Source organism: Achromobacter sp. AONIH1, assembly GCF_002902905.1.
In the GTDB taxonomy this organism is placed as follows: Bacteria; Pseudomonadota; Gammaproteobacteria; order Burkholderiales; family Burkholderiaceae_B; genus Achromobacter.
This window is the reverse complement of record NZ_CP026124.1, coordinates 5017021-5074691: the sequence shown is the minus strand read 5'-3', so window position 1 is coordinate 5074691 and position 57671 is coordinate 5017021. Positions and strand designations below refer to the sequence as shown.

38 protein-coding genes (2 of these 38 only partly in view) are annotated in these 57671 nt (G+C 68.1%); 20 read left to right on the top strand and 18 right to left on the bottom strand.

The genetic code is table 11. The features are described from left to right. Both C2U31_RS23230 and C2U31_RS23225 read right to left on the bottom strand, forming a co-directional pair. Nucleotides 1-673, bottom strand: partial view of an AMP-binding protein gene (locus C2U31_RS23230; protein WP_103274952.1) — the start only. The gene continues 980 nt to the left of window position 1, outside the view; the window shows 673 of its 1653 coding nt (coding positions 1-673); the start codon lies at nt 671-673; the stop codon falls past the left edge of the window. 77 nt (nt 674-750) lie between these two features. Then, nucleotides 751-1785, bottom strand: coding sequence for a cyclase family protein (locus C2U31_RS23225; RefSeq protein ID WP_103274951.1), 1035 nt, complete (start codon nt 1783-1785; stop codon nt 751-753). A 284-nt stretch (nt 1786-2069) separates the two neighbouring features. Here C2U31_RS23225 and C2U31_RS23220 point away from each other — a divergent pair, with 284 nt between their 5' ends. Then, the gene (locus C2U31_RS23220) at nt 2070-3068 is read left to right on the top strand and encodes a tripartite tricarboxylate transporter substrate binding protein (protein ID WP_103274949.1); all 999 of its coding nucleotides are present in this window, start codon (nt 2070-2072) and stop codon (nt 3066-3068) included. Next, nucleotides 3065-3787: an SDR family oxidoreductase gene (locus C2U31_RS23215; protein ID WP_103274947.1), complete on the top strand. Its 723-nt coding sequence runs from the start codon at nt 3065-3067 to the stop codon at nt 3785-3787. Before C2U31_RS23220 ends, C2U31_RS23215 begins: the two co-directional genes overlap by 4 nt. A gap of 38 nt (nt 3788-3825) precedes the next feature. Here C2U31_RS23215 and C2U31_RS23210 read toward each other — a convergent pair whose 3' ends face one another. Continuing rightward, a complete protein-coding gene (locus C2U31_RS23210) occupies nt 3826-4722 on the bottom strand; it encodes a GlxA family transcriptional regulator (protein WP_233772908.1) in 897 nt (298 codons plus the stop codon). A gap of 66 nt (nt 4723-4788) precedes the next feature. Between C2U31_RS23210 and C2U31_RS23205 the strand changes: the two genes are divergently transcribed. Further along, nucleotides 4789-5466, top strand: coding sequence for a DJ-1/PfpI family protein (locus C2U31_RS23205; RefSeq protein ID WP_103274945.1), 678 nt, complete (start codon nt 4789-4791; stop codon nt 5464-5466). A gap of 60 nt (nt 5467-5526) precedes the next feature. Here C2U31_RS23205 and C2U31_RS23200 read toward each other — a convergent pair whose 3' ends face one another. After that, on the bottom strand, nt 5527-6021 hold the full coding sequence (locus C2U31_RS23200; protein WP_103274944.1) for an Lrp/AsnC family transcriptional regulator: 495 nt from the start codon (nt 6019-6021) through the stop codon (nt 5527-5529). A gap of 134 nt (nt 6022-6155) precedes the next feature. Between C2U31_RS23200 and C2U31_RS23195 the strand changes: the two genes are divergently transcribed. Next, nucleotides 6156-6791 carry a LysE family translocator gene (locus tag C2U31_RS23195; protein WP_103274943.1) on the top strand — a complete coding sequence of 212 codons (636 nt, stop codon included), beginning with the start codon at nt 6156-6158 and terminating at the stop codon, nt 6789-6791. 76 nt (nt 6792-6867) lie between these two features. Here C2U31_RS23195 and C2U31_RS23190 read toward each other — a convergent pair whose 3' ends face one another. Both C2U31_RS23190 and C2U31_RS23185 read right to left on the bottom strand, forming a co-directional pair. Then, nucleotides 6868-8745, bottom strand: a complete 1878-nt coding sequence (locus tag C2U31_RS23190; protein ID WP_103274941.1) for an ABC transporter ATP-binding protein — start codon at nt 8743-8745, stop codon at nt 6868-6870. Between the two features lie 334 nt (nt 8746-9079). Continuing rightward, nucleotides 9080-10006, bottom strand: coding sequence for a LysR family transcriptional regulator (locus C2U31_RS23185; RefSeq protein ID WP_103274940.1), 927 nt, complete (start codon nt 10004-10006; stop codon nt 9080-9082). 150 nt (nt 10007-10156) lie between these two features. Here C2U31_RS23185 and C2U31_RS23180 point away from each other — a divergent pair, with 150 nt between their 5' ends. Continuing rightward, nucleotides 10157-12754, top strand: a complete 2598-nt coding sequence (locus C2U31_RS23180; RefSeq protein ID WP_103274939.1) for a penicillin G acylase — start codon at nt 10157-10159, stop codon at nt 12752-12754. On the opposite strand, the gene cydC is transcribed toward C2U31_RS23180, so the two are convergent. After that, complete coding sequence (cydC, locus tag C2U31_RS23175) at nt 12726-16451, bottom strand: thiol reductant ABC exporter subunit CydC (RefSeq protein ID WP_103274938.1); 3726 nt, start codon at nt 16449-16451, stop codon at nt 12726-12728. The two genes, C2U31_RS23180 and cydC, sit on opposite strands and share 29 nt — an antisense overlap. Nucleotides 16452-16600: 149 nt before the next feature. Here cydC and C2U31_RS23170 point away from each other — a divergent pair, with 149 nt between their 5' ends. The 3 genes from C2U31_RS23170 (at nt 16601) to C2U31_RS23160 (ending at nt 18599) form a co-directional block, all read left to right on the top strand. Then, a complete protein-coding gene (locus tag C2U31_RS23170; RefSeq protein WP_103274937.1) occupies nt 16601-17569 on the top strand; it encodes a LysR substrate-binding domain-containing protein in 969 nt (322 codons plus the stop codon). A gap of 48 nt (nt 17570-17617) precedes the next feature. After that, nucleotides 17618-18094: a hypothetical protein gene (locus tag C2U31_RS23165; protein WP_103274936.1), complete on the top strand. Its 477-nt coding sequence runs from the start codon at nt 17618-17620 to the stop codon at nt 18092-18094. A 61-nt stretch (nt 18095-18155) separates the two neighbouring features. Further along, nucleotides 18156-18599 (top strand): DUF4952 domain-containing protein, encoded by a 444-nt coding sequence (locus C2U31_RS23160; protein ID WP_103274935.1) that lies wholly within the window; start codon nt 18156-18158, stop codon nt 18597-18599. A 7-nt stretch (nt 18600-18606) separates the two neighbouring features. Here the strand turns inward: C2U31_RS23160 and C2U31_RS23155 are convergent, their stop codons facing one another. The 4 genes from C2U31_RS23155 to C2U31_RS23140 all read right to left on the bottom strand — a co-directional run bounded on the left by C2U31_RS23155 (nt 18607) and on the right by C2U31_RS23140 (nt 22645). Further along, nucleotides 18607-19374: a hypothetical protein gene (locus tag C2U31_RS23155; protein WP_103274934.1), complete on the bottom strand. Its 768-nt coding sequence runs from the start codon at nt 19372-19374 to the stop codon at nt 18607-18609. A 349-nt stretch (nt 19375-19723) separates the two neighbouring features. Next, complete coding sequence (locus C2U31_RS23150) at nt 19724-20752, bottom strand: DctP family TRAP transporter solute-binding subunit (protein ID WP_103274933.1); 1029 nt, start codon at nt 20750-20752, stop codon at nt 19724-19726. A gap of 70 nt (nt 20753-20822) precedes the next feature. Further along, nucleotides 20823-22121: a TRAP transporter large permease gene (locus C2U31_RS23145; RefSeq protein ID WP_103274932.1), complete on the bottom strand. Its 1299-nt coding sequence runs from the start codon at nt 22119-22121 to the stop codon at nt 20823-20825. After that, entirely contained in the window at nt 22118-22645 is a 528-nt protein-coding gene (locus C2U31_RS23140) for a TRAP transporter small permease (protein ID WP_103274930.1), read from the bottom strand. Before C2U31_RS23140 ends, C2U31_RS23145 begins: the two co-directional genes overlap by 4 nt. A 359-nt stretch (nt 22646-23004) precedes the next feature. Here C2U31_RS23140 and purL point away from each other — a divergent pair, with 359 nt between their 5' ends. After that, entirely contained in the window at nt 23005-27063 is a 4059-nt protein-coding gene (gene purL, locus C2U31_RS23135; protein WP_103274929.1) for a phosphoribosylformylglycinamidine synthase, read from the top strand. Nucleotides 27064-27249: 186 nt separating this feature from the next. On the opposite strand, the gene C2U31_RS23130 is transcribed toward purL, so the two are convergent. Both C2U31_RS23130 and C2U31_RS23125 read right to left on the bottom strand, forming a co-directional pair. Further along, the gene (locus C2U31_RS23130; RefSeq protein WP_103274928.1) at nt 27250-27936 is read right to left on the bottom strand and encodes a DAPG hydrolase family protein; all 687 of its coding nucleotides are present in this window, start codon (nt 27934-27936) and stop codon (nt 27250-27252) included. Nucleotides 27937-27949: 13 nt separating this feature from the next. Continuing rightward, nucleotides 27950-29188: an MFS transporter gene (locus C2U31_RS23125; RefSeq protein WP_199770876.1), complete on the bottom strand. Its 1239-nt coding sequence runs from the start codon at nt 29186-29188 to the stop codon at nt 27950-27952. A gap of 103 nt (nt 29189-29291) precedes the next feature. Between C2U31_RS23125 and C2U31_RS23120 the strand changes: the two genes are divergently transcribed. The 5 genes from C2U31_RS23120 (at nt 29292) to C2U31_RS23100 (ending at nt 35111) form a co-directional block, all read left to right on the top strand. Beyond that, nucleotides 29292-30044 carry an IclR family transcriptional regulator gene (locus tag C2U31_RS23120; protein WP_103274927.1) on the top strand — a complete coding sequence of 251 codons (753 nt, stop codon included), beginning with the start codon at nt 29292-29294 and terminating at the stop codon, nt 30042-30044. A gap of 226 nt (nt 30045-30270) precedes the next feature. Next, nucleotides 30271-31896: a methyl-accepting chemotaxis protein gene (locus C2U31_RS23115; protein ID WP_103274926.1), complete on the top strand. Its 1626-nt coding sequence runs from the start codon at nt 30271-30273 to the stop codon at nt 31894-31896. A gap of 87 nt (nt 31897-31983) precedes the next feature. Next, nucleotides 31984-33456, top strand: a complete 1473-nt coding sequence (locus C2U31_RS23110) for a M20 family metallopeptidase (protein WP_103274925.1) — start codon at nt 31984-31986, stop codon at nt 33454-33456. Between the two features lie 96 nt (nt 33457-33552). Then, nucleotides 33553-34110 carry a DUF1415 domain-containing protein gene (locus C2U31_RS23105; RefSeq protein WP_103274924.1) on the top strand — a complete coding sequence of 186 codons (558 nt, stop codon included), beginning with the start codon at nt 33553-33555 and terminating at the stop codon, nt 34108-34110. 191 nt (nt 34111-34301) lie between these two features. Next, nucleotides 34302-35111: a glycoside hydrolase family 75 protein gene (locus tag C2U31_RS23100; RefSeq protein ID WP_103274923.1), complete on the top strand. Its 810-nt coding sequence runs from the start codon at nt 34302-34304 to the stop codon at nt 35109-35111. Nucleotides 35112-35132: 21 nt separating this feature from the next. Here C2U31_RS23100 and C2U31_RS23095 read toward each other — a convergent pair whose 3' ends face one another. The 4 genes from C2U31_RS23095 to C2U31_RS23080 form a co-directional block, all read right to left on the bottom strand. Then, nucleotides 35133-36434 (bottom strand): UDP-N-acetylglucosamine 1-carboxyvinyltransferase, encoded by a 1302-nt coding sequence (locus C2U31_RS23095; protein ID WP_103274922.1) that lies wholly within the window; start codon nt 36432-36434, stop codon nt 35133-35135. 198 nt (nt 36435-36632) lie between these two features. Next, the gene (locus C2U31_RS23090; RefSeq protein WP_103274921.1) at nt 36633-37955 is read right to left on the bottom strand and encodes a PD-(D/E)XK nuclease family protein; all 1323 of its coding nucleotides are present in this window, start codon (nt 37953-37955) and stop codon (nt 36633-36635) included. A 76-nt stretch (nt 37956-38031) separates the two neighbouring features. Beyond that, the gene (locus C2U31_RS23085; RefSeq protein ID WP_103274920.1) at nt 38032-38550 is read right to left on the bottom strand and encodes a hypothetical protein; all 519 of its coding nucleotides are present in this window, start codon (nt 38548-38550) and stop codon (nt 38032-38034) included. Between the two features lie 73 nt (nt 38551-38623). Then, nucleotides 38624-38824, bottom strand: coding sequence for a hypothetical protein (locus C2U31_RS23080; RefSeq protein ID WP_158658446.1), 201 nt, complete (start codon nt 38822-38824; stop codon nt 38624-38626). A gap of 676 nt (nt 38825-39500) precedes the next feature. On the opposite strand from C2U31_RS23080, the gene C2U31_RS23075 reads away from it, so the two are divergent. The 5 genes from C2U31_RS23075 to C2U31_RS23055 all read left to right on the top strand — a co-directional run bounded on the left by C2U31_RS23075 (nt 39501) and on the right by C2U31_RS23055 (nt 54432). Continuing rightward, nucleotides 39501-50747: an autotransporter-associated beta strand repeat-containing protein gene (locus C2U31_RS23075; protein ID WP_103274918.1), complete on the top strand. Its 11247-nt coding sequence runs from the start codon at nt 39501-39503 to the stop codon at nt 50745-50747. Nucleotides 50748-51025: 278 nt separating this feature from the next. Next, a complete protein-coding gene (locus tag C2U31_RS23070; RefSeq protein WP_103274917.1) occupies nt 51026-52243 on the top strand; it encodes a serine hydrolase in 1218 nt (405 codons plus the stop codon). Between the two features lie 62 nt (nt 52244-52305). Continuing rightward, on the top strand, nt 52306-52710 hold the full coding sequence (locus C2U31_RS23065) for an SgcJ/EcaC family oxidoreductase (RefSeq protein ID WP_103274916.1): 405 nt from the start codon (nt 52306-52308) through the stop codon (nt 52708-52710). Nucleotides 52711-52812: 102 nt separating this feature from the next. Further along, complete coding sequence (locus C2U31_RS23060; protein WP_199770875.1) at nt 52813-53745, top strand: HNH endonuclease signature motif containing protein; 933 nt, start codon at nt 52813-52815, stop codon at nt 53743-53745. 240 nt (nt 53746-53985) lie between these two features. Beyond that, entirely contained in the window at nt 53986-54432 is a 447-nt protein-coding gene (locus C2U31_RS23055) for an SRPBCC family protein (protein ID WP_103274915.1), read from the top strand. Nucleotides 54433-54518: 86 nt separating this feature from the next. On the opposite strand, the gene C2U31_RS23050 is transcribed toward C2U31_RS23055, so the two are convergent. Beyond that, nucleotides 54519-56453, bottom strand: a complete 1935-nt coding sequence (locus C2U31_RS23050; protein WP_233772475.1) for an NAD(P)H dependent flavin oxidoreductase family protein — start codon at nt 56451-56453, stop codon at nt 54519-54521. A gap of 205 nt (nt 56454-56658) precedes the next feature. On the opposite strand from C2U31_RS23050, the gene C2U31_RS23045 reads away from it, so the two are divergent. Further along, nucleotides 56659-57671: the 5' portion of a PLP-dependent aminotransferase family protein gene (locus tag C2U31_RS23045; RefSeq protein ID WP_233772474.1), read on the top strand. Its footprint extends 559 nt past the window's final position; only the first 1013 of its 1572 coding nucleotides appear in the window; it begins with the start codon at nt 56659-56661; its stop codon lies beyond the right edge, outside the window.

Here is a 57671-nt window from a genome sequence, read left to right as displayed (position 1 = left end):
GCGCCACCGCCGCGCCGTGCGCCAGCAGGGTGCGCTGGTCGTGCAGCACGAACTTGGGCCGGGAAGTGGTGCCGGACGTGGTGAAGCACAGCACGCCGGTGTTGGCCTGGGCGGGCGGCGGCGCGTCGGCGCAGGCGCGCAGGTCGGCGTAGCGGTGTCGGGGCAGGGCATGTCGGTCGCCGGTGGCGGCGGACGCCTCTGGCGCCGTCAACCCGGCCGCCGCAGCGTCAGGCGCGTCGATGGCGATCACGCCGCGCAGCCGCGCCAGGGCCTCGGCCGGCACGTCGTCCAGGACGCCCTGGAAGTCGATGCCCTTGAAGCCCGGCCAGAAGATCAGCCAGTCGGCCTTGCCGCGCCCCAGGATGTCGGCCACTTCCAGCGCGCGGAAACGAGTGTTGACCGCCAGCGCCAGCGCGCCCAGCCGCGCGCAGGCCAGGAAGGATTCGACCCAGGCGGCGCAGTTGGGCAGCCAGATGGCCACGCGCTGGCCGGGCTGCAATCCCAGGCGGCTCAGGCCGGCGGCCAGCGCGACGGCGCGCGCGCGCAGCTCGGCGGCGCTGACGGCGCCGTCCGGGTCGATCAGCAGGGCGCGCGCGGGATCGGCGGCGGCCAGCGCATCCAGGTGAGCGGCGAAGGTGTCGGCAATAGCGTTGGAGACGGGCACGGTGTTCATTGAAATGATTCGATGGGCGCTGGCGCGGTGGCGGATGGGGCGAAAGTCCGCCGGCGATGGTTCGAAGGATGGTGGTATCAGACTGTGGCGATCGGCGTCACCGGCGAGCCGACCGCGCCCGGCAGCCGCAGCGGCGGCGCGGTGAGCAGGAAGCGGTTGCGGCCCTGCGCGTGCAGCCAGTCGGCCAGATCCTTCAGGTACCAGAGTTCGGCCAGCGGCACGCCCAGCTTGAACAGGCAGTGATGATGCAGTGGCAGGATCGAATGGCCGGGGCCGGACGTGCGCGCGGGGTAGGCCTCGACCGCGTAGTTGTCGGCGCAGATCGCGGCCACGCCGCTGTCGGTGATCCAGTCCAGCAATGCGGCGTCGGCGCCGTCCAGCACCGCGCCCGTCTGTTCCAGGCGATGCGCGTCGGGCTTGCCGTCCATCTGCACCAGCGCCTCGGCGAAGCCGGTGCGCAGCACCAGCATGTCGCCGGGTTCCACCGCGACCCGCTGTTCGTGCATCGCGGCCTGCAACTGCGCCAGGCCGACCGGCGTGCGGCCGGTGCCGAAGGCGCGCGCCAGGTCCAGCAGCACACCACGGCCCTGCATGCCTTTTTCCGCGTAGCGGCTGACGCTGAGCCGGCGCGCATACGAGGCGCCGGGCGGGCAGCAGGCATCGGCGCCAGGATCGCCGCCGCCCAGCACGTCCACGCCGGCGGCATAGCCGTTGTAGTACACGCGCCGGGCCTGGCCGTCGCCCAGCACGTCGAACAGCGCGCCGACATGGCTCAGGCCGTCCCATTGCGTGGAGTATTGCAGCGACAGCGTGGCCTGGTCGTCCGACAGCACGTCGACCGCGCCTTCCTGCAGGCGCGACATCTGGAAGTTCAGGTAAGGCTGGCCGTCGCGGCGCGTGGGCGCCAGCGCCGGCGGATGGCGGCGCGGATTGAGCACGTTGCCGCCCGGCAGGTCCAGCGGCAGCGACAGGCAGAAGACCTTGCCGGCGCGCACTTCGCGCACGGCCTGCAGCACTTTTTCTTCGGTCAGCAGGTTCAGGCGGCCGATCTCGTCGTCCGGTCCGAAATCGCCCCAGGTCGATCCCTCGGGCCGGCGGGTCCAGCGTTTCATGGGCTTGTCTCCGGTCGGTTTTTCGTGTTTATATGAATATAGTACGTATTTATGTACTTTTGATCCATCGGCATTCTTCCGATTGCCGTCATCTGACGCCGGGCCGCCCCGGCGCGCGACGGCATGCGGCTGGCGGCGGGCGCGTCACGCGGCATGGCCGGCCTGGTTCAAAGTGGGTTCGCAGTGGTTTTGTATGTGCGTATCGGGCGCGCAGGCAGGCTGCGCGCATGAGACACCCGCGGCAAAGCGGGGGCAGGGCCACTGGCCCTCAAGGAGACAGACTCATGACGCAACAACAGCATGCGCGCGCCCTGCGGGCCGCATTCGCCTTCACCATCGCGGCGCTGGCCGTGGCGACGGGGCCGGCCGCCGCAGCCGGCTATCCCGAACATCCCGTGACCGTGGTCGTGCCCTATCCGCCGGGCGGCGGGGCCGATCTGTTCGGCCGCGCCATCGCCCGCGCGCTGGAGCCCGGCCTGAAGCAGACCGTGCTGGTCGAGAACCGGCCGGGGGCGGGCGGCAATATCGGCATGGCCTACGTGGCGCGGGCCAAGGCCGACGGCTACACGCTGGGCCTGGGCACCATCGGTACGCAAAGCATCAATCCCTTCCTGTACGCCAACATGACCTTCGATCCGGCGCGCGACTTCGTGCCGATCGCGCTGGTGTCGACCACGCCCAACGTCATCGCCGTCAGCGCCAGGTCGCCGTACCGCACGGTGGCCGACATCATCCAGGCCGCGCGCCAGAATCCGGAGCGCAAGCTGACCTACGCCTCGCCGGGCGTCGGTTCGTCGGTGCACCTGACCGGCGCCTATTTCGAGGCCATGGCCGGCATCTCGATGCTGCATGTGCCGTTCAAGGGCACCTCCGCTTCCCTGCCGGCGGTGGCTGGCGGCCAGGTGGATCTGCTGTTCGACAACCTGCCGGGCGCGCTGGCTCAGATCCAGGACGGCGGACTGGTGCGCGGCGTGGCCGTGACGTCGGCGGCGCGCGATCCGTCCGCGCCGGCGCTGCCGACCGTCGCGGAATCGGGGCTGCCGGGCTTCGACGTGACCGCCTGGTTTGCCCTGTACGCACCGCGCGGCACGCCCGAGCCCGTCGTCAGGCAATTGATCGAGGCGGCCCGCGAGGGGCTGCGCTCGCCTGATCTGGCCGTGCGCTTCGCCGCGCAGGGCGCCAAGCCCGGCGCGCTGTTCGGCCCGGAACTGGCCGCGTTCGAGCAGGACGAGCGGCGCAAATGGGGCGGGCTGGTCAAGGACAAGGGCATCACCGCGCAATGAAAAACGGCACCGTTTTGGTCACTGGCGGCAGCCGGGGCATCGGCCGCGCCATCGTCGCGCGGCTGATCGAGGACGGCTACGAGGCCGTCAATTTCAGCCGGGGCGCGCCCGAGTCCCTGTTGCCGGGCGAGACCTTCCGCTCGGTGGATCTGGCCGACGCGCGGGCGGCGGGCGAGGCCGCGCGCGAACTGGCCGCGTCGCGCCCCGTGCTGCATCTGGTCAACAACGCCGGCATGATCGAGGTCGCCGGCATCGAGGCCGTCACGCAGGACGCGCTGGCGCGCACCATGGCCGTCAACCTCGTGGCGCCCGTTGTACTGCTGCAGGCGCTGCTGCCGGGCATGCGCGCGGCCCGCCACGGACGCGTGGTCAACATCGGCAGCCGCGCCGCGCTGGGCAAGCCTGGGCGCACGGCCTATGGCGCGTCCAAGGGCGCGCTGGCGGCCATGACGCGGACCTGGGCGCTGGAGCTGGCGGCCGACGGCATCACGGTGAACACCGTGGCGCCGGGGCCGGTGGCGACGGAACTGTTCAACGCGTCGAATCCCCCCGGCGATCCGCGCACGCGCGCGCTGGAGGCCGCGATCCCGGTGGGCCGCAGCGGCTTGCCGGAAGAGGTGGCGCACGTGGTGGCCATGTTCATGGACCGGCGCGCCGCCTTCGTGACCGGGCAGCTGATCCATGTGTGCGGCGGGGTGTCGGTGGGGGTGGCGGGGTAGGGCGGCCATGCCGCCGGCAGGCAAGCGCGGCGGGCCGGTCAGCCCATCGGCCCCAGGTGCCTTTCCATTTCCTTCTTCGACATCTTGCCGGTCGCCTGCACGGCGCCGGCGCGCTCGCGCCGCAGCATGCGTAGCACTTCCGTGGGCGCCACGCCGAAATGCGCGATGAACTTGCGTTGGAAGGTGCGGCGCGACATGCCGCAGGCGTCGGCCATGTCGTCGATCGACCAGCGGGCCGACAGTCGCGCCTCCATCTTCTGCACCAGCTCGCGGAACGGCGCGCCGGCGCGGTCCTGCAGCCGCAGGGTCTGGCTGTACTGGCGCTGGTCGCCGCCGCGGCGCATGAAGACCACCAGCCGGCGCGCCACCTGCTGCGACAGTTCGGGACCGTGGTCGCGCTCGATCAGGGCCAGGGCCAGGTCGATGCCGGCCGAGACGCCGGCCGAGGTCCAGTACTTGCCGCTGTCCACGTAGAGGCGGTCGTCCTCCACCCGCAGCGCGGGGTACAGCTGGCGCAGCCGGTCGGCCGAGCGCCAGTGCGTGGTGACGACGCGGCCGTCGAGCAGGCCGGCGCAAGCCAGCAGGAAGGCGCCGGTGCAGACGCTGCAAGTGCGGCGCGTGCCGGCGTCGCGCCGGCGCAGCCAGGCGCGCGTCTCGCCATGGGCGCTGGCGCGCTCCACGCCGGGGCCGCCGGGCACCACGATCATGTCCACCGGACCATCCCCGTCTTCCGAGAAGGTGCAGTCCACCTGCATGCGCAGGCCCTGGTCCCAGGTGGCGACCACGGGTTCGGCGGCCACGGTGCCCAGCTGGTACAGCGCGGCCTCGGCTTCCTCGTTGGCGGAGCTGAACGCCTGCCAGGGGCCGGCCAGATCCAGCGGCTGGAAGCCGTCGTACAGCACGAAGACGACACGTTTTGGCGCAATCGGCGCGATGATTGGCACGCGCGGGCCGGTTGCTCCGCATAAGCTCGGGTCTGGCTTTTCCGATGGAGCATCGTCATGCATGTCAATATTCTCTTGTTCGAAGGACTGACCCAGCTCGACATGACCGGGCCTTACGAAGTGCTGGCGAGCGCGCCGGGCTTCACTGTTGATTTTGTCGCAAAAACGCGGGACCCGGTGCGATCCGACCACGGACTGGCCTTCGTGCCGACGCGCACCCTGGCCGATGCGCCGCCCTGCGACCTGCTGGTGGCGCCCGGCGGGCCGGGCACGGATGATGCCATCATCGACGCCGAATGGGTGGATTTCACGCGCCGGCAGGGGCTGGCCGCCAGGTATGTGTTCGGCATCTGCACCGGTTCGCTGCTGCTGGGCGCGGCGGGTCTGCTGCGCGGCCGGCGCGCGTCCAGCCATTGGCGCGCGCGTGAACTGCTGTCGCGGTTCGGCGCCATTCCGAGCGACGAACGCATGTGCGTGGACGGCCATATCTACACGGCGGGCGGCGTCACCTCGGGTATAGACATGGGTTTGAGGGTGGTCGCGGATCTGTGCGGCGAGGACGTCGCCAAGCTGATCCAGCTGCAGGTCGAGTACGACCCCGAGCCGCCGTTCCCCGGCGGCACTCCGAAAACCTCGGACCCGGCCATCGTGCAGCGCTACCTGGCGCAATCGCAGGCGCGCTTCGAGAGCCGGTCGGCGAAGGTGGCGCGCGCCGCGGCGGCGATGCCGGGCTGACGGCGCGGCACGGCCGCCGCTGGCGGCGGGCAAGGGCGGCAGCGCGCCGCCCCGCGCGCCTCAGCGCGCCAGATGATCCAGCGGCAGCGGGCTTTGCGGCTTGACGGTCTGGATCGCGAAGTTGCTGCGTATGTCCTTCACGCCCGGCAGCTTGAGCAGCGTGTCCAGCAGGAAGCGTTCGTAGCCGCGCAGGTCCGGCACGACCACCTGCAACAGGAAATCGGACTCACCTGACACCAGGTGCGCGGCGATCACTTCCGGCAGCGCGCTGACCTCCTTGCGAAAGCGGGCGGCGTCGCGCTCGTGGTGGCGCTCGACCTTGACGCCCACGAACACGGTCAGTCCCAGGCCGACCTCGTCCGGCGCCAGCCGGGCCTCATAGCCCTGGATCACGCCCGCGTCCTCCAGCATGCGCACCCGGCGCAGGCAGGGCGAGGGCGACAGGCCGATCTGCTCGGCCAGCTCGACATTGCTCAGCCTGCCGTTCTTCTGCAGGGCTTCCAGGATGCGGCGGTCGTAGCCGTCCAGTTGATGCTTGGGGGATGGGTTTGGCATAGAATTGAAGAAATCGATTTTTGGATAGCCATTCGTGCCAATAATAATAGTCTCATTGGCATGAATCGCAAGCACATGCCAGCCCGATTTTCCTAGAATGACGCCCTGCGCAGCAAGATCGAAGGAGGGCCGTCATGGCCGATATGGCGTTGTTTCTAGGGGCACTGGTGATCGTCTATGTGGTGCCGGGTCCGGACATGATCCTGTTGCTCGAAACCGGGCTGCTGCGCGGACGGGCGCCCGCGCTGGCGGTGGCGCTGGGGCTGGCGATCGCGCGCGCCGCGCACGTCACGCTGGCGGCGCTGGGGCTGGCCGCGCTGTTCCGCGCGCATCCCTGGGCCTTCGACGCGGCCCGGCTGGCGGGTGGCTGCTATCTGATGTGGCTGGGGGTGAAGCTGCTGCGCGCCGGTCCCATGTCCTACGAGGCGGGGGGCGCGGCCGACGCCGCGAAGACGACCAGCTGGCGCGGCGCGCTGATGTCCGGCGTACTGACCAATGTGCTCAATCCCAAGGCCTTGCTGTTCTGCTCGGTGCTGCTGCCGCAGTTCGTGTCGCCGGCGAGCGGTCCGGTGGGCCGGCAGTTCGCCGTGCTGGGCGTGATCCTGGTCAGCCTGGGGCTGGCGTTCGATGTGCTGTGCGCGCTGGCGGGCGGCGCGATGGGGCGCTGGCTGTCGGCCAGCCCGAAGGCGCAGAAGATCCAGAGCCTGGTCTTTGGCACCGCGCTGATCGGCTTCGGCCTGCGCCTGACGTTGGCCGAGCGGCCGGCTTGATAGCGGCCCCCCGGTACGCGCCAGCGGCTGGCGGCGTCTGGCGCCGACCGCCGCTGGCGGCCGGCGCCACGCGGCCTCAGCGCGGATCCAGCGCCAGGTCGCTGTCCTCGGGTTCGTCGACGAAGCGCGACGCGTCGCCGCGCAGCTCCTCCAGCGACATCCCCTTGGTCAGCTCCAGCGCCTGGCGCTCGAACAGGCGGCGGTAGACGCCGCCGGGACGACGGATCAGCGTCTCGTGATTGCCTTCCTCGATCACGCGGCCATGGTCCATGACCAGCAGCCGGTCCAGCGCGCGCACCGTGGACAGCCGGTGCGCCACCACCAGCGTGCTGCGGCCTTCCATCAGGCGCTCCATGGCCTGCTGGATCAGCACCTCGCTTTCGCTGTCCAGGCTGGACGTGGCCTCATCCAGGATCAGGATGGGCGCGTCCGCGAGGAAGGCGCGCGCGATCGCCACGCGTTGGCGCTCGCCGCCGGACAGCTTCACGCCGCGCTCGCCCACCATCGTGTCATAGCCCTTGGGCAGGCGCATGATGAAGTCGTGCGCGCTGGCCTGCCGCGCCGCGTGCTCGATCTCGGCCTGCGTCGCGCCGGGCCGGCCGTAGGCGATGTTCTCGGCCAGCGTGCGGTGGAACAGGATGGGCTCCTGCTGCACGATCGCGATCTGACGGCGCAGCGAGGCCTGCTGCGCCTGGGCGATGTCCTGTCCGTCGATCAGGATGCGGCCTTCGTTGACGTCGTACAGGCGCTGGATCAGCTTGATGAACGTGGTCTTGCCCGAACCCGAATGGCCCACCAGCCCGACGCGCTCGCCCGGCGCGATGCGCGCCGAGAAATGCTCGTACAGTGGCGTGTCGTGCGCGCCGTAGCGGAAGGTCACGTCGTCGAAGCGGATCTCGCCCTCGGTGATGCGGATCGCGCCCGCGCCCGGCTTGTCGGCCACGCCCAGGGGCTGGCGTTCCAGCGTCACCAGTTCCTCCATGTCGTTGATCGAGCGTTGCAGGTTGCGGATGTCCGTGCCCACTTCGCGCAGATAGCCCTGCAGCATGAAGAACATGGTCAGCGCGAAGGTGATGTCGCCCACGCTGGCCTGGCCGCGTGCCCACAGCCACAGCGATGCGCCGATCATGGCGACCTGCATCAGCGCCAGCATGGCGCCCTGCACGCCGGCGTTCAGCGTGCCGCGCATCCAGGTGCGGCGGGTGCGGCGGCGCCACTTGTCCACCACGCGCGCTAGCCGCGCTTCCTCGCGCCGTTCGGCGCCGAAGGCCTTGACCACGGCGTTGCAGGTCACGGCGTCGGCCAGCGCGCCGCCCATGCGCGTGTCCCAGGCGTTGCCCAGGCGCGCGGCCGGCGCCACGTAACGCAGCGACAGCAGCGCGGTGAACGCGATATACATCACCGAGCCCAGGCCCACCACCAGCCCCATCAGCGGCCAGTGCCAGCCCAGCAGCGCGGTGGCGCCCACCAGCATCACCACCGAGGGCAGCAGGGCGATCAGCAGCGTGTCGTTGAGCTGGTCGACCGCCCACATGCCGCGCGTGATCTTGCGCACGGTCGAACCGGCGAAGCTGTTGGCGTGCCAGTCGGTGGACAGGCGCTGCACGCGGTGGAAGGCGCTGGACATCATGCCGTTCATCATGCGCAGCGTGAAGCCGATGATGCTGTAGTACACGGCCTGGCGCAGCAGCATGGCGCCCAGGCCCAACGCGACCAGCAGCCAGAATGCCGTCATGGCCGCGTGCCAGACCTGCGCGTCGCCGGCCGCGCCGGAGGCCACGGCGTCAATCAGCTTGCCGGCGTACAGCGGGGTCAGCACGTCGGCGACGGCCGCCAGCAGCGCCAGCGCCATGATGAGCGGCGTGCGCAGGGGCTGCCGGGCCCAGTGGCGGAAGGTATAGCCCAGGACATCCGTGAAGGCCTGTCCTCGTTGATTCGATTTTTTGATAGCCATATGCAATGGCCTGACGCCACGGGACGCGCCAGGAATCCTTGTGTAAAGGAGGAAAAACGACCCGGCGCCGGGTGGGCGCGGGCATTGCGTTTTGGGTTGGTGACAGGCGCGGAGGACCAGTCGCCTGATACGCGTCAGGCGATGGGTCCGCGCGGGCGACGACTTAGGAGCGTCGCGGAGACACGCGCGGGATGGCGGTATGCGGATTCATCATCTTGCGCCTCCCAGTGGTGTGTTGGATGAAGAAAAGAAAATAGGACGAATGCCCGAACGAATGATTCTATAGAACGGACACATGTGAATCAACCGCGCGCGTGGACCCTGTCGGTTTTTTTCAACGCGATCGTTGCGCGTAGGCCGCGAGGTCGGTCCAGCGCTGCCGCGTGTAGGCATGGAACGCATCCAGCACCGTCGACGGCGTGCGGCCGGCCAGGCGCGCCAGCGCATAGTGGCCGCGCCGCTCGCGGTCCGGCGCGATGGGCACTTCCCGCAGCAGGCCGGCTTCCTGCTCGCGGCGGGTGACGCTGATCACGCCGAGCAGCAGCGCGTCGCTGTCCAGCGCCAGGCGCGTCAGCGCTTCCAGGTTCTCGCAGCGCACGGTCACCATTTGTTCGGGAGCGCCGCCGGGGCCCAGGGTCTCGGCCAGCCGCAGCGAGACTTCCGGACTGAGCGAGGTGGACGCGACCGGGTATTGCCGGATCTGCGCGACGCCGACGCGCCGATGCGCCAGGATGGGATGTCCGGCCCGGCACACCAGGCCGGCGCGCAACGGCGCCAGCGGCTGCGCGTAGATGTCCGGCGCGTCGTGCAGCAGGCGCGCGTCGCAGACCAGCGCGTCGATGCGTTCGGCGCGCAGCAGCGCCAGCAGCGCATCGGTCGCGCCCAGCTCCACGCTGACGCGCACCTGCGGATGGCGCGCCGTCATATGGGCCAGCAGGGGAGACAGCAGCAACGAGGCCGGAGTGGGACTCAGGCCGATGTTGAGGCTGCCGGATTCGCCGCCGTGCATGCGCTTGAGTTCGCGCTGTAGCTCGGCCTCTTCGTGGCGCATGCGGCGCGCGCGCTCCACGGCGCAGGCGCCGTAAGCGGTCAGGCGTAGCCGGCGCGTGCCGCGGTCGAGCAGCGGCAGGCCCAGCTCGGTTTCCAGGGCCTGGATGCTGCGGCTGAGCGCGGGCTGCGACAGGTTGACCGCTTCCGCCGCGCGCGAGAACGTGCCATGTTCGACCACGGCGAGCAGGTGCTTGAGCTTCTGGAAATCCATAATTCGAACGCATGAAATGTATGAAATAAATGCATTGGAATTATAAATTGGCTCTCCGTATCATGAAGCCGCGATGGCGTCCGCAGAGGCGCCGCGCGGCGCGCGGGGCCGGCATGGCCCGGCGTCACTGTTCATGGAGACAAGATTCAAATGAAGCAGCAATTCCTGTCGGCCGCCATCCTGGCGGCCTGTGCGCACGCGGGCGTTCACGCCGCGCCGGCGCCGCAATCGTCGCCCCCCGTTTCCGCCGCCGCCGTTCCCGCCTCGCGGCCCGCCGCCAGCGGCCAGGTCACCATCCGCCGCGATGAATACGGCATGCCCCATGTCTATGCCGCCACGGTGCACGGCATCTTCTACGGCTACGGCTACGCCGTGGCCCAGGACCGGCTGTTCCAGATGGAAATGGCCCGCCGCGCCACGCAGGGCAAGACGGCGGAAGTGCTGGGGCCGTCGATGGTGGCGTTCGACAAGTCCATACGCGGCAACTTCTCGCCCGAGCGCATCCAGCGCCAGCTGGCCGCGATGTCGCCGGAAGATCGCCAGATCCTGGATGGCTACGCCGCCGGCATGAATGCCTGGATCGCGCGGGTGCGCGCCGAGCCCGGCCGCCTGATGCCCAAGGAATTCAACGACCTGGAATTCCAGCCGTCGGACTGGACCGCCTATGACGTGGCGATGGTGTACGTGGGCACCATGGCCAACCGTTTTTCCGATGCCAACAGCGAGATCGACAACCTGGCGCTGCTGACCGCATTGAAGGACCGGCACGGCGAGGCGCGGGCCATGCAGATCTTCAACCAGCTGCGCTGGATGACGGACAGCCGCGCGCCGGTCACCGTGCCGGAGGAAGAGGGCAGCTACCGGCCGGGCGTCGCCACATCGGGCGCCGCCGCCCCGGGCGCGTCGGCCTTGTCCTATGCGCTGCCGCGCTACGACGGCACGCCGCCCATGCTGGAGCGCGTGCCGCGCGATCCGCAGACGCGCGGCGTGCTGGACGGCCCGCCGGACGCGCTGCGCGAACGGCTGCTGGCGCAGTTCGCCGAGTCCGGCCAGCCGGGCATCGCGGGCTGGCCCACCACCAGCAATATCTGGCTCGTCGGGCGCGACCACGCCCGGGATGCGCGCGCCATCCTGCTGAACGGGCCCCAGTTCGGCTGGTGGAACCCCGCCTACACCTACGGTATCGGCCTGCACGGCGCGGGCTTCGATGTGGTGGGCAACACGCCCTTCGCCTATCCGAGCGTGCTGTTCGGCCACAACGCGCACGTGGCCTGGGGGTCGACGGCGGGTTTCGGCGACGACGTCGACATCTACGCCGAGAAGCTGGACCCCGCCGACCGCACGCGCTACTTCCACGACGGCCAGTGGAAACGCATGGAGAAACGCAGCGAACTCATTCTGGTCAAGGGCGGCGAGCCGGTGCTGATGGATGTGTACCGCAGCGTGCACGGCCTGATCGTCAAGTTCGATGAGTCGCAGCACGTCGCCTACGCCAAGGCGCGTGCCTGGGAGGGTTATGAGATGCAGTCGCTGCTGGCCTGGGTGCGCAAGACGCAGTCGGCCAACTGGGACCAGTGGAAGACCCAGGCGGCGCGTCACGCGCTGACCATCAACTGGTACTACGCCGACGATCGCGGCAATATCGGCTACGCGCACACCGGCTTCTATCCCAAGCGCAAGCCCGGCCACGATCCGCGCCTGCCGGTGCCAGGCACCGGCGAGATGGATTGGGACGGCATGCTGCCGTTCTCCACCAATCCGCAGGTGTACAACCCGCGCCAGGGCTTCATCGCCAACTGGAACAACCAGCCCATGCGCGGCTATCCGTCCACCGACCTGTTCGCCATCGTCTGGGGCCAGGCCGACCGCTACGCCGAGATCGAGACGCGCCTGAAAGCCATGACCGCGCAGGGCGGCCGGGTCAGCCCGCAACAGATGTGGGACCTGATCCGCACGACCAGCTACGCCGACGTCAACCGCCGTCATTTCCTGCCCTTCCTGCAACGCGCGGTGGCGGGGCTGCCTGCCAGCGACGAGCGCGCGCGGCTGGTGGCCGGGCTGGCGGCCTGGGACGGCATGAACACCGCCGAGCGCACGCCGGGCTACTACGACAACGCGGGGCCGGCGGTGATGGATGCCTGGCTGCGCGCCATGCTCAAGCGCACGCTGGCCGACGCGATGCCGGCCGAGTTCTTCAAGTGGTACAGCGCCACCGGCTATCCCACCACGGCCGCGCCGTCCACGGGCTCGATCAACCTGACCGTGGGCGTGAAGGTCCTGTTCAATGCGCTGGCCGGGCCGGACGCCGGCGTGCCGCAAGGCTACGACTTCTTCAACGGGCAGCGACCCGAGACGGTCACGCTGGCGGCGCTGGACGATGCGCTGGCCGCGCTCAAGCAGGCCTACGGGCCCGACCAGGCGGCCTGGAAAGTTCCTGCCGGCCCCATGGTCTTCGCGCCCAAGAACTTCCTGGGCGTGCCCCAGGCCGATGCCAAGGCCACGCTGACCTATCCGGTCGCGCAGAACCGGGGCACCGAGAACAACATGACCGTGTTCGACGGCAGGACGGTGCGCGCGGTGGATGTGGTCGCGCCGGGGCAGAGCGGCTTCGTGGCGCCGGACGGCGCGCTGTCGCCGCACGCCCGCGACCAGCTCGACCTGTACACGGGCTTCGGCAGCAAGCGGGTGTGGTTCACGGACGCCGAGGTCCGTGAGCACGCTAGGTCGACAGAGACGTTGCGCTACTGAGCGCCTGTCCGCCCTGGCGCCGGGCCAGCCGCGCGTACAGCCCCTGCCCGCGCAGCAGCTGTTCGTGCGTGCCGGCCTCGGCCAGCGCGCCCTGGTCCAGCACCAGGATCAGGTCCGCGTCGCGGATGGTGGACAGCCGGTGCGCGATCACCAGCGTGGTGCGATGGCGCATCAGCGTGTCCAGCGCGCCGCGCACCTGCATCTCGGACAGCGTGTCCAGGTGCGAGGTGGCCTCGTCCAGGATCAGCACCGGCGCGTTCTTCAGGAACGCCCGCGCGATCGAGATGCGCTGGCGCTGGCCGCCCGACAGCTGCATGCCGCGTTCGCCGACGCGGGTGCGCAGGCCGTCGGGCAATGCCTCGACGAAATCCGCCAGCGCGGCCTGTTCCAGCGCCCGCTGGAGTTCCTCGCGGCTGGCCTCGGGGCGGGCCAGCAGGATGTTGCCCTCCAGCGTGTCGTTGAACAGGTAGGTGTCCTGCGTGACCAGCGCGACCCGCTCGCGCAGGCTGTCCAGCTTCAGGCCGCGCAGGTCGGCGCCGTCCAGCCGGACCGCGCCCGATTGCGGATCCCAGAAGCGCAGCAGCAGGCTGGCCACGGTGCTCTTGCCCGCGCCCGACGCGCCCACCACGGCCACCGTGGCGCCGGCGGGCACGGTGAAACTCAGGTCCTTGAGCGTGTTGTCGCGCTTGCCGGGATAGGCGAAGCTGACGTGCTCGAAGGCCAGCGACAGGCCCTGCGTCGAGACCGGCGCGTCCGCCGGCCCATCGTTCACCGGCACCGGTTCGTGGCTGACCACGTGCAGCCGGCGCGTGGCGGCGATGGTGTCGGCCAGCTGGCGGCTGACCTGCGAGATCTCCGATACCGGCAGGAAGGTGGCCAGCGCGATCAGCACCAGCAGCGGCAGCATGCCGGCCGACAGCGCGCCGGCGGCGACCTGCAGACCGCCGGTGACGGCCACGGCCAGTCCGCCCAGGCCGGCGGCCAGTTCGAAGTTGGCGTTTTGTCGCGACAGGTCGCGCTGCATGGACAGCCGGCGTTCGCGATAACGGTCGGCGGCCTGCAGGAACTCGTCGCGGCGGCGGCCGGTGGCCTGGAAGGCCGTCAGGTCGGCCAGGCCCTGGATGGTGTCGGCGGTGTGGGCGCTCATCTCGCCCAGCGCCTGGCGGGCGCGGTCGCCCAGCGCGTCGATGCGGCGGCGGCCGCGCACCGGCGACAGCAAGGCATAGGCCAGGAAGGGCAGCAGGGCCAGCGCCACCGGCCAACTGTAGAACGCCAGGAAGCCCAGCACCGACAGCGGCACCGCCAGCGAGACGATGGCCGGGGCGATGGTGTGCGCGTAGAAGTACTCGACCATCTCGATGTCCTGCGTGGCCAGCGCCACCAGGTCGCCGGAGCGGCGTTGCAGCAGGTAGGAGGGCGCCAGCCGTTCGAGCTTGTCATAGAGCTTGACGCGCATGTCGGCCAGCAGCCGGTACGCCATCGCATGCGCCAGCCAGGATTCGAGCCAGTGGAACAGCGCGGCCAGCGGCGCGGTGGCGAGCAGGGCGATGATCAGCGCCTGGATTTCGCGGCCGTCGCGGATGGCGGCCACGACCAGCGCGCTCAGCACGCCCACGCCGATGAAGGCGGCCACGCGCGCCACGCCCAGCAGGATGGTGGCGATCAGCGTGCCGCGCCAGGGCCGCACCACCGACAGCAGCGTGCCCAGCGTGTCGCGCCAGCCCACCTGGGCGGCGTCCACGTCGAGCGGGCGCGCGCCGGGGGCTTGCGGGTTGTCCAGGTCCGGCTCGTCCCGGCCATCTTCGCGCGGGTCACGCGTGACAGTGGTGGACACAGGCGTCGACGCCGAGACGGCGGGCGAGGGCGCGGCGCCGGCGTGGCCGGTCAAGGTCTGGGCGCGCGCGACGCCGGCGTCCGCCATGTCGGTCCGCGCGTCGGCCTGCGCATCGGCTTGCGCGTCGGCCGGCCGCGCCAGCGTCGCAGCCTGTTCGCGCATCAGCCGGTGATACAGGCCGCCCTGGCGCATCAGTTCGGCATGGCTGCCGGACTCGACCACGCGGCCCTGGTCCAGCACCAGGCAGCGGTCGGCGCCGATCACGCTGGCCAGCCGGTGCGCCAGGATCAGCGTGCTGCGGCCTTCCATCAGCCGGTCCAGCGCCTGCTGGATCAGCGCTTCGTTCTCGGCGTCGACCGAGGACAACGCCTCGTCCAGGATCAGGATGGGCGCGTCGCGCAGCAGCGCGCGGGCGATCGCCAGGCGCTGGCGCTGGCCGCCGGACAGTTGCAGCCCGCGTTCACCGATGCGGGTGGCGTAGCCGTCGGGCAGCGCCATGATGAAGTCGTCGATGTTGGCGGCGCTGGCGGCCGCGCGCAGCTGCTCGCGGCTGGCGTCGGGGCGGCCCAGGCGCAGGTTGTCCTCGATGGTGCCGTGGAACAGCATGATGTCCTGGCTCACCAGCGCGATCTGCGACAGCAGCGTGTCGGCGTCGAGCTGGTTCAGGTCATGTCCGCCCACGCGCACCGTGCCGGACTGCGGCACGCACTCGCGCAGCAGCAGGCGCACGATGGTGGACTTGCCGGCGCCGCTGGGGCCCACCACGCCGACCCGTTCGCCGGCGGCGATGCGAAAGCTCAGGCCCTGGTGCGCGGGCCGCTCGGGCGTGTAGGCGAAGGCGACGTTGTCGAATTCGATGGTGGGCGCGAGCGTGGCGGGGGTGGCCCTGTCGGCGGACAGCGGCGGGGTCAGCGGCCGCGCGTCCATCAGCATGTGGATGCTGGCGGCGGCCGACTGGCCCAGCATGCCCTGGTGCAGCACCGAGCGCAGGTCGCGCAGCGGACGGAAGATCTCGGTGCCGGCCATCAGCACGATCAGCAGCGCTTCCACGCTCATGTCGCCGGCGGCCACGCGCCAGGCGCCCAGCGTCAGCGCCAGCGCGGCGCCCAGGGCCACGCCCAGGTCGGTGATGCCGCGCGTCAGCAGGCTCACCGACAGCACCCAGAAAGTGTTGTCCGAGAGCTTGCGCGCGCGCTCGGCCAGGCGCTCGCCCCAGGCCTTGCCCTGGCCATAGGACTTGAGCGTGGGCAGGCCCTGCATGGCGTCCAGGAAGTCCTCGCCGAACTCGTTCAGCGAGCGGGTGCGCGCCAGACTGGCGCGGCGGTCCAGCATGTGCACGGCCATGGGGCCGGCCAGCGCGAACAGCGCCGCCGCCAGCAGCACCAGCGCCGTGGGCACGTCCCAGAACGCGATCACGGCGAAGATGGCGAAGGGCGCGGCGGCGGCGATGGCCAGCTGCGGCAGGTACTGGCCGAAGAAGGTCTGCAATTGCTCGACGCCGTCCACCACGGTCAGCATCACCCCGCCGGTGCGCTGGCGCGCGAACCAGGCCGGTCCCAGCGCCACGATGCGGTCGTACAGCCGGCCGCGCAGCGACAGCTGGATGGCGGCCGAGGCGCGCTGCGCCTGCACCGTGCGCCAGTGGTCGAGCTGCGAGCGCAGCAACACCATGAGCGCCGCGCCGGCGGCCGGCCAGGCCCAGTCGTTCCAGGGCGCGCCGTCGAACACGCGCGCCAGCATCAGGCCCAGGAAGACATAGCGGGCAATGCCTGCCGCCAGCGCCAGCAGGCCCAGCAGGATGCCGCCCGCCATGCCGGTGCGCAGGCCGCGCGTCAGGCGCCAGAGTCTCGCGTCGAAATACATATCGATGTTCCTTCGTTGTCCTTCGTATGAGCGACCGGATCGCCCGCGCGATGCGCGCCAGGATACGGTCCATGCGGCTCATGGTCCCCGATCGCGCGCGAACGCGAAAGCGATGGTTTTTCAATACACGGTTGAGATAAACTCAACCCATGCCCGACTTGCCCACCCATACCCCGCCGCTGGCGGCGCTACGCGCCTTCGAGGCCGTCGCTCGGCTCGGCAGCCTGAGTCGCGCCGCGGTCGAGCTGAACGTCACCAAAAGCGCGGTCAGTCATCAGTTGCGGGCGCTGGAATCGGACCTGGGCGCCACGCTGCTGCACCGGGGCGGGACCCTGCGGCGGGCCCAGGTGACCGAGGCCGGCGCTACTTTGCTTGTATCCGTACAGCAGGCTTTGACCCTGCTGGAGACCGCCTGCCGCAACGTCCGCGTGGCCGTGCGCAGCAAGCGGCGTCATAGCCTGAACCTGTCGGTCAACCCCTCGCTGGCCGCGCTGTGGCTGGCGCCGCGCATCGGCCGCTTCATCGAACTGCATCCGGACATCGATGTGCAGGTATTCCTGCACGCCAGCCAGGATCCGGCCTGGAAGGCCCAGGACATCGACCTGGCCTTCCTGCACGTGCGCGAGCACGGCCCGCATCTGCCGCAGCCCGGCGACATCCGGTTGATGAGCGAAACCGTGGTGCCGGTGTGCAGCCCGGCGCTGGTGCCGCCCGGCGAGCGCGACGATCCGCGCGTCTTCACGCGTCACCGCTGGCTGGAGGAAAAGCATGTCGACAGCCCCGAGACGTCCTGGGATACCTGGAGCGCGCGGCTGGGCCTGGACCCGGCGGACCGGCAGGAGCCGCTGGTCCTGAGCGGACTGAGCACCGTGGTGGCCGCCGCCGCGGCGGGGGTGGGCATCGCGCTGGGCCGCGCGCCGCTGGTCGACGAGGAACTGGCCAGCGGCAGGCTGGTGCCCTTGATGCCGCGCCTGAAGCTGGCCGGATCCTGGGGCTATGTGATGCGCATGCAGCCCAACCGGCCGATGGACGCGGCGCTGCCGGCGCTGGTGGAATTTCTGGCCGAGGAAGGGCGCAGTCCCGGGGCATGGCAGAATCTGGCGCAGGAAGCAGGCTGATCCTGGCGCGCCGGCGGCGCCGGCGCCACGAACAGAAGGAGAAAGCGCATGACGCGATTGACGAAGGGGCTGTCGGTATTGGCTCTGGCCTTGTTTTTCAGTCCGCTGGCGCAGGCCGACAGCGCCTACCTGCAGGTCGTGCAGGCCGTGGCGGGCAAAGGCGAGGCGGGGCAGGGCGAGTATGTCGACGTGACCTTCACGCCGGGCAGCCGTGGTCCGCTGGCGGAGTTCACGCGCACGCGCGTCGGCAAGCGGGTCGAGTTCCGCGTCGATGACCGGGTCCTGACGGTGGTGACGGTGCAGGGCGCCATCGACACGTCCGGCCTGCGCATGTTCGGCGGGGGCCAGGGCTTCGGCGGCAAGTCGGCCGAGGACATCGCGCGCATCCTCGAGCCCGGCACCTACGTCGAGGTCGCCGACGCCGGCAAGCCGGATCAGGACCGCGTGCTCAACCTCGACGCCGGCGTCCCTGCCGACGCCACATCGGCTGACACGCCGGCGCGCAAGCGCACGACCCGCCAATAAGGCTGACCCGTTTCCGGCGGCCGCGGGGCGCGACCGGAACATTGATAAATAGAGGCAAGCCGTGATCCATCCCGAAGCTGTTCTGCGTCTGGCCGCGCTGCTGACGCCCCTGTGCCTGATCTTGTCGGCCTGCGTCACGGCGAAGGCGACGTCCGCGCCCGCCTGCGGCGACTTCCTGGACAAGCAGGGCGACAAGCCCGCCTACATCGAATACCAAGGGTGCCACGCGGAATACGAAGGGCAGGGCAAGCCGCTGGTGGCGCGTTACCGGCTGGACGGAACCCACGCGGCCGAAGCCGAGGACTTCCTGCGCCGGCGCTACGGCATCCAGCCTTTGCGCTTTGTGTGCTGCGGCTGGGAGTCGACGCCGCATTCCTGGGTGGATGACGGCCATGCCTGGAACCTGGTGTTCGCGTCGGAGGAAACGCTGTTGTCGGCGCGCGCGCAGTGGTCGCGCATACCGACCTTCCATATCCGGGTGGAGCAGTACACCGAGGAGCCTTGACGAGACGCTATTTCACCGCGACGGAATCGGCGTCGGAAAATCGGAATATCTCGGTGTATAGCGGTTCGTTCCAATAGTTCAGCCGTCCCGCCAGTTCCTCGCGCGCGCCCTTGTAGTCTTCCAGCAGTCCGGGATAGCTCAGATAGGTCTTGTCCGCCTCGCCGTAGATGCGCGTGAAGGATCGGGACATCAGCGCCTTGCCTGCGGGATCCTTCAAGGCATATTCGATGATCGTGACAGGCTTGAACGAGTCCGTCGCGGACGTGGCCCCGTAGCCCACAGTCAGTCTCAACATGAGCTGCATATAGCCTTCCGTGGCGATCATGTCTTCCGATTTGCTCAACGCCAGATCCGCGTTGCCGCTGGGGCGCTTCACCTGCGTGAGCTTGACTTCCCGGCCGTCCTTTTCGAGCAGGTCCCCCAGCTTTCTGGCGAAATCCCGGTTCATGCTTTGATCCGGCATGTTGTCGGCGATCTGCTTGGAAAATTCCTCGGACCGGCGTTGCGCGCGGGCCGGAGCATCCAGCTTGTGCGCGGCATGGGTGGCCAGGCCGATGAGCGTGCCGATGGGGCCGAGTATGCCCAGGACATTGGCGGATTGTGATCCACCCAGGTCGACCACCGTGAAATCATCGGCGTGATAGAACACTTCGACCTTTCTGCCTGATTCAATCGCCGCCCGGTTGGCCTGCTTGTCGAGCTGGTACTTTGGTGGGGGTTGTTGCGTTGCGCATCCCGCCAGCACGATGACAATGACCGCCAGAAGTTTCTTCATGTCCGCTCTCACGTTTGGAAATAGCTTCAGGAAACGCGGATTGAGCGTACGGTGCGAATTGGCAGGGTGGAATCAGAGAATTCCTAAAGATATTGAGCAATATTGAACCGAGCGGCGGTTGGCGCGGTCGCCTCGGCGGCTGCGCCAAAACTAACGGGCGCCGGCTTGTGGCCGGCGCCCGTCCTAGATCGGCGGAACCTGCGTTCCGGCCTTGCTTGTGGCGGTCTCCCGGGCGGCTCTTTGCGCTGGCGCGCTGCGGCTGCCTCGGGAAACGGCCCGGCGGCGGCTCATGATGGCCGCCTTTCCCCCTGGGCTTGCTGCTAAATCCTTACGGTCTGCTTCCTGATCTTCACTTCTTGCGGGCCGCGATCGCCTTCTCGGCGGTGTTGACCAGATCCTCGCCGATCTGCTTCTTCCACTTGTCGTAGACCGGCTTGGTGATCTTGGCGAAGGCGTCGTGGTCGGCCTGGGACAGCGAGGTCACGGTGACGCCGTGGCCTTCGATTTCCTTGAGCAGCGACGGGTCTTCAGGCGTCACGCCCTTGCGCGCGATGACGATCTGCTGCTTGCCGGCGTCCAGCGCGGCCTGGCGCACGATCTCGCGGTCCTTCTCGGACCAGGCGTTCCAGACCTCCCGGTTGACCACGAAGATCAGCGGGTCGGCTACGTAGTTCCACAGCGTCAGGTATTTCTGGCCCACGGTGTAGAGCTTGGAGCCGGTGTAGATGGACAGCGGGTTCTCCTGGCCGTCGACCGCGCCGCTGGCCAGCGCCGGCTGGGCGTCGGCCCAGCTCATCTGCGTGGGGTTGGCGCCCAGCGCGGTGAAGGTGTCGATGTACAGCGGCGAGCCCACCACGCGCAGCTTCATGCCCTTCATGTCCTCGGGGCGCTTGATCTCGCGCTTGGAGTTCGACAGCTGGCGGTAGCCATTCTCGCCCCAGGCCAGCGGCACCACGCCGGCCTTCTCGATCAGCTTGAACATCTCCTTGCCGACCTCGCCCTGCACCAGCGCGTCGATGGCGGCGTAGTCGGGCATCAGGAAGGGCAGCGAGAACAGGTTCAGCTGCTTGACCTGCGGCGACCAGTTGATGGTCGAGCCCACGGCCATGTCGATCACGCCCTGGCGGATGGCGGTGAATTCGCGGGTCTGGTCGCCCTGGACCAGCGAGGTGCCGGGATAGACCTTGATGTTGATGCGGCCCTGGGTGCGCTCGCGCACCAGGTTGGACCAGATCTCGGCGCCCTGGCCCCAGGGGAAGGTGGTGCCGACGACGATGGAGAGCTTGTACTCGGGCTTGTAGGTCTGCGCGTGGGCGGGCGCCAGGCCGGCGACGGCGGCCGTGCACAAGGCGGCGGCGATCCAATTGCGGAACTTCATCTTGCGTCTCCTCTCTTCTCGTTGTGATGTCCGTACCTGTCCAGGCCGGCGCGCGGCGCGCGCCCGGCGTTCAATATCCCAGCTTGTGCGGCAGCCACAGCGCCAGTTGCGGGAACACCAGCACCGCCACCAGCACCAGGAACATCGCGCCCAGCAGCCACACCACCCAGGGCACCGTCGATTCCATCGGCACCCGCGCGATGCGGCACGACACCATCAGGTTCACCGCCAGCGGCGGGGTGAACTGGCCCAGCGCGACCTTCAGCGTCAGGATCACGCCGAACCACACCGGATCCCAGCCGTAGGCATTGGCGATGGGCATGAGCAGCGGCACGAAGATCAGGAAGATCGAGATGCCGTCCAGGAACATGCCCACCGTCATCAGCAGCAGGATCAGCAGCGCCAGCACGCCCCATTCGCCCAGCCCGGAATTGACGATCGCGTGCGTGATCGGGTCGATCACGCTGAGCGTGGACAGGGCCCAGGCGAAGATGCCGGCCAGCGTCACCACCAGCATGATCACGGCCGACAGCTCGGCGGCTTCGCGCAGGATGGTGAACAGATCGCGCGGCTTGATGCTGCGATGGATGAACATGCCCACGAACAGGCCGTAGAACACCGCCACCACGGCGGCCTCGGTCGGCGTGAACCAGCCCATGCGCATGCCGCCCAGGATCAGCACCGGCGCGGCCAGGCCCCAGGACGCCTCGCGCAGGCTCTTCCAGAACGGCGGGCGCGGCAGGTGCGCTTCCAGCGAGCCCATCTTGTGCTTGCGCGACAGCCACACGGCCGGGATGATCAGCGCGAAGCCGGCCAGGATGCCGGGCACCATGCCGGCGGCGAACAGCGCCGGCACCGACGCGCCCGGCACCAGCACCGAGTAGATGATGAAGGCCACCGAGGGCGGGATCAGGATGTCGGTGGCGGCGCCGGCGGCCACCACCGCGGCCGAGAACGGGCCCGGATAACCGGCGCGCGACATGGCGGTGATCATCACCGCGCCCACGGCGGCGGCGCAGGCCGGGCCGGAGCCGGAGATGCCGCCCAGGAACATGGCCACCGCGATCGACACCAGCGGCAGCATGCCCGGGCCGCGTCCGACGATGGCGATGGCGAAATCCACCAGGCGCCTGGCCACGCCCGAGCGGTCGAAGATCGAGCCGACCAGCACGAACATCGGGATCGCCAGCAGCGGGTACTTGGCCAGGCCGGCGTAGAAGTTCTGCGGCACGGTCAGGAGGCCATACCAGGGCGTGTCCAGGTTGGACAGCACGATGGCCACCGTGCCGCCCAGGCCCAGCGCCACGCCCACCGGCACGCCGATCAGCATCAGGACGATGAAGACCCCGAACAGGATGGCGGCGATCATGCCTGGCTCCGTAGGATGCGGCGCATCACGCCCAGCATGCGCAGCGAGATGGCGGCGGCCATCACCGGCAGCCAGATCGAATACCACCAGGTCGGCACGCCGATGGCGGGCGAGGTCTCTTCGTAGATGTATTCGTCGGCCACCAGCTTGACCGACAGCACCGTCAGCAGCACGAAGAACAGCAGCACGCAGCCGTTGGCGATCAGGGCCATGATGCGCTGGCGCCGGGGCGAGCCGTTGTCGGCCAGGATCTCGATGCGGATGTGGTGGTTGCGCACGAAGGCCATGCTGCCGCCGGCCATGGTCAGCACGATCAGCAGGAAGACGGAGATTTCCTCGGTCCAGGCGAAGGACTGGTCGGTGAAATAGCGCACCAGCACGTTCACGAAGGTGATCAGCGCCAGCGCCGCCAGCAATATCACGGCCAGCCAGTCCTCGATGGCCAGCGGCACTTTCACGTCGGGTTCGGGTTCAACGGGAAGAATCGGTTCGGCGGGCTCTGCGGAGGCTTCGGAGCGGGACATGGTGAGGCGGTATGGCCAGCGCGGCGGCGTGTGCGGGTTGGGGGGAGGTGTCGCAGCATCCTACCGTCGGGTTCCCGGCTGGGGTGTTCGTGTTTTCCCGCGTTTTTGGCGCTGGCCGCGCATGTTGCGATGCGGGATCGGATTTTCGAAAATCGGGATGGCCAGGCAGAATGTGCAGGAGATTCATGGATTTTCATGAATGCTGCGATGCGGGATCGCAGGTTGATCGGGTGCGAATTTTTTTGTAACACCGGGCCGGAAGCGGACGATCGAACGCCGCCCGCGCGCGCGCTCCGGGAAAACCCGCTTAACAGGTAAAATCCTCGTTTTGCTCCTTCCTCAAATACGGCGCCCGCATCGTGTCCCTTGTTCAGCATCTGCCTGGTTCCTCCGTCCTGTCCTCCTTCCGCCGCGATCGCCTGCTGGCGCAACTGAAAGAGGCCGGCCTGCCGGTGGCCGACATCTCCGCCCGCTACGAGCACTTCGTCAACACCGATGCCGCCCTGACGGCCGCGCAGCAGCAACAGCTGGCCCAACTGCTGGACTACGGCACGCCCGTGACCGGCGACACGCCCGCCAAGAGCCTGGAACTGCTGGTCATCCCGCGCCTGGGCACGATTTCTCCGTGGGCCAGCAAGGCCACCGACATCGCCCACAACTGCGGCCTGGACGCCGTGCGCCGCATCGAGCGCGGCGTGCGCTACGTGATCACGCCCGAGCGCGGCCTGCTGGGCGCCAAGAGCTTTGACGCCGCCATGCTGGCGCGCGCGGCCGACTGCCTGCATGACCGCATGACCGAAACCGTGGTCGACGCCGGCTTCGACGGTCAGGCGCTGTTCCAGACGCTGGCCGGCAAGCCCATGCGCACCGTGGCCGTGCAGGCGCGCGGCGCCGAGGCGCTGGTCGAGGCCAACGCCACGCTGGGCCTGGCGCTGTCCGACGACGAAATCGAATACCTGGCCAAGTCCTTCAGCGACCTGGGGCGCGACCCCACCGACGTCGAGCTGATGATGTTCGCCCAGGCCAACAGCGAGCACTGCCGCCACAAGATCTTCAACGCCCAGTGGGTGATCGACGGCCAGGAGCAGCCCAACACGCTGTTCGGCATGATCCGTGCCACCCACAAGGCCCAGCCCGCCGGCACCGTGGTCGCCTATTCCGACAATGCCGCCATCATGGAAGGCGGTCCGGCCCAGCGCTTCCAGGCCGGCGTGCCCGGCCTGCCGGGCGCGGCGGGCGAGGGCGCCGACCAGGCCCGCTATATCCGCCGCGACACCACCGTGCACACGCTGATGAAGGTGGAAACGCACAATCACCCGACCGCCATCGCGCCGTTTCCCGGCGCGTCCACCGGCGCGGGCGGCGAGATCCGCGACGAAGGCGCCACCGGCCGGGGTTCCAAGCCCAAGGCCGGCCTGACCGGCTTCACCGTGTCGCACCTGCGCTTTCCGGATGCGCCGCAGCCCTGGGAAGCCGACCATCACGGCCTGCCGGACCGCATCGCCTCGCCGCTGTCCATCATGATCGACGGCCCCATCGGCGGCGCCGCCTTCAACAACGAATTCGGCCGTCCCAACCTGCTGGGCTATTTCCGCAGCTTCGAGCAGACCGCCGGCGACACGCGCTGGGGCTATCACAAGCCCATCATGATCGCGGGCGGCCTGGGCAGCATCGACGCCGGCCTCACGCACAAGGACGTGATCCCGCCGGGCGCGCTGCTGATCCAGCTGGGCGGCCCGGGCTTCCGCATCGGCATGGGCGGCGGCGCCGCGTCCAGCATCAGCATGGGCAGCAACTCCGCCGAGCTGGACTTCGATTCCGTCCAGCGCGGCAACCCCGAACTGGAGCGCCGCGCGCAGGAAGTCATCGACCGCTGCTGGCAGCAGGGCGAGCGCAACCCCATCATCGCCATCCATGACGTGGGCGCGGGCGGCCTGTCCAACGCCTTCCCCGAGCTGGTCAACGACGCCGGCCGTGGCGCCATCTTCGACCTGAAGCGCGTGCCCCTGGAAGAATCAGGCCTGTCGCCGGCCGAGATCTGGAGCAACGAATCGCAGGAGCGCTACGTCCTGTCGATCCTGCCGCAGGACCTGGACCGCTTCGACGCCATCGCGCGCCGCGAGCGCTGTCCCTACGCGGTGGTGGGCGTGGCCACCGAAGAGCGCCAGCTGCGCGTGGTCGACGGCGAGGGCCTGCCGGGCCTGGACGCCATCCGCGCGCAGGGCGCCGATGAAGTGCGTCCGGTGGATGTGCCCATCGACGTGATCCTGGGCAAGCCGCCGCGCATGACGCGCGACGTCAAGCGCCTGCCTGGCGTGTCGGCCCCGCTGGACCTGGCCGGCATCGACCTGACCGAAGCCGCCTACCGCGTGCTGCGCCACCCCACCGTGGCCAACAAGTCCTTCCTCATCACCATCGGCGATCGCACCGTGGGCGGGCTCTCCAGCCGCGACCAGATGGTCGGCCCGTGGCAGGTGCCGGTGGCCGACTGCGCCGTGACGCTGGCCGACTACGAAGGCTTCCGCGGCGAAGCCATGTCCATGGGCGAACGCACGCCCATCGCCATGCTCGACGCGCCGGCCTCGGGCCGCATGGCCGTGGCCGAGGCCCTGACCAACCTGGCCGCCGCCGACGTGGCGCGCCTGGAAGACATCAAGCTGTCCGCCAACTGGATGGCCGCCTGCGGCGTGCCGGGCCAGGACGCGGCGCTGTACGACACCGTGTCGGCCGTCAGCGAGCTGTGCCAGGCTGCCGGCCTGTCCATCCCCGTCGGCAAGGACTCGCTGTCCATGAAGACCAGCTGGGAACAGGACGGCGAGCAGCGCCAGGTGGTGGCGCCGGTGTCGCTGATCGTCACGGCCTTCGCGCCGGTGGCCGACGTGCGCGCCAGCCTCACGCCGCAGCTGCGCACCGACGCCGGCGACAGCGTGCTGATCCTGGTCGACCTGGGTCGCGGCCGCCATCGCATGGGCGGCTCGATCCTGGCGCAGACCTACAACCAGGTTGGCGAGACGGTGCCGGACATCGACGCGCCGCAGGACCTGCGCGCGTTCTTCGTCACCATCCGCACGCTGGCCGAGGCCGGCACCATCCTGGCCTATCACGACCGTTCCGACGGCGGCCTGTTCGCCACGCTGACCGAAATGGCCTTCGCCGGCCGCACCGGCATCTCGGTCAACCTGGACATGCTGACCTTCGATCCGCAGTCGGCCGACTGGGGCGACTACAAGATCCGCCCCGAGCAGGTGGCCGTGCAGCGCGACGAGCTGACGCTCAAGGCGCTGTTCTCGGAAGAAGCCGGCGCCGTCATCCAGGTGCCGGCCGCGCAACGCGACGCCGTCATGCAGGTGCTGCGCGGCGCGGGCCTGTCGGCCCACTCGCACGTGATCGGCGGCCTGAACGCGGCCGACGAGATCGAGTTCTATCGCGACGGCAAGAAGGTCTGGGGCCAGCCGCGCGCCGACCTGGGCCGCGCCTGGAGCGAAGTGTCCTACCGCATCATGGCGCGCCGCGACAATCCGGCCTGCGCCCAGGCCGAGCTGGACGTCTGGAGCGACACGCAGGATCCGGGCATGCAGCCGAACGTGGACTTCGATCCGCAGGAAGACATCGCCGCGCCGTACATCGCCACCGGCAAGCGTCCGCGCGTGGCCATCCTGCGCGAGCAGGGCTGCAACAGCCAGGTTGAAATGGGTTGGGCCTTCGACACCGCCGGCTTCGAGGCCTACGACGTGCACATGACCGACCTGCTGGCCGGCCGCGTGGACCTGGCGGGCATGCAGGGCCTGGTGGCCGTGGGCGGCTTCAGCTACGGCGACGTGCTGGGCGCCGGCGAAGGCTGGGCCCGCACCATCCGCTTCAACAGCCGCCTGTCGGACCAGTTCGCCGCCTATTTCGCGCGCCCCGACACCTTCGCGCTGGGCGTGTGCAACGGCTGCCAGATGATGGCCGCGCTGGCGCCCATGATCCCCGGCGCCGAGGCCTGGCCGCGCTTCACGCGCAACCTGTCCGAGAAGTACGAGGCGCGCCTGGCCCTGGTGGAACTGGCCAAGTCGCCGTCGATCTTCTTCGCCGGCATGGACGGCGCGCGCATCCCGGTGGCCGTGGCTCACGGCGAAGGCTATGCCGATTTCTCGCAGCAGGGCGACGCCAGCCGCGTGCTGACCGCCGCGCGCTACATCGACAATCGCGGCCAGGCCACCGAGGCCTATCCGTTCAACCCCAACGGCAGCCCGGGCGGCCTGACCTCGGTCACCACCGCCGACGGCCGCTTCACGGTGATGATGCCGCACCCGGAACGCGTGACCCGCAACGTCATGATGTCCTGGGCCCCCGAAAAGTGGGGCAAGGCCGACGCCGGCGGCACGTTCAGCCCCTGGATGCGCATGTTCCGCAACGCACGCGTCTGGCTGAAGTAAAGCGCCAGGCATAGCTCGGGCTGCAGGCAAAAGGCCCCACCGCTTCAGGGCGGTGGGGACTTTGTCCATGATGCGCCGCTTTCGCGACGGCGTACTCGAGACCTTGCTTTGGATCCACCGTCCTTGGAACGCCGTGTCCGGGCGGGCCCGGTATCCGGCGCGTGTCGGTGGCCTGCGGGGCTGCGCTTACCAGGGCAGCGTCACCGGCTTGGCGTCGCGGTTGTCGCCGGCGTGAATACCGGGCAGGAAGCGCGACAGGAAGGTGAACTCGTTGTAGCAGTGCATGAGCAGCGCGCGGCCGAAGTCATCGCTGAATTCAGCCTTGAGCTGGTCCGGCGTCCAGCCGTCGGCGACCAGGTCCTGGCCCATGTAGAAATGGCTGCGCAGTGCCAGCCCCCATTTCGTATCACGGCCGATGTGCAGCAGGCGGCCGCCCAGCACTTCGCCGGTGGGCAGGCGTTGCGGCGTCGCGCCCATGCCGACGCGGCCGCAGACGGCTGCCGAGATGGCGCCGCTGTCGCGCGCCGCGCGGTAGGCCTCGGCGCCAAAGAATTCGGCGGCGTCGCGGAACTGGATGGCCAGGTCGGCGGCGGGCATGCCGGTGAAGTACTCCTTCACCAGATGGATCGAACCCACGTGCGTATCGGCGCTGCCTTCGGCCCAGTCGCTGGACACGTGGTCCACGGGGTGCCACCAGATGTACTCGCGCGTGCCGGGACGCGAGCGGAACCACCATTCGAACATCTCGCCCGTGCAGTTGTGCAGATCGGTGCGGCAGGCCACGTGCAGCACGCCGTTGGGCAGCCGTTCAAAGCCGGTTTCCAGTTGCAGGGGAGCGGGGTCCAGCAGCAGGCTGGCTTGCGAGAGTTCCATGGCGCGAGTGTCCTCAGTCGTGACGGGGGGAGGGGCGCTGGCGGCCCATCGCGAGCGCGAAGGCGGCGGCCGACAGCAATGAAATCAGGCCGGCGCCGGCGAATACGACGCCGGGCCCGCCGGGCAGGAATTCCATGAAGGAAGACAGGAACTGGCCGCAGAAGATGGCCATGGACAAGTACGCCAGATGACGGGCCCGCGCGCCGTCGGCGCTATGTTCGATGACCAGGTGGTTGAGCAGCGGAATCGACAGGCCGAATCCCAGTCCATGCAGCAGGGCGCCCGCCAGCAGCGCCGGCCATTGCGCGGGCGACTGCGCCACGGTGAAACAGCCGTGGGCGGCCGCGTAGGCCAGCAGCGCGGCGACCAGCACGGCGCGGCCGCTGGCGCGACGGCCCAGCGCCGGCAGCAGCGCCGCGCCGCCCACCGCCACCAGCGAGATGAAGGACAGGAAGTAGCCGGTGCCGGCCTCATCGACGCCCAGGCCCGCGAGCCGGGCGGGCAGCATGATGATGCCGGCGAAGAACGCGACCATCGACAGCAGGGCGGCGGCGAAGGCGGTCTTGACCTGCGCCGGCATGGCGGCAGCGGCGGCGGTCGGGCCGCCGTGACGGGGCGTGGACGATACGGTAGGTGTGGCAGATGCAGGCGCTGCGGTCGATGCGGCGAATGCGGGCGCTGCGACCGCTGTGACGGGCACGCAGAAATGAACCAGCGCCAGCAGCGCCCAGGCGCACAGGTACAGCGCGAACGGCAGGCTCCAGCGCTGTTGCGCCAGCAGGCCGCCGGCGAACAGGAACAGCACCCCGCCCAGCTCGATGGCCATGCCCTGGCGCGCGATCATCGCCAGCCGCGCGCGGCCCGTGTAGAACGTGGAGATCAGTCCGGTGCCCGCCGCCATCACCAGCGCCGTGGCGCCGCCCAGCAGCAGCCGGTCGGCGTAGATCAGCCAGGCGCCGCGCAGGTACGGGCCGGCCGCGCCCAGCAGGCCGTACAGGAACAGGCCCAGCATCAGCGCGCGCCGCAATCCGGCCCGTTCCATCAGCCGGGCGGCGGCCGGGCCGAACAGCACCACGCCCAGCGCGGGCAGCGTGACCAGCCAGCTGCCGCCGGACCCGACGCCCAGTTGCGCGGCGACGGCGGGCAGCCCAGGAACGATCACGCAGCCCACCATGATGGTGAGCGTGGCCACGGCGAGCAGCGTATGGCTACCGAGGGCGGATAAACTCTGATGGCCGGTGTGGGTATGCACGATTTTTGTTCCGTTTAGTGGATATGTGTTCCACTATTCGGATCGAATTGTCGTGACTTGCCCCTGGGCTGTCAAGACACGCCAAGAGAATCGAGATAGGGAAATGAGCGAAGACAACGACTCCGCGTCGGGACGTCAGGTGATTTCGCGCGCCGCCGCGGTGCTGCGCGCGCTGGCCGAAGACAACAGCGGCCAGAGCCTGGGCCAGATCGCGAAGAAGACGGACCTGCCGCGCACCACCGTGCACCGCATCGTCGCGGCGCTGGAAGCGCAGCAGCTGGCCGCCACCACGCCCGCCGGCGTCCGACTCGGCCAGGCGCTGGTGCGGCTGGCGGCCTCGGCGCATACCGACGTGGTCGCCGCCGCGCGCCCCTTCGTCGAGGCGCTGGGGCGGCGGCTGCGCGAAACCGTGGACCTGTGCGTGTTCCGGGGCCAGCACGCGGTATCGGTCGACCAGTTCGCCTCGGACCAGGAACTGCGCGTGGTCGCGGCGGTGGGCACCGCCTATCCGATCCACTGCACCGCGCATGGCAAGGCCCTGCTGGCGCGCCTGGACGACGCGGCGCTGGAGGAGCTGCTGGGCGCGCGGCTGGAACGCCGCACCGCCAGCACCATCACCGCGCGCAAGGATCTGCTGGCGCAGCTGGCCGAGGTCCGGACCCGGGGCTGGGCACTGGACCTGGAGGAACACGCGGTCGGCATCTGCGGGATCGGCGTGCATATCGAGACCGGCCAATCCGAGCAGTACGCGCTGTCGGTCGCGCTGCCGGCCGCGCGCTACGAAGGGCAGCTCGACGCCTGCCTGGCGGCCTTGTTCCAGTGCAAGGCCGAGATTGAATCCTTGCTGGCCGGCTGATCGGGCGGCGGCCCTGGGCCGACGTCGGCGCGATGGATGTTCCGGCGGGGAAGGGCTGAAATGTAATGAGATATTTAACTTTTCATTGCATCAAGCCGTAATACAGGCACAGCCGCGCCGGCGTTCGGGCGCCCGCGCCGTCCATCCTTGCTTCCCGCCGCAGGATTTCTCCGTGCTCGGCCCTTGAACGCCTGGGCGCCGCTTTTGTGTAATCCCGGAGTGGCTCATGTTCAAGAACCTAAGCATCCGCGCGATCCTGACGACCGCGCTGGCCGTCTTTTTCGCGCTTTTCCTGGTCATCGGCATCGCCGTGCACCAGCAACTGTCTTCCAACCGCAATTCCATCGAAGTCCTGCTAGACACCAACCTGGTGCGCGCCAGCGCCGTCGACAACGCGGGCGCCGAACTGCTGCGCGCCCGCCTGGTCATGCTGGCCGCGCAGACCGCGCTGATGGAAGGCAAGTCCATCGACAACCTGGCCAGCATGCAACGGCTGGACGGCTACCTGAAGAAGTCCGCCGACCTGATCGACAGCGTGCGCAAGATGCCCGAGACCTCGCCGGTGGGCAAGCCGCTGTTCGAGGCCGCGCTGGCCGCCTATGACGTGTATCAGCGCGACGCCATCACGCCGATGGTCGCGGCCATCCGCGCCGGCAAGGCGCAAGAGGCCGGCAAGCTGAACCTGGAGAAGGTCACGCCGCTGGGCCTGGTCTTCACCGCCGCGATCCAGAAGTATGTGGACTTCGCCGATGAAGTGGGCCAGCGCGTGGCGCGCGAAGCGTCCGCCCGCATCAACGGTGCGCTGGCGTTCCTGGTCGCAGCGCTGGCCGTGGTGGCGGCGCTGGTGGTGGGCGTGTACGCGGTGTTCGCGCGCGCGGTCTTCCGCCCGCTGCACGAGGCCGGACGGCTGTTCGACAGCATCGCCGGCGGCGACCTGACCAACCGCGTCGAGCAGCGCGCCAACAATGAAATCGGCATCCTCTACGCGGCGGTCAAGCGCATGCAGGACAGTCTGGCCCGCACCGTTTCGGCGGTGCGCCATGGCGTCGAGGAAATCCATACCGGCGCGCGCGAGATCGCCGCCGGCAACATCGACCTGTCCTCGCGCACCGAACAGCAGGCCGCCTCGCTGGAGGAAACCGCCGCCAGCATGGACGAACTGTCGTCCACCGTGCGCCACAACGCCGACAGCTCGCGCAACGCCTCGGAGCTGGCCGTGGCCGCGTCCGACGTGGCCACGCGCGGCGGCCGCGCCGTCGGCGAGGTGGTGGGCACCATGCGCGCCATCGCCGACAGCTCCAGCCGCATCGCCGATATCGTCGGCGTGATCGAGGGCATCGCCTTCCAGACCAACATCCTGGCGTTGAACGCGGCCGTGGAAGCGGCCCGCGCCGGCGAGCAGGGCAAGGGCTTCGCGGTGGTGGCCAGCGAAGTGCGCGCGCTGGCCCAGCGCAGCGGCCAGGCGGCCAAGGAAATCAAGGGCTTGATCGACGACTCGGTGCAGAAGGTCTCGATCGGTTCGGACCAGGTGGAGGCCGCCGGCGCCACCATGCAGGAAATCGTCGCCTCGGTGCGGCGCGTCACCAGCATCATCAACGAAATCTCCAGCGCGTCCGAGGAGCAGTCGCGTGGCATCCAGCAGGTCAACCAGGCCGTCTCGCAGATGGACAGCGTGACCCAGCAGAACGCCGCGCTGGTCGAGCAGGCCGCCGCCTCGGCCGCGTCGCTGGAAACGCAATCGCAGCGCCTGCGCGAAGCGGTGGCGGTGTTCAAGTTGCAGACCGGCCGCGTGATCGAGGCCGAGACCCCGGCGCTGGGCCGGGGCGCGGAGCCGGCGCTGCTGGGCGCTTGAATCGGGGACAAAAGATGCCGCCCGTGCCGGGCGGGCATAGAATATCGGTTTGCCCACCCGCATCGCATACCTACAGGATTTCGCGCCATGAACGCACGCATCCCCGACGACGCCCTGCCTCCCACCCTAGACCCCAAGGCGCTGCAGGCCTTCGTGGACGACAAGTGGGACAACGAGATCATTCCCGCGCTGACCGATTACATCGCGGTCCCGGCCAAGAGCCCGGCCTTTGACGCCGACTGGGAAAAGAACGCCTTCATCGAGCGCGTGGTGCGCGACGCGGCGCAGTGGGTCGAGGCGCAGAAGGTCTCCGGCCTGACGCTGGAAGTGGTGCGCCTGCCGGGCCGCACGCCCGTCATCTTCTTCGACGCGCCCGCCACCCGCAGCGACAACGGCGACACCATCCTGCTGTACGGCCACCTGGACAAGCAGCCGGAATTCTCCGGCTGGCGCGCCGGCCTGGGCCCCTGGACCCCCAAGCTCGAGGACGGCAAGCTCTACGGCCGTGGCGGCGCCGACGACGGCTACGCCGTCTACGCCTCGCTGACCGCCATCATGGCGCTGGACAAGCAGGGCGTGCCGCGCCCGCGCTGCGTCGGCATCGTCGAGACCTGTGAGGAATCCGGCAGCTACGATCTGCTGCCCTACGTCGACGCGCTGCGCAGCCGCCTGGGCAACGTCGCGCTGGTGGTGTGCCTGGACTCGGGCGCCGGCAACTACGACCAGCTCTGGATGACCACCTCGTTGCGCGGCATGGTCTCGGGCACGCTGGAAGTGCAGGTGCTGGACGAGGGCGTGCACTCGGGCGACTCCAGCGGCGTGGTGCCGTCGTCGTTCCGCATCCTGCGCCACCTGCTGGACCGCCTGGAAGACAGTTCCACCGGCCGCCTGCTGCCGCAGAGCCTGCATTGCGAGATCCCGGCCGAGCGCGTCGAGCAGGTGCACGCCACCGCGCGCATCCTGGGCGACGAGGTCTGGCGCCGTTTCCCCTGGAGCTGCGGCGCCGATGGCGGCTTCGTGCTGCCCATGACCACCGAGCCCGAACAGGCCCTGCTGAACCGCACATGGCGTCCGACGCTGTCGGTGACCGGCGCCGAGGGCCTGCCGCCGCTGTCCAGCGCCGGCAACGTGCTGCGCCCGCGCACCGCCTTCAAGCTGTCGCTGCGCCTGCCGCCGCTGGTCGACGCCGTGGCCGCCTCGCAGGAGATCAAGGCGCTGCTGGAAGCCGACGCGCCGTACAACGCCAAGGTCATCTTCAAGGCCAACGAAGGCGCCGCCACCGGCTGGAACGCGCCGGCCTCGGCGCCCTGGCTGACCCAGGCGCTGGACGCCGCCTCGCAGGCCTACTACGGTTCGTCCTGCGGCTACATCGGCCAGGGCGGCACCATCCCGCTGATGAGCATCCTGCAAAAGGGCTTCCCCAAGGCGCAGTTCATGGTCTGCGGCGTGCTGGGCCCGAAGTCCAACGCCCACGGCCCCAACGAGTTCCTGCACATTCCCTACGGCAAGAAGCTCACCGCCGCCGTGGCCCAGACCATGGCCGCGATGCCGGCCGCCTGATCCGCCGTCCGCCCGGCCTTGCCGCCGGGTAGGCGCGGCAAGGCGCGGGCCGCGCGGGCGCTTCAGCCCGCGCTTTTCTTTTCCGGAATTCCATCCATGATCACCACCTCCGACGCCTACGCCAGCGTGCTGGAAGAAACCCAGCACTGGCTCAACCAGGCCGTCATCGGCCTGAACCTCTGTCCCTTCGCCAAGGCGGTCCAGGTCAAGGACCAGATCCGCTACGCCATCAGCGACGCCACCGACGCCGAGGGCGTGCTGACCGACCTGCAGGACGAACTGGCGCTGCTGGCCGAGGCCGACCCCGAGCAGATCGACACCACGCTGTTGATCCTGCCGGACGCGTTCGACGATTTCCTGGATTTCAACGACTTCGAGGAAATCTCCAACCGCCTGCTCAAGCGCATGGACCTGGTGGGCGAGCTGCAGGTCGCGACCTTCCATCCGCAGTTCCAGTTCGCCGACACCGAGCCGGACGATATCGAGAACTGCACCAACCGTTCGCCGTATCCGATCCTGCACCTGCTGCGCGAAGAGAGCATCGACCGCGCGGTGGATGCGTTCCCGGACGCCGCCGAGATCTATGAGAAGAACATCGAGACGATGAAGCGGCTGGGTGTCGAGGGGTGGAAGCGGCTGATGCGCGCGCCCTGAGCGGGTGGCGCGTGGCGGGCCGTCAATTTTTGAACGCGTCGTGCTGCTGGACCGCCGCTACCAGGTTTGGATATAAGAAGAACTCGACCAGCCTTTGAAAATTCGCGTCCGCGCTCCCCGCGCGCGGCCCGTGTCTGCATGTCTTGTTTTTGTTGCCCTTCAATCCAAGCGAGAAACCTGGAGCAAGAACCATGATGCGCACGCTGTATTGCACCGCCCTGTTCGCCTTGACGACCGTGGCCCAGGCCGCGCCATCCTGCCCGCTGGCGCATTGGGACGATTACGGCGGCACGCAACTGTTCCGCAATGCCGGGCAGGGCGCCTACGTGTTCGCCACCACGCATGCGCAGGTGGATGCCGATGGCGCGCCCAACGCCTATCACCCTGACGATGTCGGCCTGAATTGCAAGACAGGCACGGGATTCAAGGGCCTGGATTGTCCGGCCAATGGTGGCTATCCGAATGGCGACTGGTGGCCTTCCGCCATCGTTCCGGATCCGAAGAACAAAAAGAAGGGCTACGTCCAGCCTGACGGCGAGTTCAAGGGATTCTTCGTGTCGCAGACGTCGCTCAGGGACGGTGCCCGGTCGGATCTGGATCCGGCCAAGTATGTCAACGCCGCGGCGGTGCCTTACCTGGTCTTTCCCGGGGCATTCCATCAGAAAGCGGGCACGGGAACGCTGGGCGACCTGGGCTATGCGGTGAACCTGGACAACGGCAAGACGTCGGCGTTCATCGTGGCGGAGGTCGGGCCCTCGGATGCGAAATTGGGGGAAATGTCGATTGCCCTGGCGCAGGCGCTGGGCGGGCAGAACCCCAATCCGCGCACGGGCGCCGGCAAGCCGGACGGCAAGATCGCCTACGTGGTGTTTCCGAAAAGCCGGGCCAATCCCGCGTGGCCCCTGACCAATCAACAAATCGGCGACCGCGTCCAGGACCTGCTCAAGCAGTTGCCCGGGGGCATGGAGACCCTCAAGGCTTGCGGCGCCGGCGCGAAATAGGCGCCGGGCCCGCGCCGGTCCTCATTCCTCGTTGGCCCACTCCACCTGCACGCCAAGGCTGCGCAGGTTCTCGACGAAGCGCGGATGGGCGCGGCGGATCGGCGTGGCGTTGCGGATCTCGGAGCGGCCCTTGATGCTGCTGGCCACCATGAACAGCGCGATGGCCACGCGGATGATGTAGGGGCTCTCGACCACGGCCGGCGTGAGGGCATTGCCGCCGAAGGTGACGACGCGGTGCGGGTCCGACGAGAATACGTGGGCGCCGAACTTGGACAGCTCGCCGGTCCAGCCCAGCGCGCCGTCATAGACCTTGTTCCAGAACATGGCGTTGCCTTCGGCGCACACGCCCAGCGCGATGAAGATCGGCAGCAGGTCCACCGGGAAATACGGCCAGGGCGCGGCCTCGACCTTGGTCAGCACGTTGCTGGTGAAGGGCGTCTGCACCTTCAGCGGGCCGTCGCGGAATGCGCGCGACCAGCCGTCCTTGTGTTCGATGCGCACGCCGAACTTGGCGAACGTGCGGTCGATCAGCGGGAAATTGCCCGGCGTGCTGTTGCGCACCACCACGTCGCCGCCGGTGATCGCGCCCAGCGCCAGGAAGGTGGTGATCTCGTGGAAGTCTTCCTCGAACGTGAACTCGCCGCCCTTGAGCGCCGCGCCGCCGCGCACCGCCAGCCGCGAGGTGCCGATGCCGTCGATGTCCGCGCCCATCATCGCCATGAAGCGGCAGAATTCCTGCACGTGCGGTTCCGACGCGGCGTTGGTCAGCGTCGATTCGCCTTGCGCGGCGGCCGCGCACAGCACGAAGTTCTCGGTGGTGGTCACCGAGGCATAGTCCAGCCAGTGATGGGTGGGGTGTAGCGGGCCGCTGCTGCGCACCAGCAGCGAGCCGTCGGCGCGTTCCACCTGGCCGCCGAAGGAGCGGAAGATGTCCACGTGCGGATCGATCTCGCGCACGCCCAGCGTGCAGCCCTTGACGTTATCCTCCAGCCGCGCCACGCCGAAGCGCGCCAGCAGCGGCGGCACCAGCATGATGGACGAGCGCATTTCCTCGGGCAGCCGATGCACGGCGGCATCGAAGCGCGTATCGCGATGGTGCAGTTCCAGCACGCGGGTGGTTTCGTCCAGCTTCACCTGGCTGCCCAGGGCGCGGAAGATGTCCAGGATCTTGCGCACGTCGGTGATGTCCGGCACGCCGTTCAGCCGCAGCGGCTGGTCGGTCAGCAGCGTGGCGCACAGGATGGGCAGGACCGCGTTCTTGTTGGCGGAAGGAACGACGCGGCCGCGCAGGGGCGTGCCGCCGTGGACGATGAGGTTGGACATTGGGGGAAGGCCGGGACGTTTGGAAAAACGGGCTGTTTGGGAAACTGCCGCCTGGATTGTAACGTCGGTGCGGAACAACACGGGAAAAAGGGGGGTTGCCAATAGTGTCAGACTACTGGCTTTTGCGACATGCATGCAGTCAGTGAAGGTGCCTCGCCTGGATACGCGGCATTGCCGTTGCCAACCTCGGTGATCGTGTCAGGTCCGAATAATGCCGATTTCGCGTGCGGCAGCAATGGATCTTTCTATTTCTGAAGCGAATTGTGTTGCCTTGCCGACAGCCTCGGCCACGGTGAGCTTACTTGCCAAGACCAGTCGCCGATGTTTGCTGCCCCCAAATTTCTCCAGTCCGGGGAAACTCTTCGCCATATGCTGCCGCAGCGCTTCGATATCGCAGTTGTTCGTGCTAAATCGATTCGCTACCCAGATCAGGCTGATGGTGAATTTGGTATTGGCGTCGTCGCCTCCCGTAACTCGCCGAACGTTCAGAATAATCGGCCAGTCCTCGTTGGCCCTGAGCGATCGCATCGCCTCATTGGCGAACCGCAGTCGTGTCCTGCTCGGCTTTATATCTTCAGGATTCAGTTGTGGAAGATTCTTCCGTAGTCCAAGGCGAACGGAGGCGATTCCTCGGGACTGAACGAGGTGGTCGCACAGTTGGCGGTTTTGTTGAATGAACAGCAGAAGTTCGCCAGTCTGATCCGCAAACGTTGTTGGTGTCCAGGCGGTTGGCTGAACTTTCTTTTGCTTCCGTATTGCCTCGACTACGGTTTCATGCTGGGACGCGAGGTCCGCCGAGATCTCCGCGACGAGCTCTTCATTCGGACTTTGCCATCCCGTTTGCTTCTGGCAATACGCCATGAGCAATTGAGCTGCCTCGTTGTTGCGCTCCAGATGTAGCCGGGCACGGTTGGCTGACGTTTCGAGCCAGCTGTAGTCGAGCAGTGCCCACTTGTTGCCAAGCGATTTGAGGTGATCTTCCTGGTAATCTGCTAGGTCTCGGTCGACGACGATATAGGCAAATTGATACTCCGTGAATACTTCGAGGTTGCCGATCTGCCGTGAGACGGCCGAATAATAGTCGCTGAGCTGCTTTTCAGTTAACGATGCTCCAGCCTTGTTCTCGATCGTGACAATGATCTTGTTGCTGGGATCGATCAGGAATAAATCCAGGCGTCCTTTCTTAGCCTCGCTAGTCGCGAGACTAAATTCGCGGGCGATGAACGCGGAGCCGAAACTCGACGTGCGGACCTTCGCAGGCGTCCAAGCAGCAAAAAAGGCCTTGTTTGAATCTTCATTGGTTTCCTGCCCGGCCTCGTAGGCCGCGATCAGGAAATCCTTGATCACCGCATCGCCCTGGCCGTGGCCTTCGTTGGGATGCAGGCACCAGGCCAGCATGTCGGAGTGTTGTGTTTCGGTCAGCGAGACGACGTCCAGGAAGTCGTCGGAAATCTTGACGCGCTCGATCAGGTCCACCAGTCGCTTGTCGGACAGAAACGCATACAGATCATTCGGTGTCATGGGAGTGTCATTCCGGCTGTGAGGCATGGTTGCGATGGGCCGCAACCTATTACCTACGGCGGCAATGGCGCGTTCTTTAGGGCTTGGGATGCGTCCAGCAGAACCACCGCAACACGGGCTCCGAACCCGGCGCGTCCGGGTCGTCATGCTCGAATCCCACTTCCACGCCGCCCTCGGTCAGCGCCACGAAGGCATAAGGCGGCGAATACGGCCGGATCGAGCGGATGCCGATGCCCAGCGCCGCCGCGGTCGCCTCGAACTGCGCCAGGGATGTGCCCTCGCGCAATGGGCCGGGATCGGCGAGTTTCAGCGGTCCGCCGTCGGGCGCGCCGCGCCGGCCGCTGAAGCTGTCCACGAACAGCGTCGTCAGCTCGGACGGCGCGGCGAAATGGAATTCCACATCACCATAGGCCAGGATCAGCGGGAAGCAGCGCGCGTCGCCCGCGACATAGGCGCGGTCCAGGTCGCCGGGGGCGTAGGCCTCGTCCGGCGCGCCCAGCGCCAGGAACACGTCCTCGGGCGTGCAGTGGACCTTGGGTGTGTAGGGCCCGAAGGCGCCCAGGCGCAGGAAATCGAGCAGGGAGATGGGTGTCATGTAAGGGGGCGCGGACTTCTGGTCGGGCGCGGGGTCGAGGTTCGGGATGAGGATGGCGGGCTGGCGCCTGGTTTCAAGCGCCGGCCGCAGCCTGCGCGGATTCTACGATTTGTCCGCGCAGCCAGGCATGGACGGGATCGTCCTGGAAGCGCTCGTGCCAGATCATGGCGGGCGACAGCGGCGGCATGGGCAGGGGCAGGTCCACGACGTGCAACGCCAGCGTGGCCGCCAGCCGCCGCGCCAGTCGCACGAACCGCGCCATCAATCCCGGCACGAGCAGCAGCGCCTGGTGGTCATGTGCGGCGAGGGTGTAGCGGCCCGAGGCCGTGGCCGTATCGACGGACGTCGGCAGGACGATGGCGCGGGCCGATTCCAGCAGGCGGCCGATCGGGCCAGTCAGCTGTTGGTCCCGGGGCGATGGCGGGGCGGATTTTCGGGGAGTTCCTATTGATCAGACTGATTTATTCGATGATTCTGAATAATGCGCCGGAGCAGGCGTTTAAACGAGGGAAATAATCTCGGAGCGGTTTTTTGCGTCGGCATGCGGCAGGAATGGCTGGTGGGCATTGGAATGGGCGGAATTTATTTTTTTGTATCGGTCGAAAATAAGGACGAGCTATCTGATTCCTGTCTGATGGGCGTTGGCGAAAGTCTGCATGCTTGAAGGAATATTCCTATTCGAGCTGATGATTGTTCAGTAGTAATGGATTGGGGTTGATGGGGTTAATAATGAGAATATGATTTTCCCGTCATCTGCGCTATTGATTGGTATTCATGTCGCATGCCAAAGTTAATCAAAGATCGCATTTTGTTTTTTATTAACTATTTCCCCCCTGAATTGTCCCGCGGAGTGTTCTCGCGAATCCGGCAGCGTCGATCCGCTATCGGGTAGGCCGCCGCGCGCGCCAATTCGCCTGCCTCCCCGGTTCATCGTCGGGCTGGAGGCTGGCATGCAAGTACGGAAGCAGTCGTTTGTCCCGGCGCCGCGACGCCTGAGCGTGCTGATCGGCGTGGCTTTGTTTGGCGGCTTGCCTGGTCCGCTTGCCCATGCCGCCTGTGTCACTACCGGCCTCACCACCGTCTGCGATACCAGCGCGCCCAACCCGTCGACCGGGAGAATCGGCGGCCAGGGCGCCAGCAGTCCTGCCAACCAGTCCGTGACGCTGCGGCCCGGCGCCCAGCTGACGGTGGGCAACACGCATGCTATCAGCCTGGGGGACAACGCGACCATCCTGCTTGAGGACGGCGCGGTGGTGAGCAACTCGGCGTCGGCGACTACTCCGGTCACGGACGGGTGGGGCGCCCGCGGCAACACGATCGAGTTCGGCTCCAATGGCAAGCTCACGATCTCGGCAAACGCCAAGGTCCAGGCGCTGGGCACCGATACGATGGGCGAGGCCGTCAATGTCATGGGTGGCGGCAACACCATTATCAACTATGGACTGATCTCGGCCGTCAGCGCGCCCGCGATCTGGTTCCAGGATCTGGTCGTGGGTGTACCCAATGCGATCGAGAACTACGGCATCATCGAGTCAGGCGATCGCATCACCAGCAACGTCATTGGCAACAGCGGCAACGGCGCCGTTACCTTCTACAACCATAGCGGTGCTTCCGTGCACGGCAGTCTGAATTTTGGTGGCGGCAGCGATAGCCTCTTGCTGGCGCCCCACTCCACCATCACGGGCAACATCGGCGGCGGCGGTGGCAACAATACCTTGATCCTGTACGGAGAGGCCGGCTCCGACGATACCTTGACAGGCGCCATTACCAACTTCCAATCAATACGCAAGGATGGGGACGGCAAGTGGACACTGACCGGATCCATCGGCAACAACAGCAGCGCTGGCGGCGCGCCGTTGGCGGTCCAGGTGCGGCAGGGCACGCTGGCCCTGACCGGCAACAACAGCAGCTTCAACGGGTCGCTCAGGGTGGAGCTGGCTGGCACGCTGGAAGCCCGCGCGCAAAGCCTGCCGCCCAGCGTGATCAACAACGGCCTGGTGCTGTTCAACCAGCCGGATAACGGCACCTATGCCGGCACGATCGGCGGCGGCACCGGCCATGTCGCAAAGAGCGGCGCTGGCATCCTGACGCTGAGCGGGGCCAACACCTACGGGGGCCAGACGTACATCGACGGCGGCAGCATCGCGGTGGGGGCCGACAACGCGTTGGGCAACAGTAACGGAAAAGTGCTGTTGAATGGCGGCGCGCTGGTATTCAACAACAGCTTCAGCTTGTCGAACAGCCGCAACGTCGAATTGGCCTCCAACAACGGCACGCTCAGCGCCAATGCCGGCGTGACCGGCACGCTGACCCAGGTCGTCTCGGGCGCGGGCACCCTGACCAAGGATGGGCCGGGCACCATCGTGCTGGCCAACAACGGCAACAGTTGGGCGGGCGGCACCATCATCGCCGCCGGCACGCTGCAATTGGGCTCTGGCGGCGTGTCCGGCAGCCTGCCAAGCGGATCGGCCGTCACCAACAATGGCACGCTGCTGCTGAACCGCACCGGCGCGTTCACCGTGGGCAATCTGATCTCCGGTTCGGGCGGTCTCAGCCAGATAGCCTCGTCGGGCATCGCCACCTTGACCGGCGACAACAGCTACGCCGGCCCCACGACGGTGGCGGCCGGCACCTTGTATGTCAATGGCGCGCAGACCGGCAAGGGAGCGGCCACGGTCGCCAGCGGCGCCACGCTGGGCGGCACGGGCAAGCTGGGCGGCAATGTCACGATCCAGTCCGGCGGCACGCTGGCCCCGGGCGGGGCTGGCGCGGCGGCGGGCACGTTGACGATCGACGGTGATCTGACGTTGCAGAGCGGATCCCTGCTGTCGTACGCGCTGGGCCAGGCCGGCGTCACGGGCGGCGCGCTGAACGACCTGACCAACGTGGGCGGCAATCTGGCGCTGGGCGGTACGCTCAATGTGTCGACCTCGACCGGCGGCACGTTCGGTCCCGGCGTCTATCGGCTCTTCAACTACGGCGGCGTGCGCAGCGGCTCGCTGACGCTGGGCACGATGCCCGTGGCGGGCAATTACTTCATCCAGACCTCGGTGGACAAGCAGGTCAACCTGGTCAACGCCGATGGCCTGACGCTGAATTACTGGGATGGCGACGCCGGACCCAAGAACAACGGCGTGATTGATGGCGGTTCGGGCACCTGGAGGGTCGGCGGCGCGGGGACCAGCGACAACTGGACCAACACCGCCGGTACGGTCAACGCGGCCTGGAGCCAGGACGCATTCGCCGTATTCGCGGGACAGGGCGGCAACGTGAAAGTGGACAGCGCCACCGCCATCCAGGTCCAGGGCATGCAGTTCGCGGCGAATGGCTACACCCTGGTGAACAACGCCGGGACGGATGCGCTGACACTGACAGGCGCGGTCGTGTCCGGCGGCGGGCCGAACGAGGCGGACGTGCGCGTCGGCGACGGCTCGGCCGGCGGCGCCGGCTACACGGCCAACATCGCTGCCACGCTGGCGGGCGCGGCCAGACTGGTCAAGACGGACCTGGGCACATTGGTGCTGTCCGGCGTCAATACCTATGCCGGCGGCACCGTTGTCAAAAGTGGCACGCTGCAGGTAGCGCAGAACCTCAACCTGGGCGCGGCTTCGGGCGCGCTGTCGCTGGACGGGGGCACGCTGGCCGCGACCGCGAGTTTCAACACGGGGCGCGCCATCACGCTGGGCGCGGGCAACGGCGGCATCAACGTGATGGGCGCAATCACCGATCTTGGCGTCACCAGCGCCATCGGGGGCAGCGGGGCATTGACCAAGCTGGGCAACGGCTCGCTGACGCTGCAGGCGGATAACAGCTACACCGGAGGCACCACGATCTCGGGCGGCATCGTATACCTGGGCGCTGGCGGGGGGGGATCCGCCACCGGCGGCATCCTGGGCAACGTGACCAACAACGGCGAGCTGGTTTTCAATCGCAACAACACCTATACCTTCGCCGGCGTCATCAGCGGCACGGGATCGATCAGGCAGTTGGGTGGCGGCACGACGGTATTGACGGCCGACAACAGCTATACCGGCGGCACGACGATCACGCTCGGCACGCTGCAGCTGGGCGAGGGCGCTGGCGGTTCAACGGCCGGCAGCATCGTTGGCGACGTCATCAACAGAAGCGCGCTGATCTTCAACCGCAGCAACACCCATACCTATGCCGGGGTGATCAGCAACATCGGATCGGTCACGCAGCGGGGCAACGGCACCACCGTGCTGAGCGGCGACAATACCTATACCGGCGGCACCACCATCGTGGCGGGCGCATTGCAACTGGGCGCGGGCGGGTCCACCGGCGGCATCGTCGGCAACGTCGCCAACAGCGGCAGCCTGATTTTCAACCGTGGCAACACCTATACCCATGGCGGCGTCATCAGCGGCGCGGGCAACGTCGTGCAACGGGGCGCTGGCACCACCGTGCTCGGTGGCGTCAACACCTACACCGGCGGCACGACGGTCAACAGCGGCACGCTGCAGATATCCCAGGACGCGAACCTGGGCAATGCGGCGGGCGCGCTTTCGCTGGACGGGGGCACGCTGGCCACCACCGCGAGTTTCAACACGGCGCGTCCCACCACGCTGGGCGCGAGCGGCGGCGGCATCAATGTCGCCGCGAGCACCAGCTTCGGCGTGACCAGCGCCATTGGCGGCAGCGGCGCGCTGAGCAAGGGCGGCGCGGGCACGCTGACGCTGCACGCGGACAACGTTTATGCAGGAGGCACGACGATCACGGCGGGCACGCTGCAGCTGGGTACGGGCGGCACGGCGGGGGCCATCGTCGGCAACGTGGCCAACAGTGGCACGCTGGCCTTCAACCGCAGCAACACCTACACCTTCGGCGGGCTGATCAGCGGTTCGGGCGGCGTTACGCAATTGGGCAACGGCGCCACGGTCCTGACCGCCAACAATACCTACACTGGCGGCACCACGATCACGGCGGGCATCTTGCAGCTGGGCGCGGGCGCGGGCGGGTCCACAGCCGGCGGCATTGTCGGCGACGTGGTCAACAACGGCAGCCTGGTTGTCAATCGCAGCAATACCTATACGCTGGGCGGGACCATCAGCGGCACGGGTTCGGTCACGCAGCAGGGCAACGGCACCACGGTCCTGACGGCCGCCAATACCTACACTGGCGGCACCACGATCACGTCGGGCATCTTGCAGCTGGGCGCGGGCGGCACGACGGGCAGCATCGTTGGCAACGTGAGCAACAACGGCGCGTTGGCATTCAATCGGAGCGATACCTACACCTACGGCGGGACCATCAGCGGCACGGGTTCTGTCACGCAGCAGGGCAACGGCACCACGGTCCTGACGGCCGCCAATACCTACACTGGCGGCACCACGGTTAGCGCGGGCAGCCTGTATGTCAACGGCGACCAGACGGCTGCGACCGGCGCGACGACTGTCAATAATGCCACCCTTGGCGGCAAGGGCGTGATCGGCGGCGACGTGACGCTGACGGGCAACAGCACGCTGTCGCCCGGCGATAACGGTGCTGCGCCAGGCACACTGACGATCAAGGGCAATCTGGCGCTGGGCAGCGGCACGACGCTGGACTATTCGTTCGGCGAGGCCAACGTGGTTGGCGGCCCGCTGAACGACCTGATCGTGGTGGCGGGCGATGTGTCGCTGGGCGGCAAGCTGAACGTGGCGCTGTCGCCAGGAGGCAGCCTGGATGTCGGCGTGTACCGCGTCATCAGCTACGGCGGCACGCTGTCCAATGCGGCGGGCCTGACGCTGGGCGCGCTGCCGACCGGGGCCGATCGCACCGACTACTTCATCCAGACCTCGGTGGACAAGCAGGTCAATCTTACGTACAGCAATGGCCTGACGCTGAACCACTGGGACGGCGGCGCGGGTCCCAAGAACAACAGCCAGGTCAACGGCGGCTCGGGCACCTGGGTGGCGCCGGGCGGCGTCAACGACAACTGGACCGATGTCGGCGGCAGGGTCAACGCGGGCTGGAACCAGGACGCCTACGCGATCTTCAGCGGCCAGAGCGGCACGGTGCTGGTCGACAGCAGCGCCAATGGGGCGATCAACGTGCAGGGCATGCAATTCGCCACCGATGGCTATGTCCTGCAGGGCAACGCCAGCGGAGACAAGCTGAGCCTGACGGTCGCGGCGGGAAGCGGGTCGAACGAGGCGACGATCCGCGTGGGCGATGGCACGGCGGCCGGCGCGGGCTACACGGCGACGATCGCCACGGTGCTTGAAGGCGCGGCCAAGGTGGTCAAGACAGACCTGGGCATGCTGGCGCTGTCCGGCGTCAACACCTACACCGGGGGCACGGCGGTCAACAGCGGCACGGTGCAGGTATCCCAGGACGCGAACCTGGGCGCGGCTTCGGGTGCGCTGTCGTTGGACGGTGGCACGCTGGCCGCGACCGCGAGCTTCGACACGGGGCGCGCGATCACGGTGGGCTTGGGCGACGGCGGCATCGATGTCGCGTCGGGGGCCAACCTGGGCGTGACGAGCGCGATCAGCGGCAGCGGCGCGGTGAGCAAGGGCGGGGCGGGCACGCTGACGCTGCACGCGGACAACGTTTATGCGGGAGGCACGACGATCACGGCGGGCACGCTGCAGCTGGGCGCCGGCGCGGGTGGCTCCGCCACGGGCAGCATCAGCGGCAACGTGGCCAACAGTGGCACGCTGGCCTTCAATCGCGGCAACACCCACACCTTCGGCGGGCTGATCAGCGGTTCGGGCGGCGTTACGCAATTGGGCAACGGCGCCACGGTCCTGACCGCCAACAATACCTACACTGGCGGCACCACGATCACGGCGGGCGTTTTGCAGCTGGGCGCGGGCGCGGGCGGGTCCACGGCCGGCGGCATTGTCGGCGACGTGACCAACAACGGCAGCCTGCTTGTCAATCGCAGCAATACCTATACGCTGGGCGGGGCCATCAGCGGCACGGGCTCGGTCACGCAGCAGGGCAACGGCACTACGGTCCTGACCGCCAACAATACCTACACCGGCGGCACCACGGTTGACGCGGGCAGCCTGTATGTCAACGGCGACCAGACGGCCGCGATCGGTGCGACGACGGTGACCGACGCCAAGCTGGGGGGCAAGGGCGTGATCGGCGGCAACGTGACGCTGGCGGGCAACAGCACGCTGTCGCCGGGCGACAATGGCCCCGCGCCGGGCACGCTGACGATCAAGGGCAATCTGGCGCTGGGCAGCGGCACGACGCTGGACTATTCGTTCGGCGAGGCCAACGTGGTCGGCGGCCCGCTGAACGACCTGATCGAGGTGGCGGGCGACGTGTCGCTGGGGGGCAAGCTGAACGTGGCGCTGTCGCCCGGAGGCAGCCTGGATGTTGGCGTGTACCGCGTCATCAGCTACGGCGGCACGCTGTCCAATGCGGCGGGCCTGACGCTGGGCACGCTGCCGACCGGGGCCGATCGCACCGACTACTTCATCCAGACCTCGGTGGACAAGCAGGTCAATCTTACGTACAGCAACGGCCTGACGCTGAACCACTGGGACGGCGGCGCCGGTCCCAAGAACAACAGCCAGGTCAACGGCGGCTCGGGCACCTGGGTGGCGCCGGGCGGCGTCAACGACAACTGGACCGATGTCGGCGGCAGGGTCAACGCGGGCTGGAACCAGGACGCCTACGCGATCTTCAGCGGCCAGAGCGGCACGGTGCTGGTCGACAGCAGCGCCAATGGGGCGATCAACGTGCAGGGCATGCAATTCGCCGTCGACGGCTATGTCCTGCAGGGCATAGCCAGCGGGGACAAGCTGAGTCTGAAGGGATCGCCGGCGGGAAGCGGGCCGAACGAGGCAACGATCCGCGTGGGCGACGGCACGGCGGCCGGCGCGGGCTACACGGCGACGATCGCCACGGTGCTTGACGGCGCGGTCAAGGTGGTCAAGACGGACCTGGGCACGCTGGCGCTGTCCGGCGTCAACACCTACACCGGGGGCACGGCGGTCAACAGCGGCACGGTGCAGGTATCCCGGGACGCGAACCTGGGCGCGGCTTCGGGCGCGCTGTCGCTGGACGGTGGCACGCTGGCCGCGACCGCGAGTTTCGACACGGGGCGCGCGATCACGGTGGGCTTGGGCGACGGCGGCATCAATGTCGCGGCGGGGGCCAACCTGGGCGTGACCAGCGCGATCAACGGCAGCGGCGCGCTGAGCAAGGGCGCCGCGGGCACGCTGACGCTGCACGCGGACAACGTTTATGCGGGAGGCACGACGATCACGGCCGGCACGCTGCAGCTGGGTACGGGCGGCACGGCGGGGGCCATCGTCGGCGATGTGGCCAATAATGGCGCGCTGGCCTTCAATCGCAGCGACAACTACACCTTCGGCGGCCAGATCAGCGGCAGCGGCGCGGTCACACAGATGGGCAGCGGAACCACCGTGCTGACCGCCGACAACCGCTACACCGGCCTTACCACCATCGCGGCGGGCGCGCTGCAATTGGGCGCGGGCGGCGCCACCGGCGGCATCGTCGGCGACGTGGTCAACAACGGCAGCCTGATCGTCAATCGCGGCAACACTTACGCCTATGGCGGCGCCATCAGCGGCTCTGGCTCGGTCACGCTGCAGGGCGGAGGCGCCACGGTGCTGACCGGCGACAGCAACTACACGGGCGGCACGCTCATCTCGGCCAGCACGCTGCAGCTGGGCGCGGGCGGCACGACAGGCAGCATTCTTGGCGACGTGACCAACAACGGCGCGCTGGTGTTCAACCGAAGCGATACCTATGCTCACGGCGGCGCCATCGTCGGAAGCGGCAGCCTCACGCAGCAGGGCGGCGGCACGACGGTGCTGACGGCCGACAACCGCTACACCGGCGGCACCATGATTTCCGCGGGCGCCTTACAGCTGGGCGCGGGCGGCACGACGGGTAGCATCACCGGCGACGTGAGCAATAACGGCGCGCTGGTCTTCAACCGTGGCGACGCCTATACCTTCGGCGGGCTCGTCAATGGCAGCGGCACGCTCACGCAGGCGGGAGCCGGCGTCACGGTGCTGACGGCCGATCACACCTATACCGGCGGCACCACCATTTCGGCCGGCACGCTGCGGCTGGGCGACGGCGGCACAAGCGGCTCGGTGCTCGGCAAAATCGTCAACAACGCCGCGCTGGCGATCGACCGGGGCGACCTGGTGTCGATGACGAATCTGATCTCGGGTTCCGGCCGGTTCATGCAGACGGGCGCCGGACAGACGGTGCTGAGCGCCAACAATACCTACACCGGCACGACCGATGTGCTCAAGGGGTCGCTCTACATCGATGGGGACCAGAGTGGGGCCACGGGCGCAACGGTCGTGCGGGCGCCGGCCACGCTGGGCGGCGCCGGCATCATCGGTGGAGACGTGAGCGTGGACGGCACGCTGTCTCCCGGCGGTTCGACGGGCGTGCCTGGCACGCTGACGATCAACGGCAAGCTGACACTCGACGGCGGGGCCAAGCTGGCCTACAGCTTCGGCCAGGCCGGCGTGGTGGGCGGTCCGCTCAACGACCTGACCATCGTCAAGGGCGACCTGGTCCTGGGCGGCAAGCTGGACGTCGTCACGTCGCCCGGCGGACGCTTCGATCCAGGCGTCTATCGCGTCATCAGCTACGGCGGCGCGCTGACCGACAATGGCCTGGCCGTCGGCTCGATTCCATCGCCGTCCTTCTCGCTCCAGACGGCCGTGGCCGGGCAGGTCAATCTGGTCAACACAGGGGGCTTGAGCCTGAACGTCTGGGACGGATCGGCCGCCTCGGGCAAGAACAACAACAAGGTCGACGGCGGCGACGGCCATTGGCAGCACGCCAACGGCAACGACAACTGGACCAACACGCTGGGCACGCCGAACGCATCCTACAGCGATGCCTCTTTCGCCATTTTCATGGCGGCGGCCGGCAAGGTCACGGTGGACAACAGCCTGGGTCAGGTGCGCAGCGGCGGGATGCAGTTCGCCAGCGACGGCTATCGCCTGCTGGGCGATGCCGTCGAGTTGGTACCGGACGCAGGCGGCGGCGTGACGATGCGCGTGGGCGACGGCACCGGCCCGGGCTCCGGCTACACCGCCACCATTGATGCCGCGCTGACGGGCGACGCAAGACTGGTCAAGACCGACCTGGGCACGCTCGTCCTGAATGGCGCCAACCGCCATACAGGCGGCACCGACATCAATGCCGGCACCGTGCAGATCGCCAGCGATACCGCGCTGGGCGCGGCCGGCACGGCCATCGGCATGAACGGCGGCACCTTGCGCACCACGCAAAACCTCGCGCAATCGCGCGCCATCACCCTGGGTGCGCAAGGGGGCAGCGTGGAGCCGCTGGCTGGCACCACGCTGACCTTGGCCAGCAGTATCGGCGGCGCCGGCTCGTTGACCAAGCTGGGCGACGGCACCGCGATCCTGACCGGCAGCAACAGCTATGGCAGCGGGGCTTCGGTCGCGGATGGCGTCACGCTCATCAAGGCGGGCACGCTGCAGGTGGGCAATGGCGGCGCCAGCGGCAATATCGTGGGCACGGTCAGCAATGACGGGGTGCTGGCGTTCAACCGCGCGGACCGCTATGTCCAGGCCGAGGCGATCAAGGGTAGCGGCAAGCTGGTCCAGCGGGGCAGCGGCACGACCGTGCTCAATGCCGTCAACGCCTACACCGGCGGCACCATGGTGACGGCCGGCGCGCTGGCGGTGGGCGATGCCTCGCATGCCGGCGCGGCGATCAACGGCGGCGCGGTGACGGTCCAGGGCGGCGCGACCTTCGGCGGCTATGGCAGCGTCAAGGGCGACGTCAGCAACGCTGGCACGCTGGCCGTGGCCGATGCCTTGCCCGGCCTGGGCGGCGGCGCGGGCGCGTTCGCCATCGCGGGCAATCTGAGCAATAGCGGCCTGGTGAACCTGGCGGGCGCCAATCCCGGGAACCGGCTGACCGTCACCGGCAATTACCAGGGCCAGTCCGGCGCGCTGTCGCTGAACGCGTACCTGGGCGCGGACGCTTCGCCGTCCGACAAGCTGGTGGTGGACGGCGGCGCGGCAACGGGCGCCACGGCGCTGCGCATCATCAACAAGGCCGGCCCTGGCGTCAGGACCACCGGCGACGGCATCCAGGTGGTGCAGGCTGTCAACGGCGGCACGACCTCGTCCGACGCCTTCACCAGCGCGGGGGTCTACGCGGGCGCCTATGCCTACATGCTGTTCCGTGGCGGCGTCGCTGCCGGCACGGAACAGAATTGGTACCTGCGCTCGGAGATCAAGTCCGCCGGCGAATCCAGGCCGATCTACCGGCCGGGCGTCGCGCTCTACGGCGCGGTGCCGTCGCTGGCTCGCGAGCTGGCGGTGCAGCAGATCGGCACCTTCCACGACCGCCGGGGCAACGAGGAGCGGTTCGGCGATCGCCGGGCGGGCTGGGCGCGCACCTGGGGCGACCATCTCTCGGAGGGCAGCGGCGGCATGGCGGGAAGCTCGTTCAGCGGCAACACATACGGCATGCAGGCCGGTCAGGATCTGTATGCGCGCACGAGCGACAGCGGCCACCAGGACCGCTACGGCGTGTTCCTGGGTTACGCGAGCGCCAATGGCGACGTGCGCGGGGACGCGATGGGCCAGCGCGGCTACCGCGTCGGCAAGCTCGGCATTCAGTCCCACAGCGTGGGCGCCTACTGGACTCACGTCGGGCCGGGCGGCTGGTACACCGACACCGTCATTCTGGGTAGCCGTCTGAAGGTGAATCCCACGTCCAACGCCGGTGACACCAGGGCGACCCGGGGCCGCGCCTTCACCGCGTCGGTCGAAGCGGGACTGCCGATCGCGCTCAAGCCCAATCTGAGCCTGGAGCCGCAGGCGCAGATCATCTACCAGAACACCCGCATCGACTCGGTCAGGGATGCCGCGTCGGAGGTGTCCTTCGCGCCGAAGAACGCGTTCATCGGCCGCGTGGGCGCGCGGCTGCAGGGCGAGTACCAGGTCCAACGCGCCACCTGGAAACCCTATGCGCGGGTCGACCTGGAGCACACGCTGGGGGGACGCGACAAGGTCAGCTTCAGCGGCGGAGCGACCACTGCATCGGACATGGGCGGCACCCAGGCCAGGCTGGGCCTGGGCGTTGCCGTGGACGCCAGCGAGCGCGTCAGTGTCTCGGCGTCCGCCAGCTACGGTTTCAACCTGGGCGGCGAGCGGCGCGAGACGGTGCAGGGCAATCTGGGCGTGCGAATCCGATGGTGAACGGCGGATCGCCGGGCTCGGCGCCTGAGGAGGCGACGAACCCGGTCGCCACGAGTGTTCGATATGCACGCGGAAAGTAATGGATGTCACCCTTTTTGTGATGGTTACTGGTGAACGCCGCGCCGCAGACGGTTTCCGCGGTCATGAAATACCCCCCACGCCGTGCGCACTGCGCGCGCTTGCTGCCCCCCGAGGGGGGCGCTTTTCATCTTGGGGCGGCCCGACAATGAAAAAAGCCCGACAATGGCGCTCGTCATCCTCCACTCAGGACAGCGGATATGAGCGGGAACGCAGGGCAGGGCAATACGGACGGCGAGGCGGCGTCGGGTTCGCCATGGCGCCGGATCGAGGCCGGCGTGGCCGCGCTGGTCCTGGTTCTGGCCCTGGCCGGTTGCGGCGGCGCGGGGCCGCGCGGCGGTACGCCCGCCGCCGTCCAGCCGCCGCCCGTGTGCCAGGCGGACGTGGCACCGCCGTTCAAGCCGGAAACCTTGCTTGGCCGCGCCAGCCTGCAAGGCGCGCTGGCCCCAGCCTTGTCCGGCCGGCTGCAAGGCGCGTTCGACCTGGCCGTCTCGCGCTTGCCGGCCTCCTCGATGAGCGCGGCCGTGGCCTTGCCCGGACAAGGCAGCTGGAGCGGGGCGCAAGGCTCTGCCGAGCCGTTGTATGCCTGGGCCAGCGCCGGCAAGCAGGCCATCGCCGCCGTGGTCCTGCAACTGGCCGACGAAGGCAGGCTGAGCCTGTCGGATACGCTTGCGCGTCGGTTGCCCGACGCGGCGAAGCTGCCCAATGCCGAGCGCATCACCATCGCGCAACTGCTGGTTCACACCAGCGGCCTGTACAGCGCCAATGAGGTGCGGGCGGCCCAGGGCATGCGCGGTCCCTACACGCAGCAAGAGGAGCTGGATATCCTGGCGCGCCACGGCGCGCTGTTCCCGCCCGGCGCCTGCTGGCGCTACTCGAACTCCGGCTATCGGCTGCTGGGCGCCATCATCGCCCGCGTCACGGGCCGGCCCTGGCAGGACGAAATCCAGGCGCGCGTGATCGACCGGCTGGGCCTGCGGCACATGCGCGTGGTGACGGATGCCGCGTCCCTGGTCGGCGTGGCGCCGCCGTCGACGGCGGACGGCAGCCCGGCGCTGGACCTGGCCGAGCCCGGCGCGGCCGGCGCGCTGCTCGCGTCCGCCGCCGACATGGTCCGTTTCGAGCAGGCGCTGCTGGATGGGGAGCTGTTAAGCCCCGCCAGCCTGCAAGCGATGCTGGGTGAGACGCGCCGGGGCTTCCAGCCCGGGATGTACTATGGTCTGGGCACGATGGTCTACGACATTCCCGACCGTGGCGGCCGCTTGCGCTGGCTTGGGCACAGCGGCGGCGGGCCGGGCATCAGCGCCGTCGTGGCCTATGACATCGACCGCCGCGCCTTCGTGGCGGCGGTCGTCAACGGAGGCGGGGACGCGCACGCGGTGGCCAATCTGCTGTTGCGCGCGTTGGATGCGCGCTAGCCGCAGGATCGAAGCGCTGCATCCCGGCGGACGGGTGCCCTTGCCGCAGCAAGGAAGCGATCATGAAAACTGATGAAGACCAGATCCGCGATTTGGTTCACGGCTGGATGCAGGCCAGCACGGCCGGCGATGTCGACACCGTGCTGGGCATGATGACCGAGGATGTGGTGTTTCTGGTCCCGGGCCGGCCTCCCATGCACAAGCAGGACTTCGCGGCCTTGGCGAGGGCGCAGGCTAGTCCGTCCGGCCCCCGTTTCGACGGCAACAGCGATATCCAGGAAATCCAGGTCATGGGGGATTGGGCGTTCCTGTGGAGCCGCCTGAAAGTCGTGGCCACGCCCGCCGACGGATCGCCCGCCATCACGCGCGATGGCCACACGCTGAGCATTCTGAGGCGCGAGCAAGGCCGCTGGCTACTGGCGCGCGATGCGAATCTGCTGGGGCCGGCTAGGCATACGCCGGTTTGATTGGCCGGCAGGCCGAGGATAAGAACGTATTTCTTATTATTTAGAATATATTTTTGTACAAGGTTACGATACCGAAATTCTCCGACTAAATAGTTAGATTGGATGAATTTTGGAGGCAATCAGGTGCGACCCGTTGTTGATGCACAGGCAGTTTTGCAGGATAGCCAGCTGATACCGAGTTTTGTTGTAGGCCAAGCCTACGTGCGCAAGGAAGAAATTACTGGGCGATTTGGAGGCAGTCCGCAAAGTGGCATAGCACCGTCCCGCAGGGTCCCGGCGATTTTTATTTTTACGGGCGAGTCGGGCGGGAAATATGGCTACGACGACGCATTCGACGAGTTGGGTTGCCTGCTCTATACGGGAGAGGGCCAGAAGGGCGACATGCTTATGACCCGTGGTAACGGAGCAATCTTGTCACACGCCGTTGAGGGGCGTGGATTGTATGTATTCAAAGCAAATAGCAAAGGCCAGCCGTGCGTCTACCTTGGCGAGTTCGTCTATGGTTCGCACTTTATTCGTCGAGGTCCGGACGTAGACGGACTGGAGCGCGATGTGATCGTATTTCGCTTGGTGCCTGTGTCCCGTACATTGGATATTGAACTGAGCATGGATCCCGGCACAGACAAAATTACTGTTGGCATTGGCGATGGCGCGGCGCCTAGCCTAGATGAACTTAGGACAGCCGCGATTACTGCCTGTCGATCGCAGGACGTGTCCTCGAACTCACGAGAGACGGTACAAGCGACCTATCAACGTAGTGAGTGCGTTAAGAAATATGTTCTAGCGCGCGCACAAGGCACATGTGAGCTGTGCGAACAACCTGCGCCTTTCAAGCGCAAGAGTGACGGTAGCCCGTACCTGGAGCCGCATCACATCAATCGCTTATCTGACGGTGGCCTGGATCATCCCCTGTACGTTGGTGCAATTTGTCCAACTTGTCATCGACGAATTCACTCCGGTGACGACGGCCACGTTCAGAACGCTAAGCTGAGGCACTACGTGGTGAAAAGAGAAGCAGAATTGAGCCGTCAATAGCGGGCGAGCTTTCGCGTTTACGCTGGTGCGGGTGTGGACGCGGGGATGTTTGGGAAGAGATCGGTAGCCGAGAATTCGAGCCGCTGCGTGTGTATCTGTTCCAGTCGGGCAAAAACGCAAGTAGCTCATTCCTGGTAGCGATGCTCTGTGATCAGGGTTTATCCCAAGATCAACCGTGTCGATTTCGCCGACTCCCAATCGTCGTGCCAATACGACCCACTCTTTGCGAAGGAGCTTTCCATGGCTACCGGAACCGTCACCCTGCACCGTGTCCTGCGCGCGCCCGCCGAGCGCGTCTACAACGCCTTCCTGGACCGCGACGCGGTCGCGCGATGGCTGCCGCCCTATGGCTATCTGTGCCAGGTGCACGACTTGGACGCCAAGGTCGGCGGCAAGCACCGCATGACCTTTCGCAATTTCGGGACGGGGCACGGCCATTCCTTTGGCGGCACCTATCTGGAGTTGGTGCCGAACCAGGTCATCTGCTACTCGGATCAGTTCGATGACGCCAACATGGCCGGCCAGATGCGGACCCGCGTCACGTTGCGCGAGGTGTCCTGCGGCACCGAGATCAGCATCGTGCAGGAAGGCATACCCGAGATGATCCCGACGGAGATGTGCTACCTGGGCTGGCAGGAATCGCTGGAACAGCTCAAGCGGCTGGTGGAGCCGCAACTGCCGGACTGAAGCGCGAAGGTCCGGCGGGATCTGCAACACGACGGGGTGACTGAAGCGCAAGCGTGAGGGCCGGAAAAGGCCCGGCGCGCGCCGCTTCAGGCCTCGCGCAGCAACACGTCCTCATAGAAGGCGCCGACCGGCAGCGTCAGGTCGCGCACCTGGATCTCCAGCACCCAGATGCCGTCGGCGGGCGCGAAGTCGGCGTGCGCCAGCTTGTGCTTGCCGTACAGGGCGTGAGGAAAATCCGAGACGCGGTGGCCGGGGATCTCGCGCACCAGCGCGCAGCCGTATTCGCGGGCATAGGCGTCGGCGCGGTCGTACAGCGCCTCGCCGGTCGCGCCGGCCAGCCAGTCGAGCCGGGCGCGGCGGAAGACCTCGCGCGCGGCGCGGGCGCAGCGCGCGCCGGCGTCGTCGCGCCCGGTGACGAAGGTGTCGCCGTAATCACCTTCGTAGCCGTCCCAGACCGGGCCGATGTCGACCACGAAGGTGTCGTCATCCCGCAGCACGCGCTGGAAATCCGTTGGCTGCACGGCTGGCGACTGCGTGTCGACGCCGAAGCGCACATAGGTCGGATGCCAGTTGTGCGAGGCGCCCATGCCGCGCAGATGGGCGTCAGCGGCGTTGACCGCGTCGCGCGTCGTCATGCCCGGGCGGATCAGCGCGGCGATGTCGCGCACGGCGTCCAGGGAGCGCTGGCGCGCGTCCAGGATGCCCGCCATCGTGAAGCGCTGGCCGACGCGTTCCCAGGCATGTTCGTGGCGCGGCGGCGCATCGATGGCAGCGCCGGCGGTCGCGGGCAGGAAGGCTTCGGACAGGAAGCGGGCGGGCGGCAGGCCCGCCTCGACGAGCCGGACGCGGGCCTCGCGCACCATGGTCGGATTGCCGCAGGCGTAGACGACGCTGCGGGTCCAGTCGTGGCCGCCGGCCAGCGCCAGGTCCTGGACGCGCGGCGGCGTGGATGTGCTGGATCGCGTCCGCGCGCCGCCGCCGTCCAGCTCGACGGCGTGTTCCCGCGTCGTGTCCGACAGCGCGGCATGCCAGCGCAGGCCCGCATGCTTGCCTTGCAGCGCATTCAGCAGTGGCGCGGCGTAGCAGTCGTCAGGCGTGCGGCCGCCCCAGTACAGCGTCACCGATGCCATGCGCCGGTCGTGCAGCGCCGCCATCAGGATGGGGAACACGCCCGCGAATCCCGTGCCGGTGGCCAGCAGCACCAGATGGTCCGCGCCGTTGTGTGAACCATTCGATGAGCCATGCGGCAAGCCATCCGGCAAACTGCCCGGCGCACCGTCGCGCCAGCCATCCCCGGGCCAGACACAGGCGCCCAGCGGGCCTTCCAATGTGAGCGTGTCACCCGGCGCGAGACGCGGCAGGATGCCGTCGGTGAAGACGCCACCGGGCATGCGGCGCATGTGGAACTCCAGCCGGACCGGCCCGGACGCATCGCGCTCGACGACGTTCGGCGCGGAACCGCCCGACATCGTGGCGCTCGACGCAGCGGGGCTCGCCGTTGTGGCGACCGAAGCCGTGGCGACCGAGGCCAGAGAGTCCGGCGTAGCGGCGACCGGCACATTGGCGATGGAGAAGTTGCGTCGGACGCCATCTTCCAGCAGCAGCTGCACATGCTGTCCCGGCAGCCAGGCGTAGGGCCGCGCGTCCTCCATTTCGACGATGAGCTGCGTCACGCCTGGCGCCAGCGGCAGGCGCGACACCACGCGCGCGCGGCGCGGCTCGGGCGGCCGGGCCGGCGCCTGCCAGTGCGGAAATGTCAGGCGCAGATCGCCGGCCGCGCGGCACTGGCACATCAGCAGCTCGTCGTCGGCGGTGACATAGGAACGTTCGTTGGCCGGCGCGATGCGTTCGTAGCGGCCTTCCAGGACCGTGGCGCGGCACGAGCCGCACTCGCCGCGCTGACAGGAGAAGGGTACCTGCGCGCCCTGGGCCAGCGCCGCGTCCAGGATGGAAGCGCTGCCGTCCGTGGAGAAGGCGCCGGTATCGACGGTGATGGTGTGACAGGGAGCGAACGGGTTCATCGCGGATTCCAGGAGGTTTGCCCCGATGGGGCCATGCGGGCAATTTATCGATAGAATGGCTTTTCAAATAGAGCCATTTTTATCAATATCAGCAAGCCACTTTTCCGACCGGCTCCTGGCCGGCTCCGGGCCGCAAGGCGCGGGTCGCCGTTGCCGGCTGGCAGGGAAGGAGAGTGCGCGAGTCGCCGCCATGAATATGCCATCCATGTCATCCGCGTCATCAGGGACACCCGCGTCCGCCCGACGCCAGGAGGCCAGCCTGGACCTGCCCGTCGACCCGCCGCGCGATGGCGAATCCAAGCAGGCCTGGGTCTATCGCCAGATCCGCGAGCGCGTGCTCAAGGGCGCGCTGCCGTCCGGCGCGCGCCTGCCGTCCACGCGCAGCCTGGCGCAGCGCTGGCGCATCGCCCGGTCCACGGTCGAGGCGGCCTACGACCAGCTGCGCGGCGAAGGCTACACGGCCGGCACGGTCGGGTCGGGTACATATGTGGCGGCCGTCATTCCAGACAACTTCTTCCGCAAGGGACTGCCAGGAGAGAGCGGGGCGTCCTTGGGCGCGGATGCCAGGGACAAGACGGGCAAGGCCGCGCTCGCCCCGGCCCGTCTCGCGGCCGGGCGGCCGGCGCGCCCGTTGCCGCATGAGCAGCCGGTGACGCCGGCGGACCAGGCGGAGTCCGCCGAACCGCCATTCGCCTCGCGCAGCGCCGACGCCGCGCTGTTTCCCATGGCGGCCTGGAGCAAGGGGCTGGCCGTCAGCGCCCGACAGCTGACGCCAGCCCAGCTGACACGCGACGAGCCGCAGGGCTGGCCCGCGCTGCGCGAACAGATCGCGCGCTACCTGGGGGCGGCGCGCGGCATCGTCTGCGATGCCTCGCAGGTCGTGGTGCTGTCCGGCATCCGCGACGGCCTGGACCTGTGCGGCCGGATCCTGTTGACGCCGCGCGACAAGGTGCTGATCGAGGATCCCGGCTATGTGAATGCGGTGCCGATCTACCGTCCTTACACGTCGGGCGTGGTGCCGCTGCCCATCGATGGCCAGGGCTTTGCCGTGGCGCGGGCGCGCCGCCTGCGCGGCGTGAAGCTGGTCCATGTGACGCCCGCGCACCAGTCGCCCACCGGCATCACCATGCCCGTGTCGCGTCGCCTGGAACTGCTGGACTGGGCCGCGCAGGCCGGCGTCTGGGTCGTGGAGGACGATTACGACAGCGAATTCAACTA

What these genes read in the sequence shown, in the direction of transcription:
- C2U31_RS23060 (WP_199770875.1), top strand. Translation starts at nt 52,813, where the DNA reads ATGAATTTTGGAGGCAATCAGGTGCGACCCGTTGTTGATGCACAGGCA.
- C2U31_RS23100 (WP_103274923.1), top strand. Translation starts at nt 34,302, where the DNA reads ATGATGCGCACGCTGTATTGCACCGCCCTGTTCGCCTTGACGACCGTG.
- C2U31_RS23190 (WP_103274941.1), bottom strand. Translation starts at nt 8,745, where the DNA reads ATGGCTATCAAAAAATCGAATCAACGAGGACAGGCCTTCACGGATGTC.
- C2U31_RS23195 (WP_103274943.1), top strand. Translation starts at nt 6,156, where the DNA reads ATGGCCGATATGGCGTTGTTTCTAGGGGCACTGGTGATCGTCTATGTG.
- C2U31_RS23215 (WP_103274947.1), top strand. Translation starts at nt 3,065, where the DNA reads ATGAAAAACGGCACCGTTTTGGTCACTGGCGGCAGCCGGGGCATCGGC.
- C2U31_RS23170 (WP_103274937.1), top strand. Translation starts at nt 16,601, where the DNA reads ATGCCCGACTTGCCCACCCATACCCCGCCGCTGGCGGCGCTACGCGCC.
- C2U31_RS23150 (WP_103274933.1), bottom strand. Translation starts at nt 20,752, where the DNA reads ATGAAGTTCCGCAATTGGATCGCCGCCGCCTTGTGCACGGCCGCCGTC.
- C2U31_RS23110 (WP_103274925.1), top strand. Translation starts at nt 31,984, where the DNA reads ATGAACGCACGCATCCCCGACGACGCCCTGCCTCCCACCCTAGACCCC.
- C2U31_RS23200 (WP_103274944.1), bottom strand. Translation starts at nt 6,021, where the DNA reads ATGCCAAACCCATCCCCCAAGCATCAACTGGACGGCTACGACCGCCGC.
- C2U31_RS23075 (WP_103274918.1), top strand. Translation starts at nt 39,501, where the DNA reads ATGCAAGTACGGAAGCAGTCGTTTGTCCCGGCGCCGCGACGCCTGAGC.
- C2U31_RS23165 (WP_103274936.1), top strand. Translation starts at nt 17,618, where the DNA reads ATGACGCGATTGACGAAGGGGCTGTCGGTATTGGCTCTGGCCTTGTTT.
- C2U31_RS23130 (WP_103274928.1), bottom strand. Translation starts at nt 27,936, where the DNA reads ATGGAACTCTCGCAAGCCAGCCTGCTGCTGGACCCCGCTCCCCTGCAA.
- C2U31_RS23205 (WP_103274945.1), top strand. Translation starts at nt 4,789, where the DNA reads ATGCATGTCAATATTCTCTTGTTCGAAGGACTGACCCAGCTCGACATG.
- C2U31_RS23050 (WP_233772475.1), bottom strand. Translation starts at nt 56,453, where the DNA reads ATGAACCCGTTCGCTCCCTGTCACACCATCACCGTCGATACCGGCGCC.
- cydC (WP_103274938.1), bottom strand. Translation starts at nt 16,451, where the DNA reads ATGTATTTCGACGCGAGACTCTGGCGCCTGACGCGCGGCCTGCGCACC.
- C2U31_RS23070 (WP_103274917.1), top strand. Translation starts at nt 51,026, where the DNA reads ATGAGCGGGAACGCAGGGCAGGGCAATACGGACGGCGAGGCGGCGTCG.
- C2U31_RS23105 (WP_103274924.1), top strand. Translation starts at nt 33,553, where the DNA reads ATGATCACCACCTCCGACGCCTACGCCAGCGTGCTGGAAGAAACCCAG.
- C2U31_RS23090 (WP_103274921.1), bottom strand. Translation starts at nt 37,955, where the DNA reads ATGACACCGAATGATCTGTATGCGTTTCTGTCCGACAAGCGACTGGTG.
- C2U31_RS23185 (WP_103274940.1), bottom strand. Translation starts at nt 10,006, where the DNA reads ATGGATTTCCAGAAGCTCAAGCACCTGCTCGCCGTGGTCGAACATGGC.
- C2U31_RS23085 (WP_103274920.1), bottom strand. Translation starts at nt 38,550, where the DNA reads ATGACACCCATCTCCCTGCTCGATTTCCTGCGCCTGGGCGCCTTCGGG.
- C2U31_RS23180 (WP_103274939.1), top strand. Translation starts at nt 10,157, where the DNA reads ATGAAGCAGCAATTCCTGTCGGCCGCCATCCTGGCGGCCTGTGCGCAC.
- C2U31_RS23220 (WP_103274949.1), top strand. Translation starts at nt 2,070, where the DNA reads ATGACGCAACAACAGCATGCGCGCGCCCTGCGGGCCGCATTCGCCTTC.
- C2U31_RS23140 (WP_103274930.1), bottom strand. Translation starts at nt 22,645, where the DNA reads ATGTCCCGCTCCGAAGCCTCCGCAGAGCCCGCCGAACCGATTCTTCCC.
- C2U31_RS23155 (WP_103274934.1), bottom strand. Translation starts at nt 19,374, where the DNA reads ATGAAGAAACTTCTGGCGGTCATTGTCATCGTGCTGGCGGGATGCGCA.
- C2U31_RS23145 (WP_103274932.1), bottom strand. Translation starts at nt 22,121, where the DNA reads ATGATCGCCGCCATCCTGTTCGGGGTCTTCATCGTCCTGATGCTGATC.
- C2U31_RS23065 (WP_103274916.1), top strand. Translation starts at nt 52,306, where the DNA reads ATGAAAACTGATGAAGACCAGATCCGCGATTTGGTTCACGGCTGGATG.
- C2U31_RS23095 (WP_103274922.1), bottom strand. Translation starts at nt 36,434, where the DNA reads ATGTCCAACCTCATCGTCCACGGCGGCACGCCCCTGCGCGGCCGCGTC.
- C2U31_RS23120 (WP_103274927.1), top strand. Translation starts at nt 29,292, where the DNA reads ATGAGCGAAGACAACGACTCCGCGTCGGGACGTCAGGTGATTTCGCGC.
- C2U31_RS23115 (WP_103274926.1), top strand. Translation starts at nt 30,271, where the DNA reads ATGTTCAAGAACCTAAGCATCCGCGCGATCCTGACGACCGCGCTGGCC.
- C2U31_RS23055 (WP_103274915.1), top strand. Translation starts at nt 53,986, where the DNA reads ATGGCTACCGGAACCGTCACCCTGCACCGTGTCCTGCGCGCGCCCGCC.
- C2U31_RS23225 (WP_103274951.1), bottom strand. Translation starts at nt 1,785, where the DNA reads ATGAAACGCTGGACCCGCCGGCCCGAGGGATCGACCTGGGGCGATTTC.